Source organism: Streptomyces sp. NPDC027672 (assembly GCF_055566335.1).
In genome coordinates, this window is the sequence record NZ_JBVHSO010000004.1 from 1 (window position 1) to 57,233 (window position 57,233).

At 73.9% G+C, this 57,233-nt stretch carries 45 protein-coding genes; 22 read left to right on the top strand and 23 right to left on the bottom strand.

Annotated features, from left to right (window positions below; genetic code table 11):
• The first annotated feature begins 388 nt into the window (after positions 1 to 388).
• Complete coding sequence (locus ACZ4SV_RS11290; RefSeq protein ID WP_468003418.1) at positions 389 to 2,233, top strand: alpha/beta fold hydrolase; 1,845 nt, start codon at positions 389 to 391, stop codon at positions 2,231 to 2,233.
• Between the two features lie 34 nt (positions 2,234 to 2,267).
• Here ACZ4SV_RS11290 and ACZ4SV_RS11295 read toward each other — a convergent pair whose 3' ends face one another.
• Positions 2,268 to 3,779: an IucA/IucC family protein gene (locus ACZ4SV_RS11295; protein WP_468003420.1), complete on the bottom strand. Its 1,512-nt coding sequence runs from the start codon at positions 3,777 to 3,779 to the stop codon at positions 2,268 to 2,270.
• A 138-nt stretch (positions 3,780 to 3,917) separates the two neighbouring features.
• Between ACZ4SV_RS11295 and ACZ4SV_RS11300 the strand changes: the two genes are divergently transcribed.
• The 3 genes from ACZ4SV_RS11300 to ACZ4SV_RS11310 are packed head-to-tail and all read left to right on the top strand — an operon-like array spanning position 3,918 to position 7,525.
• Positions 3,918 to 5,453 carry an IucA/IucC family protein gene (locus ACZ4SV_RS11300; protein WP_468003422.1) on the top strand — a complete coding sequence of 512 codons (1,536 nt, stop codon included), beginning with the start codon at positions 3,918 to 3,920 and terminating at the stop codon, positions 5,451 to 5,453.
• Between the two features lie 9 nt (positions 5,454 to 5,462).
• Positions 5,463 to 6,725, top strand: coding sequence for a VWA domain-containing protein (locus tag ACZ4SV_RS11305; protein WP_398213313.1), 1,263 nt, complete (start codon positions 5,463 to 5,465; stop codon positions 6,723 to 6,725).
• Positions 6,725 to 7,525, top strand: coding sequence for a hypothetical protein (locus ACZ4SV_RS11310; RefSeq protein WP_468003425.1), 801 nt, complete (start codon positions 6,725 to 6,727; stop codon positions 7,523 to 7,525). The genes ACZ4SV_RS11305 and ACZ4SV_RS11310 overlap by 1 nt, the downstream gene beginning before the upstream one ends.
• A 183-nt stretch (positions 7,526 to 7,708) precedes the next feature.
• On the opposite strand, the gene ACZ4SV_RS11315 is transcribed toward ACZ4SV_RS11310, so the two are convergent.
• Positions 7,709 to 8,344: a winged helix-turn-helix transcriptional regulator gene (locus ACZ4SV_RS11315; protein ID WP_468003427.1), complete on the bottom strand. Its 636-nt coding sequence runs from the start codon at positions 8,342 to 8,344 to the stop codon at positions 7,709 to 7,711.
• 80 nt (positions 8,345 to 8,424) lie between these two features.
• Here ACZ4SV_RS11315 and ACZ4SV_RS11320 point away from each other — a divergent pair, with 80 nt between their 5' ends.
• The 6 genes from ACZ4SV_RS11320 to ACZ4SV_RS11345 all read left to right on the top strand — a co-directional run bounded on the left by ACZ4SV_RS11320 (position 8,425) and on the right by ACZ4SV_RS11345 (position 14,236).
• Positions 8,425 to 9,633: a pyridoxal phosphate-dependent aminotransferase gene (locus ACZ4SV_RS11320; RefSeq protein ID WP_365878814.1), complete on the top strand. Its 1,209-nt coding sequence runs from the start codon at positions 8,425 to 8,427 to the stop codon at positions 9,631 to 9,633.
• A gap of 82 nt (positions 9,634 to 9,715) precedes the next feature.
• A complete protein-coding gene (locus tag ACZ4SV_RS11325) occupies positions 9,716 to 11,560 on the top strand; it encodes a trypsin-like serine protease (protein ID WP_468003430.1) in 1,845 nt (614 codons plus the stop codon).
• Between the two features lie 30 nt (positions 11,561 to 11,590).
• Positions 11,591 to 12,223, top strand: a complete 633-nt coding sequence (locus ACZ4SV_RS11330) for a DUF4232 domain-containing protein (protein WP_468003432.1) — start codon at positions 11,591 to 11,593, stop codon at positions 12,221 to 12,223.
• 76 nt (positions 12,224 to 12,299) lie between these two features.
• The gene (locus ACZ4SV_RS11335) at positions 12,300 to 12,899 is read left to right on the top strand and encodes a histidine phosphatase family protein (protein WP_365878820.1); all 600 of its coding nucleotides are present in this window, start codon (positions 12,300 to 12,302) and stop codon (positions 12,897 to 12,899) included.
• Between the two features lie 238 nt (positions 12,900 to 13,137).
• Complete coding sequence (locus tag ACZ4SV_RS11340) at positions 13,138 to 13,761, top strand: hypothetical protein (RefSeq protein ID WP_397947957.1); 624 nt, start codon at positions 13,138 to 13,140, stop codon at positions 13,759 to 13,761.
• A 52-nt stretch (positions 13,762 to 13,813) separates the two neighbouring features.
• Positions 13,814 to 14,236, top strand: coding sequence for an acyl-CoA thioesterase (locus tag ACZ4SV_RS11345; RefSeq protein WP_365878824.1), 423 nt, complete (start codon positions 13,814 to 13,816; stop codon positions 14,234 to 14,236).
• Positions 14,237 to 14,313: 77 nt separating this feature from the next.
• Here ACZ4SV_RS11345 and ACZ4SV_RS11350 read toward each other — a convergent pair whose 3' ends face one another.
• From ACZ4SV_RS11350 to ACZ4SV_RS11385, 8 genes are all read right to left on the bottom strand, one after another.
• On the bottom strand, positions 14,314 to 15,681 hold the full coding sequence (locus tag ACZ4SV_RS11350) for a nucleobase:cation symporter-2 family protein (RefSeq protein ID WP_365878826.1): 1,368 nt from the start codon (positions 15,679 to 15,681) through the stop codon (positions 14,314 to 14,316).
• Positions 15,682 to 15,922: 241 nt separating this feature from the next.
• Positions 15,923 to 17,308: an 8-oxoguanine deaminase gene (locus tag ACZ4SV_RS11355; RefSeq protein WP_468003435.1), complete on the bottom strand. Its 1,386-nt coding sequence runs from the start codon at positions 17,306 to 17,308 to the stop codon at positions 15,923 to 15,925.
• A gap of 70 nt (positions 17,309 to 17,378) precedes the next feature.
• Positions 17,379 to 18,791, bottom strand: a complete 1,413-nt coding sequence (locus ACZ4SV_RS11360) for a nucleobase:cation symporter-2 family protein (RefSeq protein ID WP_468003437.1) — start codon at positions 18,789 to 18,791, stop codon at positions 17,379 to 17,381.
• Positions 18,792 to 18,855: 64 nt separating this feature from the next.
• Positions 18,856 to 19,779 carry a factor-independent urate hydroxylase gene (pucL, locus tag ACZ4SV_RS11365; protein WP_397938902.1) on the bottom strand — a complete coding sequence of 308 codons (924 nt, stop codon included), beginning with the start codon at positions 19,777 to 19,779 and terminating at the stop codon, positions 18,856 to 18,858.
• A gap of 4 nt (positions 19,780 to 19,783) precedes the next feature.
• A complete protein-coding gene (gene uraH / locus ACZ4SV_RS11370) occupies positions 19,784 to 20,179 on the bottom strand; it encodes a hydroxyisourate hydrolase (RefSeq protein ID WP_397938904.1) in 396 nt (131 codons plus the stop codon).
• A gap of 4 nt (positions 20,180 to 20,183) precedes the next feature.
• Positions 20,184 to 20,696 carry a 2-oxo-4-hydroxy-4-carboxy-5-ureidoimidazoline decarboxylase gene (gene uraD, locus ACZ4SV_RS11375; RefSeq protein WP_365883301.1) on the bottom strand — a complete coding sequence of 171 codons (513 nt, stop codon included), beginning with the start codon at positions 20,694 to 20,696 and terminating at the stop codon, positions 20,184 to 20,186.
• A gap of 150 nt (positions 20,697 to 20,846) precedes the next feature.
• Positions 20,847 to 21,209, bottom strand: coding sequence for a helix-turn-helix domain-containing protein (locus ACZ4SV_RS11380; RefSeq protein ID WP_397938906.1), 363 nt, complete (start codon positions 21,207 to 21,209; stop codon positions 20,847 to 20,849).
• Positions 21,206 to 21,517 carry a YkoF family thiamine-binding protein gene (locus tag ACZ4SV_RS11385; RefSeq protein ID WP_468003441.1) on the bottom strand — a complete coding sequence of 104 codons (312 nt, stop codon included), beginning with the start codon at positions 21,515 to 21,517 and terminating at the stop codon, positions 21,206 to 21,208. Before ACZ4SV_RS11385 ends, ACZ4SV_RS11380 begins: the two co-directional genes overlap by 4 nt.
• A 207-nt stretch (positions 21,518 to 21,724) precedes the next feature.
• Here ACZ4SV_RS11385 and ACZ4SV_RS11390 point away from each other — a divergent pair, with 207 nt between their 5' ends.
• The 5 genes from ACZ4SV_RS11390 (at position 21,725) to ACZ4SV_RS11410 (ending at position 27,195) form a co-directional block, all read left to right on the top strand.
• A complete protein-coding gene (locus tag ACZ4SV_RS11390) occupies positions 21,725 to 22,564 on the top strand; it encodes a TIM barrel protein (RefSeq protein WP_468003443.1) in 840 nt (279 codons plus the stop codon).
• Positions 22,565 to 22,600: 36 nt separating this feature from the next.
• On the top strand, positions 22,601 to 23,494 hold the full coding sequence (locus ACZ4SV_RS11395; RefSeq protein WP_365883297.1) for a 2-hydroxy-3-oxopropionate reductase: 894 nt from the start codon (positions 22,601 to 22,603) through the stop codon (positions 23,492 to 23,494).
• Positions 23,495 to 23,665: 171 nt separating this feature from the next.
• Positions 23,666 to 25,129 (top strand): catalase, encoded by a 1,464-nt coding sequence (locus ACZ4SV_RS11400; RefSeq protein ID WP_468003446.1) that lies wholly within the window; start codon positions 23,666 to 23,668, stop codon positions 25,127 to 25,129.
• Between the two features lie 934 nt (positions 25,130 to 26,063).
• Positions 26,064 to 26,297: a hypothetical protein gene (locus ACZ4SV_RS11405; protein ID WP_365884151.1), complete on the top strand. Its 234-nt coding sequence runs from the start codon at positions 26,064 to 26,066 to the stop codon at positions 26,295 to 26,297.
• 172 nt (positions 26,298 to 26,469) lie between these two features.
• On the top strand, positions 26,470 to 27,195 hold the full coding sequence (locus ACZ4SV_RS11410) for a DUF2207 domain-containing protein (RefSeq protein ID WP_468003448.1): 726 nt from the start codon (positions 26,470 to 26,472) through the stop codon (positions 27,193 to 27,195).
• 106 nt (positions 27,196 to 27,301) lie between these two features.
• Here the strand turns inward: ACZ4SV_RS11410 and gcl are convergent, their stop codons facing one another.
• From gcl to ACZ4SV_RS11425, 3 genes are all read right to left on the bottom strand, one after another.
• On the bottom strand, positions 27,302 to 29,089 hold the full coding sequence (gene gcl / locus ACZ4SV_RS11415) for a glyoxylate carboligase (RefSeq protein ID WP_468003450.1): 1,788 nt from the start codon (positions 29,087 to 29,089) through the stop codon (positions 27,302 to 27,304).
• Between the two features lie 224 nt (positions 29,090 to 29,313).
• Positions 29,314 to 30,906 carry an AMP-binding protein gene (locus ACZ4SV_RS11420; RefSeq protein ID WP_468003452.1) on the bottom strand — a complete coding sequence of 531 codons (1,593 nt, stop codon included), beginning with the start codon at positions 30,904 to 30,906 and terminating at the stop codon, positions 29,314 to 29,316.
• The gene (locus ACZ4SV_RS11425; protein WP_365883446.1) at positions 30,903 to 32,573 is read right to left on the bottom strand and encodes an AMP-binding protein; all 1,671 of its coding nucleotides are present in this window, start codon (positions 32,571 to 32,573) and stop codon (positions 30,903 to 30,905) included. Before ACZ4SV_RS11425 ends, ACZ4SV_RS11420 begins: the two co-directional genes overlap by 4 nt.
• Positions 32,574 to 32,757: 184 nt before the next feature.
• Between ACZ4SV_RS11425 and ACZ4SV_RS11430 the strand changes: the two genes are divergently transcribed.
• From ACZ4SV_RS11430 to ACZ4SV_RS11440, 3 genes are all read left to right on the top strand, one after another.
• Positions 32,758 to 33,588 carry a helix-turn-helix transcriptional regulator gene (locus ACZ4SV_RS11430; RefSeq protein WP_365941572.1) on the top strand — a complete coding sequence of 277 codons (831 nt, stop codon included), beginning with the start codon at positions 32,758 to 32,760 and terminating at the stop codon, positions 33,586 to 33,588.
• A gap of 153 nt (positions 33,589 to 33,741) precedes the next feature.
• Positions 33,742 to 36,561, top strand: coding sequence for an ATP-binding protein (locus tag ACZ4SV_RS11435; protein WP_468003455.1), 2,820 nt, complete (start codon positions 33,742 to 33,744; stop codon positions 36,559 to 36,561).
• Between the two features lie 233 nt (positions 36,562 to 36,794).
• A complete protein-coding gene (locus tag ACZ4SV_RS11440; protein WP_468003457.1) occupies positions 36,795 to 37,583 on the top strand; it encodes a S1 family peptidase in 789 nt (262 codons plus the stop codon).
• A 99-nt stretch (positions 37,584 to 37,682) separates the two neighbouring features.
• Here ACZ4SV_RS11440 and ACZ4SV_RS11445 read toward each other — a convergent pair whose 3' ends face one another.
• From ACZ4SV_RS11445 to ACZ4SV_RS11465, 5 genes are read right to left on the bottom strand one after another with little or no spacing between them, the layout of a single operon-like run.
• Positions 37,683 to 38,990: an extracellular solute-binding protein gene (locus ACZ4SV_RS11445; RefSeq protein WP_468003459.1), complete on the bottom strand. Its 1,308-nt coding sequence runs from the start codon at positions 38,988 to 38,990 to the stop codon at positions 37,683 to 37,685.
• The gene (locus ACZ4SV_RS11450) at positions 38,987 to 40,162 is read right to left on the bottom strand and encodes a hypothetical protein (protein ID WP_468003461.1); all 1,176 of its coding nucleotides are present in this window, start codon (positions 40,160 to 40,162) and stop codon (positions 38,987 to 38,989) included. Before ACZ4SV_RS11450 ends, ACZ4SV_RS11445 begins: the two co-directional genes overlap by 4 nt.
• The gene (locus ACZ4SV_RS11455; protein WP_468003463.1) at positions 40,159 to 41,778 is read right to left on the bottom strand and encodes a vWA domain-containing protein; all 1,620 of its coding nucleotides are present in this window, start codon (positions 41,776 to 41,778) and stop codon (positions 40,159 to 40,161) included. Before ACZ4SV_RS11455 ends, ACZ4SV_RS11450 begins: the two co-directional genes overlap by 4 nt.
• Before the next feature lie 31 nt (positions 41,779 to 41,809).
• Complete coding sequence (locus ACZ4SV_RS11460; protein WP_468003465.1) at positions 41,810 to 44,086, bottom strand: serine/threonine-protein kinase; 2,277 nt, start codon at positions 44,084 to 44,086, stop codon at positions 41,810 to 41,812.
• Entirely contained in the window at positions 44,083 to 45,771 is a 1,689-nt protein-coding gene (locus ACZ4SV_RS11465) for a trypsin-like serine peptidase (protein WP_468003467.1), read from the bottom strand. The genes ACZ4SV_RS11460 and ACZ4SV_RS11465 overlap by 4 nt, the downstream gene beginning before the upstream one ends.
• A gap of 176 nt (positions 45,772 to 45,947) precedes the next feature.
• Here ACZ4SV_RS11465 and ACZ4SV_RS11470 point away from each other — a divergent pair, with 176 nt between their 5' ends.
• Together ACZ4SV_RS11470 and ACZ4SV_RS11475 are read left to right on the top strand one after the other, a co-directional pair.
• Entirely contained in the window at positions 45,948 to 46,715 is a 768-nt protein-coding gene (locus ACZ4SV_RS11470; RefSeq protein WP_365883153.1) for a polysaccharide deacetylase family protein, read from the top strand.
• A gap of 88 nt (positions 46,716 to 46,803) precedes the next feature.
• Positions 46,804 to 47,244 (top strand): SRPBCC family protein, encoded by a 441-nt coding sequence (locus tag ACZ4SV_RS11475; protein ID WP_468003469.1) that lies wholly within the window; start codon positions 46,804 to 46,806, stop codon positions 47,242 to 47,244.
• A gap of 274 nt (positions 47,245 to 47,518) precedes the next feature.
• On the opposite strand, the gene ACZ4SV_RS11480 is transcribed toward ACZ4SV_RS11475, so the two are convergent.
• The 5 genes from ACZ4SV_RS11480 to ACZ4SV_RS11500 all read right to left on the bottom strand — a co-directional run bounded on the left by ACZ4SV_RS11480 (position 47,519) and on the right by ACZ4SV_RS11500 (position 54,192).
• Positions 47,519 to 48,670 carry an XdhC family protein gene (locus tag ACZ4SV_RS11480; RefSeq protein ID WP_468003471.1) on the bottom strand — a complete coding sequence of 384 codons (1,152 nt, stop codon included), beginning with the start codon at positions 48,668 to 48,670 and terminating at the stop codon, positions 47,519 to 47,521.
• A 47-nt stretch (positions 48,671 to 48,717) separates the two neighbouring features.
• Positions 48,718 to 50,175 (bottom strand): NCS2 family permease, encoded by a 1,458-nt coding sequence (locus ACZ4SV_RS11485; RefSeq protein ID WP_365883636.1) that lies wholly within the window; start codon positions 50,173 to 50,175, stop codon positions 48,718 to 48,720.
• A gap of 155 nt (positions 50,176 to 50,330) precedes the next feature.
• On the bottom strand, positions 50,331 to 52,715 hold the full coding sequence (locus ACZ4SV_RS11490; protein WP_468003473.1) for a xanthine dehydrogenase family protein molybdopterin-binding subunit: 2,385 nt from the start codon (positions 52,713 to 52,715) through the stop codon (positions 50,331 to 50,333).
• A 2-nt stretch (positions 52,716 to 52,717) separates the two neighbouring features.
• Positions 52,718 to 53,290, bottom strand: a complete 573-nt coding sequence (locus ACZ4SV_RS11495; RefSeq protein WP_468003475.1) for a (2Fe-2S)-binding protein — start codon at positions 53,288 to 53,290, stop codon at positions 52,718 to 52,720.
• Positions 53,290 to 54,192 (bottom strand): FAD binding domain-containing protein, encoded by a 903-nt coding sequence (locus ACZ4SV_RS11500; RefSeq protein ID WP_468003477.1) that lies wholly within the window; start codon positions 54,190 to 54,192, stop codon positions 53,290 to 53,292. Before ACZ4SV_RS11500 ends, ACZ4SV_RS11495 begins: the two co-directional genes overlap by 1 nt.
• A 354-nt stretch (positions 54,193 to 54,546) precedes the next feature.
• Here ACZ4SV_RS11500 and ACZ4SV_RS11505 point away from each other — a divergent pair, with 354 nt between their 5' ends.
• Complete coding sequence (locus tag ACZ4SV_RS11505) at positions 54,547 to 56,229, top strand: PucR family transcriptional regulator (protein ID WP_397943749.1); 1,683 nt, start codon at positions 54,547 to 54,549, stop codon at positions 56,227 to 56,229.
• Between the two features lie 152 nt (positions 56,230 to 56,381).
• Positions 56,382 to 57,161, top strand: a complete 780-nt coding sequence (locus tag ACZ4SV_RS11510) for a hypothetical protein (protein ID WP_365883521.1) — start codon at positions 56,382 to 56,384, stop codon at positions 57,159 to 57,161.
• Positions 57,162 to 57,233: the final 72 nt, after the last annotated feature.

Here is a 57,233-nt window from a genome sequence, read left to right on the forward strand (position 1 = left end):
ACGAACCGACAAGCTCGCCATCGCCTACCAGGCAGCACTCCACCTCGCCGGCATCCTCATCTGGACCCAACGCTGACCAAAGAGACAGAACCTAGCGGTCCGGCCAGGCGGTCCGCTCACCGGACCGCCCTCGGGCGGCCATGGGGCCAGGCCCTACCCGGTCCGTGGGTCCGCCCATGCCGGGCGCTGGCCGAGATGGGCCGGCGGGCGTGGTGTTCGGGGGGCGTGCGGGTTGTGTGGGCGCGGGGGTTGCGCTTCCGTACGCCCTGCGCCGTGCGCTCCGGCGCAGGAAAAGACCGAAAGGATCCAGGGGTGCCGGGGCCTCCGGCAGGCAGCAGACGCCGGCCGTGCCGCGAGCCCGGGCGGCGCTCGCGAGAGGACGGGTTTCATGAGTCACCCGCACGACGACGACGGCGTGGGCACCGCGGCGCAGGTGAGCCGGATCGCCAGGCAGGGCGTCTACACCTCGCCCACGTCGGTCGACCCGGCAGCGGCCCACCTCGCCGAGGCGCTGATCGCCACGCTGGACGGCACGGCCGAGCAGCCGGTGCTCCCCTCCGAGCTGCGGAGCCTGGCGGAGCAGGTGCGCCGGAGGGCGACCATCGGCTTTCCCCGCATCACCGCCGAGGACGGCGTACGGCTGTCGGCGCACACGATCAAGCTGAACACCGGCGAACCCGCTCCCCTGGTGATCGTGCCCGCCGGCTGGACGCCCTTCGGCTGGGGCCTGTTCGCGTACACGTACCTCCAGCTCGCGCTGCGCGGCTACCACGTGCTGGCCTACACCCCGCGCGGGATCGGCCTGACGATGGCGGTGCCCGGTCAGGGCTACGTCGACGGGCCCTTCACCTCCGGCGGCACGATCGACGTGGCCGGACCCGCGGACGTACAGGACGGCATCACGGTCCTCGCCTACGCGCAGCAGCACTTCAGCCCCAGCAAGATCGCCTTCCTGGGCGAGTCGTACGGTTCGGGCATCAGCCAGCTCGTCGCGGCGAACGACCCGGAGGAGCGGGTGGCCGCGGTCGTGGCCCTGAGCACCTGGGGCGATCTGACCGCGAGTCTCTACCAGCACGAGACCCGGCACCTGGCGGCGGTGGCCGCCCTGATCGGTTTCACCGGCGGCCCGCCCGAGCGGAAGTTCGACGAGGACACCCGCCAGTTGCTGGCCGACTTCCAGGCCGGCGAGAACATGAAGATCGTGGAGGAGTGGGGCAGGAGGCGGTCACCGGCCACGTACGCCGACAAGACCAACGCCCGCGGCATCCCCACCTTCTTCTCCAACACCTGGCACGAGACGCTGTTCGGGGCCAACCAGGTCATCGAGCACTTCGAGAGCCTCACCGTGCCCAAGCGGCTCAACCTGTGGATCGGCGACCACGCGGCACCCGAGGGCGTCGGCCTGACCCTCCCGTTCAGCGGCCCGAACCCGCCTGTCGAGGAGGCGTTCGCCTGGCTGGACCACCATGTGCGCGAGATCGACAACGAGGTCCCCGGCTGGTCCCCGGTCAGCAGCCAGATCATGTTCACCTACGAGACCCGGACCGACCCGCAGACCGGCAACCGCGACATCGTCACCCCGGCCGACCGTGAGTCCCGGGCGTCCTGGCAGGACGTCACGGTCTCCACCGAGCGGTGGTACCTGACGGGCACCGGTCCGGACGACCGTGACGGCGGACTGGGCACCCGCCCGGAGACGGGCTGGGAGCGCGCGTTCACCGTCGGCCAGGTGACCGAGCCCACCGCGGCGGACGCCGTCATCACCACCGGTCAGGCCGAGTGGAACGGCAACCCCAGGACGTACGCCCCGGACAAGTTCGACCGGCAGTACCTCGCCGTCTTCACCAGCGACCCGATCACGGCGGACAGCCGCGGCGGCGCGGCCCGCCGGATCCGCGGCGTCCCCGAACTCACGCTGACCGTGCGCGGCAGCGACGCCTCCGCGACCCTGGTGGCCTACCTGTTCGACGTCGGCCCCGACGGCACGGCCCGCATCATCACCCACGAGCCGCTCACCCTCACCGGCCTGACCCCGGGCCAGGAGCGCGCTGCCACCTGGAAACTCCAGGCCGCCGGGTACGACCTGGCCGACGGCCACCGGCTGACGCTGGCGGTGACCAGCGGCGACGCGCTCTACTCGGACGCGGCCACCGACGCCGGCACCGACGGCGGCACCACGACGCTCGGCTCCTCGGACGACGGCGCCGCCTGCCTGGTGCTGCCGCTGGGCTGACCGGACGCACCGCCGCCGGCCGGCGCCCGTCCGGTCACCGGCCGGCGGCGGTGTGCGCCAGCGGGTTCGGCAGCGGCAGATAGCGGGCGTCCGCGCCGTCCGCGCCCGTCCAGCGCAGCAGCAGGTTGGTCTTGCCGGGCAGGGTGGGCGCGGTGAGCAGGGCGGGGATCTCGGGCAGGTCGTGCCGGGCGAACTCGCGGCGCACGGCGGGCCACGGGTCGAGGCCGGGACGCCGCTCGGCGAGGGCGCCGGCGATCTCGGTGAGGTGGTTGACGACCAGGCAGTACACCAGCCGCTCCCAGCCGGCCGCCCGGCTCACGTCCGGCAGCAGTTTGGCGCCCTCGGCGTCCCGGAACAGGGCCTGCACGGGGGTGCCGGACCGGTCCACGGCGACCAGGGTGTTCTGCAGATGGGCCTCCAGGACGACGCCGTGGTCGTCGAAGGCGGTGAGCGCGGGCGGCACGACCTGCCGCAGGTACGCCTCCCACCAGCCGGCCGGGTCCCGGGTGGCCGCCAGCGGGTTGCCCTCGAAGCCCTCGGCGAGAGCGGCCGCGAGCAGCGGGGTGGCACCCGGCAGGAGGTGGCCGCGCAGCCCGTCGCGGACCAGCACGGCCAGCTCCTCGAAGGCGAAGGCGGCGGTGCGGTAGCCGCGGTCGCTCAGCCAGGCCGCGGGCGGGCCCATCGCCGCGAACGCGTGCCCGGCGGCGGTGTCGGTGCGGCGCAGCCGGTGCAGGTCGTGGCGCCACAGCCGGCGGATGTCGTTGGTGATGCGCACGTCCAGGCTGAACTTGAGGAACAGATCGCGCCGGGGCTCGTACACCGTGCGGACGGCGGCCGTGGGCCAGGTGTCGAACGCCGTGCCGCCGAGCCGCAGCAGCCGGCCGTCGGCGAAGGCGGGGGCCAGCTCGCGGCCGGCCAGGTCGAGCTGCCAGGGGTGGGCGGGCAGCAGCCGGTAGCCGGGCGGGGCGGTGCCGAGGGCGTCCAGGGCGCTGGTGTCGCCCTCCTCGGCCACCTGGTCCGCGCGGACGCCGAGCAGCGTCAGCGGGAAGCGGGCGTGCGCCTCGGGCGCGTACGGCAGCCAGGAGGCGACCGGGCCGCCGCCGCGCGCCTTGGGAGCCGGGTGGTACGGGTGGCCGGTCAGCAGGGACTGCTCGGAGCGCAGGTACGGGTCGTCGGGCGGGGTGGCCCGGGCGCGGGCGGTGAGCAGGGCGGCGACCGCGTCCCGGCTGTCGATCATCTCGGCGGGCAGGTCGCCGCCGGGCAGCCCGGTGTGCCGGCGCAGCTCCTCCGCGACCAGTTTGACCAGTTCCGTGTGGCCGATCGGGTGCCAGGTGCCGGCCGCGTACACCTCGGGGTCCGCGGGGCGCCGCCCGGCGCGCACCCGCAGCAGGCGGCCGTCCGGCAGCCGGTGCACCCGGCGGTCCCCGGCGGGCGGGAGCGGTTCGGCCACCTCCCGCAGCAGACAGTTGAGCAGGGGCGCTGCCGCGTAGGCGTCGGCGCGGCGGCCCGCCTCACCGGTGGAGGGTGTGTGGTCCACGCGTTCCATTCGTCCGTCGTCCAGGGGCGCCCGGTCGTTCCGGCGCGCGCCGGTCGCGCCCGCCGGGGCCGGAGACGATCAGTATGGCTGCCGTCCCCGGTGGTCCCCGACAATCGTGCCGTGCCCCGCCTACCCCAGGAGCCGACCGTGCACCGTCCCCCCACCGCCGAGGCCGGGATCGCCGAGGAGCTGGCCGCCGTCCGGCCCGGCCTGCTGCCCCGGTACACGGCGGAGCTGCCCGGCGCCCGGGCCGCCGTGCTGACCCGGCTGTGGCGGGCGCTGGCCCACGAGCCGCTGCCCTGGATCACCGGCCGGTCGCCCGGCCCGCGGGGCCTCGCCCTGCGCCTCGCCGACGGGCGGACCCTGCGCGGCCCGCACGCGGACCCGTACGCCACGAGCGCGTACGTCACCGCCGTACACCTGGACCGGCGGCCGTACGAGGACGCGGCGCGGCTGATGACCGCGCTGGCGGTGCCGCACGGCACCGCGTTCGCGGCGGAACTGGCGCACAGCGCGGCCTCGCTGGCGCTGTCCCGGGCCGGCGCAGAGCAGCCGCGGCAGTGGCCGGAGCGGGACCGGGAGTGGGAGTGGGAGCAGCGGGTGGTCGACGGGCATCCGTTCCACCCGAACTGCCGGTCCCGGCCCGGTTTCTCGGTGGCGGACCAGCTCGCGTACGGCCCGGAGCACGGGCCGGTGGTGGAGCTGGGCACGGTCCCGGTGCCGGTGGACGACTGCCTGGTGTCCGGCCGGTGGCCGGCGGAACTGCGCGACGGGGACCGGCTGTTGCTGCCGGTGCACCCGTGGCAGGCCACGCGGGTGCTGAAGCGGCCGTACGGCATCTGGTGCCCGGCCCGGCCGCTGATGTCCCTGCGCACCCTGGCGGTCCCCGGCGGCCCGCACGTGAAGACCGCGCTGAGCGCCCGGCTGACGTCGTCGGTGCGGGACATCTCCGTGTACTCGGTGCGGGCCGCGGCGACGCTGTCCGCGTTCGCCGAGGAGCTGGCGGCGCGCACGGACGGCCTGCTGCACATCACGCGCACGCTGGGCGCGGCCACGGCGCACTCGCCGGGTCTGGCGGCGCTGCTGCGGGAGTCGCCGCGGCAGTACGCGGCGCCGGGCGAGTGGGTGCTGCCGGTGGCCGCGCTCGCCACCACCTCCCTGCCCGGCTGCCCCTCCTGGCTGGCCGCGTTCACCCGGCTGGCGCTCACGGTGGGGCTGCGCCTGCTGGACCTGGGCGTGGCGCTGGAGGCCCACGGGCAGAACCTGCTGGTGGTCCTGGCCGCGGACGGCACTCCGCTGCGCCTGGCCTACCGCGATCTGGCCGACATCCGCCTCAGCCCCGCCCGCCTGGTCCGCCACGGCATCACCCCGCCCGGCCTCACGGGCCGCCTGCTCACCGACGACCCGGAAGCCCTGCGCCGCAAGCTGTTCGGCTCCCTGGTGACCGGCGCCCTGGCGGGCACGGCGGGCTCGGGCGGCACGCTGGCGGCGGCCCTGGAGACCGTGCTGCCGGACCTGCCCGCGACCGCGGACCTCGCCTTCCTGCGCGAACACCCGCTGCCCGCGAAGGCCCTGACGCTGATGCGCCTGTCCCCCGGCCGCTCCGGGGACATCTGGACGGCCCTGCCCCGGCCTGGCTCGGAAGCGGCCACCGTTTTGGAGTGCGGCCCGTCCGGTCAATAGGATCCGGCGATGATCAGAAGACAACGGCTGGTGGCGGGCGTCTGCGCTCTGCTCGCCGCCCTGACCGCCGGGATCGCGCTTCCCGGCCAAGCGGTCGCCGACGAGACGGAGCAGGCCGCTCCGAAGGTCGAACTCGTCCTGGACGTCAGCGGTTCCATGCGCACCCGGGACATCGACGGCGGCACCCGGATGGCCGCGGCGAAGCAGGCGTTCAACGAGGTGCTGGACGCGACGCCCGAGGAGGTGCGGCTCGGCATCCGCACACTCGGCGCCGACTACCGCGGCGACGACCGGAAGGAGGGCTGCAAGGACACCGCGCAGCTCTACCCGGTCGGTCCGCTGAACCGGACCGAGGCCAAGACGGCCGTGGCCACGCTGGCGCCCACCGGCTGGACGCCGATCGGACCCGCGCTGCTGAAGGCGGCGGGCGACCTGGACGGCGGCTCCGGCACCCGCCGTATCGTGCTGATCAGCGACGGCGAGGACACCTGCCAGCCGCTCGACCCGTGCGAGGTGGCCCGGGAGATAGCCGCCAAGGGCATCGGGCTGACCATCGACACCCTCGGCCTGGTGCCGGACGCCAAGACCCGCGACCAGCTCAGCTGCATCGCGGACGCCACCGGCGGCACCTACACCGACGTCCGGCACAAGGACGAACTGAGCGACCGCGTCGGCGACTTGGTGGACCGGGCGGCGGATCCCGTGGTGACGCCGGTGGCCACCGAGGGCGCCGACCGCTGCGAGAAGGCCCCGGCCCTGAAGTCCGGGCTGTACACCGACCGGGTGGGGTTCGGGCAGCAGCGCTGGTACAAGGTGGACGTGGCGCCCGGCCGGGAGCTGCGCGCCTCGGTGAGCGTGGCGGACGACCGGGCCGTCGGCCCGGACTACGGCGTCCTGCTGCGCGCGGTGACCACGCACGGGCGGGAGATCGTGCGCGGTGAGGCCGCGGGCACCGGCCGCACGGATGTGGTCTCCGCCGGTCTGCGCTATCCGAAGGCGGACGGCGACGACGAGTCGGCGCCCGCGGAGACGGTGTGCCTCCAGGTCACCCAGTCCTTCTCGGCGGCCTCGGGCGTGAAGACCACGCCGGGTCTGCCGCTGGAGCTGACCGTCGACGTGGTGGACGGTCCCTCGGGCCACCACGACGTGGCCGCGTTCGGTCTCGGCCGTGGCTGGTGGCTGCTGGGCGCGCTGGTGCTGGCCGGCTTCCTGGCGGGTCTGCTGTGGGGCTGGCTGTCACGCTGGCGGGTCGCGGTCTGGAGGACGAACTGATGCGGATCACACGCGTACTGGGCGCCGCGCTGCTGGCGCTGGGACTGGCCGCCGGACCGGCCGCCGCGGACTCCTCGCCCTCCCCGAGCGCCTCCGCCGACGGTGACGCGCCCACCCGGGCGGGCACCTCGTTCCGTACGGCGACCGAGATCGAGCAGGGGCAGCGGGCCACCGCCTCCGGCTCCACCGGCGACTACCTGTACTGGTCCTTCCCCGCGGACACCGGGCAGCGGCCCACCGTCGAGGCGACGGTGAAGCTGCCGGACACGCACGGCGCGCAGACCTGGCAGCTCGACGTGTACGACGGGCTCCGGCGCCGGCAGGCCTGCCAGTACGGCGCGCAGACCCGCACCGTCGCGCAGGGCACCGCCTCGGTGGACCTGGCGTGTGTGCTGCGCACGGTGCGCGGCTGGTCGGAGCCGTGGGCGAACGACCCGCTGCCGGGCACGTACTACGTCCGGCTGACGGTGGTGGACCTCGCCGCCGCCGACCTCGGCCAGCCGGTCGGCGCCGAGGTGCGCGTCGACTCGAAGCACATCGGCGGCGCGGCGGCCGTGGACGGCTCGCTGGGCAAGCCGCTCGTCCCGGGGATCGCCGTCACGTCCGAGGAGGACGGGGACGGTGCGAAGGGCGCCGTGCTGTCCAGCTTCGGCCGGGACGACGGCTGGTCGTCCGGCTGGTGGTCCGACCGCTGGGTGTGGACCGCGCTCGGCGGTGTGCTGGCCGCGCTCGCCGGTATCGGCGGCTACGCGCTGACGCGCGGATCGGGCCGGCCGTCGCGGGTGCCGCCCGGCGCCTGAGCGGCCGTATGGTTCCGGGAGCCGACTGCCCGGCTCCCAGGGTGAGTTGCACGGCTCCCGGGGCCGGTCGTACGACTCGTGGGGCTTGTACGGCTGTACGGCTCACCGGAGCGGGTTCCCGGCTTCCGGGGCCGGCCGCGCGTCGTCCCGCAGGTCCTGAAGGCCCGCCCGTCCGGCGGGCCTTCAGCCTTGCGCCGCCGCCCGCAGCGCCTTGGCCGGTGTGCCGTCGCCCGTCACCGTCACCCGGCCGTCCCGCACGGCGTCCGGCAGGGTCAGCTCGCCGCGGGCGATGGCCTCGCAGGCCGCCGCGTCCAGCACCAGCCGGGCGTCGGCCTCGCCCGGCGCGGGCCCGTCGCCGTACACCGGCCCCTCGGCGGCGCCGACGCGGAGGTGGAAGTCGCCTTCCTCCAGCCGCACTTCGACGACACCCTCGCCGTCCAGGGCGCGCAGCAGCGGCAGCGCGAACCAGTGCGCGCGCACGGCGTCGGTGGGCCGGCGCTCGCCCAGTTCGGGCCGCCCCCAGGTGCTCAGCGCCTGGAGGACGGGCAGCAGCTCCCGCCCGCGCGCGGTGAGTTCGTACACGTACGCGGCGCCCGGCGGGGGCAGCCGCCGCCGGGTGGCGAGGCCGTCTCGCTCCATCTCCTTCAGCCGGGAGGCGAGTACGTCCGTGCTCACGCCGGGCAGGTCCGCGTGCAGGTCCGTGTACCGGCGGGGCCCGGCGAGCAGCTCACGGACGATCAGCAGCGTCCAGCGGTCGCCGACGAGGTCGAGGGCGCGGGCTGCGGAGCAGTACTGGTCGTAGCTTCGGCGAGGTGACATGCGACGCAGTGTAGACGCGTTGTTGGACTTTCCAAGCTGTCACTTGGTAAAACCAAGCAACACGAGTTTCGGAGGGGCGCATGGAGTTCCGGCAGTCCAACAAGCTCAGCGAGGTGTGCTACGAGATCCGCGGCCCGGTGATCGAGCATGCCAACGCGCTGGAGGAGGCGGGGCACAGCGTGCTCCGCCTGAACACCGGCAATCCCGCGGCCTTCGGCTTCGAGGCGCCGGAGGAGATCCTCCAGGACATGATCCGGATGCTGCCGCGGGCGCACGGCTACACGGATTCCCGCGGTGTCCTCTCCGCCCGCCGGGCGGTCGCCCAGCGCTACCAGACGCTGGGCCTCGACGTGGACGTGGACGACGTCTACCTCGGCAACGGCGTCTCGGAGCTGGTCTCCATGGCCGTCCAGGCGCTGATCGAGGACGGTGACGAAATCCTCATCCCGGCCCCGGACTTCCCGCTGTGGACGGCCGTCACCACGCTGGCCGGCGGCAAGGCCGTGCACTACCTGTGCGACGAGCAGGCCGACTGGAACCCGGACCTGGCCGACATGGCGGCGAAGATCACCGACCGCACCAAGGCCGTGGTCATCATCAACCCGAACAACCCGACCGGCGCGGTCTATCCGAAGGAGGTCGTCGAGGGCATCCTCGACCTGGCCCGGCGGCACGGCCTGATGGTGTTCGCCGACGAGATCTACGACCAGATCCTGTACGACGACGCCGTCCACCACTCGGCCGCCGCGCTCGCGCCCGATCTGGTGGTCCTCACCTTCTGCGGGCTGTCCAAGACCTACCGGGTGGCGGGCTTCCGCTCCGGCTGGCTGGTGGTCACCGGCCCGAAGCAGCACGCCCGGAACTACCTGGAGGGCCTGACCATGCTGGCCTCCATGCGGCTGTGCGCCAACGCGCCCGCCCAGTACGCCATCCAGGCCGCGCTGGGCGGCCGCCAGTCCATCCGCGACCTCACCCGGCCCGGCGGCCGGCTGCACGACCAGCGGACGGTGGCCTGGGAGAAGCTCAACGAGATCCCGGGCGTCTCCTGCGTCAAGCCCAAGGGCGCGCTGTACGCGTTCCCGCGCATCGACCCCAAGGTGCACCCGATCCACGACGACGAGAAGTTCGTCCTGGACCTGCTGCTGCGCGAGAAGATCCAGGTCGTCCAGGGCACCGGCTTCAACTGGCCCGCCCCCGACCACTTCCGCATCCTCACCCTGCCGCACGCGGACGACCTGGAGGCGGCGATCGGCCGGATCGGCAGGTTCCTCGGCGGGTACCGGCAGTAGAGTTGGTCCGTTTCGCTCGTCCATGTGAAGATCATCCGGCGTGGCCAGGGGGACCGCGCCGTATGACGGGGGGCTTCCAGCAGTGTTCTCGCAGAGACAACCGTTCGCCCGCACCGGGCCGTTCGTCCGCGCACGGCGCCGGGCGGTCGTCGCCGTGCTGTGCGCGGCGCTGTCCGGGCTGACGGTGCCGGCCGCACACGCCGGGACGCCCGCGCCGGCCGCGCCGTCCGCCGGACGGGAGGCACGGCAGGCCGCGCGGTTCTGGACCGCGGAGCGCATGGCCGCGGCCCGGCCGCTCGACGCGCCCCGGCACACCCCGCCGGTGTCGTCGCCGGCAGCGTCCGCGGCGGCGACGGCCCGCCCGAAGGGCACCCTGTTCAAGGGCACCCAGCTGGTCGGGACGTTCTTCGGCGCCGACGGGCCGCGCGGCACCACCTGGCACTGCACCGGCAGCGTGCTCGACACCAAGGCCCGGAACATCGTGCTCACCGCGGCCCACTGCGCGCGGAACATGAAGAGCGCCTACCTCTTCGTCCCGAAGTTCGTGAAGGGCGCGGCCCCCGACCGGCAGCCGTACGGCATCTTCCCCATCCAGCGGATCTTCATCGATCCCCGGTACGTGCCCGACCGCGGCTCGGCCACCACCAAGAAGGCCGTGTCCGACCTGGACACCGCGTTCGCCCGGGTCTCGCCCAACCAGTGGGGCAAAAACCTCCAGGACGCGGTGGGCGGCGGACTCACCTTCACCCGGCCCGCCGGCTACACCCACCGGGGCGTCACCGTCGTCGGCTACCCCTCCTACTCGCACAACAGCGCCGGGCGTGCGGTCAAGTGCACCGTCCCGACGAAGCAGTTGCCCGGGTTCCGGCAGCTCTCGATGACCTGCGGCGGCTACTACGGCGGGGTGTCCGGCAGCCCGTGGATCACCGACTACAAGGACGACGCCCGCACCGGCCACGTCATCGGCAACCTCGGCGGCTACAACGGCGGCGGCAACGACGCCAACGTGGACTACATCAGCTACGCCCCCGCGTTCGGCACCGACGCCGCGAACCTGCTCGCCTACGCCGTCGCCGACCAGACCCCGCCCGCCGACCTGCCGCCGTACCGGGGGCTGGAGGGCGCGCTGCCGGGCGGAGCCGGGCGCTGGCGCAAGGCCGCGCTGATGGCCTCCGGCGACTACACCGGCGACCGGCACGGCGATCTGCTGGTGGTCTGGACCGACGGCGCGGTCACCCTGCACCCCGGCGACGGCAGGGGCGGCTTCCGCACCGAGACCCGGCTGCGCGCGGCCAACTCCACCTGGACCCACGCCCGGGCCGTCACCGGCGGCGCGTTCACCGGCGACCGGTCCGGACTGCTGGTGCGCTGGTCCGACGGCGAGGTCACGCTCTACCCGCAGCCCGGCCCCGCCGGCCTGGGCCGGGAGATCCGGATGGCCGCGCCGGGCTCCGCGTGGAAGAACGCCGCCCAGCTCGCCTCCGGAGCGTTCCGGGACGACGGGGGCACCGGCCTGCTGGTGCGCTGGGCGGACGGCGCGCTCACCCTCTACCCGGGCGTCGGGACCGGCGGCCTGGGCACCGGCACCCCGCTCCTCGCGGCCAACGGCACCTGGACCAAGGCCGCCCTGCTGACCGGCGGCGACTTCGGCGGCACGGCCGCCGGGGACCTGCTGGTGCGCTGGTCCGACGGCGCGGTGGACGGCTACGCCGGCACCTCGGCCGCGGGACCCGGCCGCAGGACGCGGATGCGCGGCCCGAACGGCCGGTGGCAGCAGGCGCGGGTGCTGACGGCCGGCGCCTTCCGCCACGACGGCCCCGCCAACGACCTCGTCGTGCGCTGGGCGGACGGGGAGACCACGCTGTACGCCGACACGGGTGGCACGTCCGTCGGCACCGAGCACACGCTGGTCCACCCCGGCACCTGACCGATCACCATCGCGCCTCCAGGGGGAACCATGACCGCGACGACCCGGCCGGCCGGCGCTCTCGCCGTACTCGCGGCCGGCCTGGCCCTGGCGGGCTGCGGCACCACCACGACGACGGCCGCCCCGGACGTCACCGCACCGCCGCCGCTGTGCCGGACCACCGCACTCACCTGGACACTGTCCCTGCTCGACGGCGACGGTGACGGCGACAGCGGCACCCACGGCACGCACGGCACCGGATCGAGCGCGCCCGAGGGCACGCGGAGCGGCACGGCGAAGGACCCCGGCGCGTCCCGGCCCAACGCGCGCCTCACCGCCGTCAACAAGCGTCCCGGCGCGTGCCTGTTCGCCGGCTATCCGGGCCTGGAACTGCACAACGGCAAGGCGGAGAGCATCGACGGCGCCGGCCCCGGGCACCCCGCGGCCCTCTCCCTGCCCGGCCACACGGCCGTCGCCGTGGACCTGCGCTACACGCCGCGCGACACCACGGGCGGTGCGGACGCCTGGTGCGTACGGCAGGGCGAGGCCGTGGTGCGCGCGCCGCGCGACAGCCACGGCACGGCCGTCCCGGTCACCGACGCGCACGGGCGCACGGCCGTCCTCGACGCGTGCGGGGAGACGATCGCCATGGCGCCGCCCCGGCGCACCCGGGCCGGGACCTGAGGGCGCGCGGCGCGGGCGACGCCGTCTGGCGCAGTCCGTCCTGCGGGCGGCGGGCGCCCTGTGACACCGTGCCGTCATGGGTGACCTCTTTCTCGTCCGGCACGGGGAGACCGCGTGGTCGCGGTCCGGACGGCACACCGGCCGGACCGACGTACCGCTCACCGAGCACGGGCGGGACGAGGCACGCCGGCTGGTCCCGCTGATCCGCCCGCACCGCATCGGCGCGGCCTTCGTCAGCCCGCTCCGGCGGGCCCGGGAGACCGCCCGGCTCATCGGGGTACCGGACGCGCGGGTCGACGCCGACCTGTGCGAGTGGGACTACGGCGGGTACGAGGGCGTCACCACACCGGAGATCCAGCGCGGCCGGCCCGGCTGGTTCCTGTTCACCGACGGTGTCCCGCCCGGCCCGCCGGACCATCCGGGCGAGAGCCCCGAGCAGGTCGGCGAGCGCGCCGACCGGGTGCTCGCCAAGGCCGACGCCGCCCTCGCCGACACCGACGGCATCGTCCTCCTGATCGCCCACGGGCACTTCCTGCGCGTCCTCACCGCCCGCCGCCTGGGCCTGCCGCCCCGGCACGGAGCCCTCTTCCAGTTGGCGACGGGCGCGCTGGGCCGGCTCGGCACCGAGCACGGGCGGCCGGTGGTGACGGGCTGGAACATCCGGCCCGGGGAGTGACGGCGGGCACCGGCCGGCACGCGGCTCCCGTACCGCGCGGACCGGTACGCGGCTCCTGTCCCGCGAGCCGGTACGCGGCCCCCGTCCCGCGCGAGCCGGTACGCGGCTCCCGTCCCGCGCGGGCCGGTACGTGGCCCCGTCCCGCGCGCGGGGCGTTGTCAGACCCGGGCCGTACGCTGCGAAGGAGCCGTCCGACCGACGGTGTCCGCCAAGTGCCCGGTGCCGGAAGGAGCGTCCCGTGACCCGACCGCCGACCGCCGCGCAGCGGCGCGTGCTCGAAGCCGCCGACCCGGTGACCGGGCGGCTGCGCGGTACGCCGGCCCAGCTCGCGTCGCTGGTGAGGCACGGCCTCGCCTTCCGGCACCCCCGGCCGCCGCACGACCACTTCCTCACCCCGGCGGGCCACCGGCTCCGGGAGGCGGCGCCCGAGCCGCCGCCGGTGCGGTCCGCCCCGGACACCGGGGTGTTCGCGGCCCGCGTCGGCGGCGAGGAGGAGCCGCCCGCCTCCGGTCCGGCCCGGCGGCGCGAGGTGCACAGCGCCTGGCAGGGACTGCTGGAGCTGCGCAGGATGACCAATCCCGACGGCGCCGCGGACCGGCCGTGCGGCTGGGAGCGGACCCATCTGGTGCGGGCCGCGGCGCTCGCGCTGGAGGCGGCCGGGCACCCTCCGGCGGGCGGGGACACGGACGGCTACCGGGTCCGTGCGACACCGCAGCCGGAGGCGGTCGCGGTGTACGCGCCGGACGCGCCGGCGCTGGCGGCGTGCGCGGCCACGCTGGAGGAGGCCGGCTGGCAGGCGGGCGAGTACACCGAGCCCCGGACGAGGGCCCGCTATCTGCTGGCCTCGCCGCGCCGGACCTGACCGGCGTGCCAGGATCGGGCGATCTCAGGAAGACACGCGAGAAGGGCAAGCAGTGGCCGAACCGTTTTCCGTCCGGGTGACCGTCCGCGGTTACGAGACCGACACCCAGGGACATCTCAACCAGTCGGTGTACCTCAACTACGCGGAGCACGCCCGCTGGTCGCTGCTCCAGGCGGCCGGGATCAGCCAGGCCCGGCTGGTCGGCGCGGGGGTGGGGCCGGTGGCGCTGGAGACGACCATCCGGTTCCGGCGCGAACTGCTCGCCGGTGACGAGACCGACGTGAGTTGCGTCTTCGAGTGGGGCGAGGGCAAGACGTTCTCCATCCGGCAGGAGATACGCAAGACCGACGGCACCCTGGCGGCCGAGGTCACCGCGGTGGGCGGCATCATGGACCTCGCCCGGCGCAGGCTGGTCGCCGACCCGCGGGCGGTGCTCAAGGAACTGGCCACGGACCCGGCCCTGTTCGGCCTGTAGGCCCGCGCGTCGAGCAGCGGGCCGGGGGTGACGGCGCGGTGCGTCTCCCCCGGCCGGCCACGTCCCGGCGAGCGGTGTCAGCGGACGGCGGCGATCTCCTCTCCCGCCTCCATGGGATGGGTGACGTCCTGGGCGTCCCGGCCCTTGCCGAGGTGGTTGAAGAGGAGGTTGAGCACCACGGCGGTGACGCAGCCCGTGGAGATGCCCGAGTCCAGGACGATCTTCGCGGTCTCCGGGAAGGAGTGGTAGAACTCCGGCGCGGTGATCGGGATGATGCCGACCGCGAGGGACACGGCCACGATCAGGACGTTGTTGTCCCGGTCCAGGCCGGCCCGGACCAGGGTCTGGATGCCGCTCGCGGCGACCGAGCCGAACAGCACGATGCCGGCGCCGCCGAGGACCGGGCGGGGCACGACCGCGATCAGCGAGGCGGCCATCGGACACAGGCCCATCAGGACCAGGAAGCCGCCGCCGGTCGCCACGACGTAGCGGCTGCGCACCCGCGTCATCGCGACCAGGCCGATGTTCTGGGCGAAGGCGCTGCACATGAAGCCGTTGAACAGCGGGCTGAGCGCGGAGCCGAGAGTGTCGGCGCGCAGGCCGGCCGCGATGGTCTTCTCGTCGGCGGGACGTTCGACGATCTCGCCGAGCGCCAGCATGTCGGCGGTCGACTCGGTCATCGAGACGACCATGACGACACAGAGGGACAGGATCGCGGCGAGCCGGAACTGCGGGGCGCCGAAGTGGAACGGCGTGGGGAAGCCGACCACGGCGGCGTCGGCGACCGGGCCGAAGTCCGTGACGCCGAACGGGATCGCGAGGAGGGTGCCCGCGACCAGGCCGATCAGGACGGCGATCTGCTTGACGAAACCGCGGGTGAAGCGGCGCAGCAGCAGGACGATCAGCAGGGTGGCGCCGGCGAGGGTGAGGTAGGTGGTCGAACCGTAGTCGCCGGCCCGCGGGTCGGGTCCCTGGGCCCAGCCGAACGCGACGGGCAGCAGGGAGACGCCGATCAGGGTGATGACGGAGCCGGTGACGACCGGCGGGAAGAAGCGGACCGCCTTGCAGAAGACCGGGGCGGCGAGGAAGCCGAGGAGTCCGGCGACGATGACCGCGCCGAAGATGACCGGCAGGGCGTCGGACTTGTCCTCGGTGGAGGCGACGATCGCGGTCATGGGGGCGACACCGGCGAAGGTGACGCCGTTGACGAAGGGCAGCCGGGCGCCGATCTTCCAGAAGCCGAGCGTCTGGAGGAAGGTGGCGAGGCCGGCCGTGAACAGGCAGGCGCCGGTGAGGAAGGTCAGTTCGGTGGCGGACAGGCCGATCGCCGCGCCGACGATGAGCGGCGGGGCGACGACACCGGCGTACATGGCGGCCACGTGCTGCAGACCGCTGGTCGCCATTTTGAGGGCGGGGAGTTTTTCGTCAACTGGATGGGCGGCCACGGCGGCTCCTCCGGGCGGGTGACACGTCGGACCTCGACGTGGGTTTCATGGAGGTGGTGCATGGTCGTGCGGGACCGTGACGGGGTGACGATCGAGCGGTGGGCGAGCGGTGTGGGGAGAACCGGCTCCGGGCGCGCGGGTGCGCGCCCGGAGACGGCGTGCCGTGGATCCCGCTCGGATCCACGGGTCCCGGCCGGGAGCCGTCCCTCCCGGCCGGAGTCTGTGGGCGGCCGGTGCCGGATCAGCCCCGGGCGGCGATCCCGGCCAGGCGCCGGGCTTCCTCGCGGGTGCTGACGGCGACGGCGTCCTCGTCGACGGTGAGCAGACGGCCGTTCTCGACGATCTGCCGGCCGTTCACGAAGGAGGCGGTGACCGGGGCCGCCGCGCCGAAGACCAGCGCGGTCACCGGGTCGGCGATGGAGGCGTGGGCGAGCGTGTCCATCTTCCAGAGCACCACGTCGGCCAGCTTGCCCGGCTCCAGCGAGCCGATCTGTTCGGCCCGGCCGAGGACCTGGGCACCGCCGTGGGTGCCGAGCCGCAGCGCCTGCCGGGCACCCAGCGCGGCTTCGCGGTGGGCGCCGAGCCGGTTGATCAGCAGGGCGTTGCGCAGTTCGGTGTGGAGTTCGCCGGACTCGTTGGAGGCGGTGCCGTCGACGCCGAGACCGACCGGGACGCCCGCCTGCAGCATGTCGGGGACGCGGGCGATGCCGGCGGCGAGACGGGCGTTGGACGAGGGGCAGTGGGCGACACCGGTCTTCGTGCGGGCGAAGGCCGCGATGTCGGAGTCGTTCATGTGGACGCAGTGCGCCATCCACACGTCCGCACCGAGCCAGCCCGTGGACTCGAAGTAGTCGGTGGGGCCCATGCCGAACAGCTCGTGGCAGAACTTCTCCTCCTGCACCGTCTCCGAGCCGTGGGTGTGCAGCCGTACGCCCAGCCGGCGGGCCAGCGCGGCGCCCTCGCGCATGAGTTCGGTGGAGACGGAGAACGGCGAGCAGGGCGCGACGGCGACCTGGGTCATGGCGTCGAAGGAGGCGTCGTGGTGTTTCCTGACGGTCTCCTCGGTCGCGGTGAGGGCGCCCTCCAGCGTCTCGACGGCGAAGTCCGGCGGCAGCCCGCCGTCCTTCTCGCCGCGGTCCATCGAGCCGCGGGCCAGCGTGAAGCGGACGCCCGTCTCGGCGGCGGCCCGGATGATCGAGCCGGACAGGTCGCCGCAGCCGCGCGGGTAGACGTAGTGGTGGTCCATGGCGGTGGTGACTCCGCCCCGGGCCATCATGGCCAGGGAGCCCTGCGCCGCCGCGTACGTCATCCGCTCGTCGATCCGCGCCCAGGTCGGGTACAGCGCGACCAGCCAGTCGAACAGGTTGTGGTCGGTGGCCAGGCCCCGGGTGATCCACTGGTAGAAGTGGTGGTGGGTGTTGACCAGTCCGGGTGTGGCCAGGTGCCCGCGTCCGTCGATCCGGCGCACCACGTTCTCCAGGCCCTCGGGGGCCTCGCCCGCGCCGACCGACTCGATGCGGTTGCCGGCGAGGACGAGGTGCCCGGAGGCGTACTCGGTGTCGCCCGCGTCCACGGTCGCGATGGCGCAGTTCTCGATGACGATGCGCTGGGCTGCCGATGGTGCCATCGTGCTTCCTTCTCTTCTGGTGGCGACCCGTGGACGGAAGGCGTGTCCACGGGGAGGGCACGGCAGGACCCTAGGAGGATTTGAGTGCCGGGGCGGGCTGGCCGCTCCGGGTGCCGAGATGGTGGAAGAACAGGTTCAGCAGGACCGCGACGAGCGCGCCCGCGCTGATGCCGGAGCCGAGGACGGTCTGCGCCCACGCCGGGAAGCCGGCGTAGAAGGTGGGCGCGGCCAGCGGGATGATGCCGGCGCCGAGCGCCACGGCCACCAGGATGATGTTGGAGCTGTCGTCCAGGCCCGCTTCGGCGAGCGTGCGGATGCCGCTGACGGCGATGGAGCCGAACAGGACGATGCCGGCGCCGCCGAGCACCGGCATGGGGACCAGGGAGACGACCGCGCCGAGGACCGGGAAGGCGCCGAGGACGAGCAGACTGGCGCCGGCGACGGCGACGACGTACCGGCTGCGCACCCGGGTGAGGGAGACGACGCCGACGTTCTGCGCGAAGGCGGAGGTGGGGAAGCCGCCGAAGACGGGTCCGAGGAGGGTGGCGATGCCGTCGGTGCGCAGACCGCGGGTGATGGTCCTGGCGTCGGCGCGGCGGTCGCAGATCTCGCCGAGGGCGAGCATGCCGGCGCTGGACTCGGTCATCAGCACCAGCATCACGATGCACAGCGAGAGGATGGCCGCGGGCTGGAACTCCGGGGCGCCGAAGGCGAACGGGGTGGGCAGCGCGGCGATCGGCGCGGACTCCAGGCCGCTGAAGTCGGCCATGCCGAAGGGCATCGCGGCGAGCGTGCCGACGAGCAGCCCGAAGAGCAGGGCGACTTGCCGGACGAAGCCCTTGCCGAAGCGCTGGATCAGCAGGATGACGGCGAGGGTGAACCCGGCGAGCGCGAGGTGCCGCATGGCGCCGAAGTCCGCGGCGGCCTTGTCGCCGCCCTGGGCCCAGCTCACCGGGACGGGCATCAGCGTGACGCCGATCAGGGTGATGACCACGCCGGTGACCAGGGGCGGGAAGAAGCGCAGCAGCCGGCCGAAGAACGGGCCGAGGGCCAGGCAGAAGGCGCCGGCGACCATCACCGCGCCGTAGATGGCGGGGAGTTGGTGGCCTTTGCCGTTGGTCTCGGCGATGGCGAGGATGGGGGCGATGCCGGCGGAGGAGGCGGCGTTGACGAAGGGCAGCCGGTTGCCGACGAGGCCCTTGACGCCGATGGTCTGCAGGATGGTCGCGATGCCGGCGATGAGCAGGCTCGCGGCGATCAGCCGGGTGCGGGCCGCGATGTCGAGGCCGCAGGCCTGCCCGATGATGAGCGGAGGAGTGACAACGCCCGCGTACATCGCGGCGATGTGCTGGAGCGCGGCGGGGACGAGCCGCGAGACGTGGAGCTTCTCGTCCACCGGGTGCACGGACGTGACGGCGTCCTCGGTGTGCACCGGCGGGGTGGAACAGGAGCCTTTCGCCGGCTCCATTGCAGGCTGTGCCATGGTGTTCCCTCCGGTGTGGCGGGCCCCCGGCCCGGACGGCCGGGCCGGGGGCGCGCGTCCCGCGTCAGAGGTTGGTCATGTCGACCGGGATAAGGGCCGCACAGCCGTCCCGCAGGATGGTGGCCTCGATGAGGCCGTAGGGGCGGTCGGCGGCGAAGTAGACCTCGTTGTCGTTCTTCAGTCCGAACGGTTCCAGGTCGACCAGGAAGTGGTGCTTGTTCGGCAGCGAGAAGCGGACCTCGTCGATCTCGCTGCGGTTGTTGATGATGCGCGAGCCCATCTGGTACAGCGTCTGCTGGAGCGAGAGGGAGTAGGTCTCGGCGAAGGCCTGGAGCATGTGCTTCTTCACCTGCTCGTAGGACTTCTCCCAGTGGGGCATCTTCTGCTCGTCGTCGGTCCAGTTGAACCGCCACCGGCTGGAGACCTGGGTGGCGAGGATCCGGTCGTACGCCTCCTGGAGGGTGGTGTACTTGTCCTTGACGTAGCCCCAGAACTCGGAGTTGGTCGAGTTCATCACGACCAGGTCCTTCAGGCCGGAGATCACCTCCCACTTCTCACCGTCGTAGGTGATCTGGGTGAGGCGGGTCTCCTGGCCCTTGCGGACGAAGGAGTGCTTGACGTCGTCGGCGCCGATGAACCTGCTGTTGGCGTCGGAGGTCTCGATCCGCTCCCAGGAGTACTCCTCGATGCGGATGCGCGCCTGGTGGATGGGTTCCTGGCTGGTGACGAAGTGCCGGGCGAGGTGGATGCCGAACTGCTCGGCGGACTCGATGCCGTATTCCTTGGCGAACGCGAACACCGTGTTCTTGGTGGTGTCGGTCGGCAGGACGTTGGCGTTGGAGCCCGAGTAGTGGACCTCCTCCATGTCGCCGCTCAGCGCCACGGACACGTTCAGGTCCTTGATGTGATGGGTGGCGCCGTCCCGCGTGATCTTGACGACTCGGTTCTCGGCCTTGCCGTACTGGTTCTGTCCCAGGATGGTCGGCATGTAGCTAGCTCCCTCGGTAAACGGAGTAGCCGAACGGGTTGAGCAGCAGCGGTACGTGGTAGTGCTCGCCCGGTACGACGGCGAACGTGATCGCCACCTCCGGGAAGAACACGCCGCGCCCGCTGTCCCGATTCGCGGGGGCGTCCTGCTGCGCATCGGCTTGCTTGTTCGCGAAGTACGGCTCGACGGCGAAGTCCAGCCGCACGTGTGTGGTCCCCTCCGGCAGCGCCGGCAGGTCCTTGCACCGGCCGTCGGCGTCGGTCGCGGAGCCGCCGAGCGCCTGCCAGTCCCCGCCCTGCCCGGACCGGGCGGAGAGGTGGACGGCGACGCCCTCGGCGGGGCGGCCGAGCGAGGTGTCCAGGATGTGCGTGGACACGGAGGCGGTGGTGCTGGTGCTCATGGTGTCAGGCGTCCTCTTCGACGAGTCGGGCCAGTCGGATGCGGTTGATCTTGCCCAGCTCGGTGCGGACGATCTCGCGCTCCCGTTCCGGCGTGTTCCCGATCCGCTCCCGGACCGCGTCGCGCATCTGCTCGCCGGTCCGGCCGGTGGCGCAGATGAGGAAGACATGGCCGAACCTCTCCTGGTAGGCCAGGTTGAGTTCGAGCATCTCGGCCTTGAGCCGGTCGGAGGCGCCGGCCATGCCGCGCTGTTCGCGGGCGGAGGTCGGGTCGCCGGGCCGGGGGCGCCCGATCGGCGGGTGGCCGGCCATCGCCTCCGCGAGGTCCGCGGCGGTCAGCTCGGCCATGGCCGCGTCACTGGCGGTGTAGAGGTCCTCCGGAGTGGCGTAGGGGCGGGCGGCGAGCAGTCGCCGGGCCCACTCGGTGGAGGCGCACGCCTCGTGGAGGGCGGCGAGGGCGGCGCGCTCCTCCAGATCGTTGAACCGGGCCAGGCCCGGGGGCGTGGAAGTCGAAGTCACGGGAGCCTCCGTGGCCGCGGTGGGCCATCGTGCTGAACGGGCTGCCGATAGCTAACGCCCTCGGAAACATCACGTCAACACTTTGTTGAAAATTCCGCGTAACAAGGGGGACGGGCTCCCGCGGCACGTCAACTCCCGTGTCAGGGCCGGTCAGGCGCCCTTCTCCCGGTTGAGGTAGTTGTAGACCGTGAAGCGGCTGACGCCGAGCGCGCCCGCCACCGTCTCCACGCCGTGCCGCACGGCGAACGCGCCGCGCGCCTCCAGGATCCGGACGACCTCCTGCTTGGCCTTGCGGTCCAGATCGGCCAGCGGCCGGCCCTCCTTGCGCTCCATGGCGGCCAGGATGTGATCGAGGGAGTCGGCGAGCTGGGGCAGGCGTACGGCGACGACGTCGGCGCCCTCCCAGGCGAGCACGACGTCCTCGGGTCCGGCCTCGTCGGGCGGGAGCATCGTCCCGCCCATGGCGTCGACCAGCGGCTTCACGGCCGCGATGAAGGGCCCGTCCCCGGTCATCTACCGCCCTCCCCGGCCTCGTCGCCGCGGTCCCCGGCATCCGGGCCGCCATGGTCGCCGGCACCCGGGCCGTCGAGGACGTTGACCTGGAGCGAGACCCGGGTGGCGCCGGCCCGCAGGGCCCTGCGCAGCAGCGCGTCCACCGCGGTGAGCACGCGGTCGGCGCCGCCCTCGGCCGTGTTGCCGAAGGGGCCGACGTCGACGGCGTCCAGCCCGGCGGTCTCGATGACCTCGCGCGCCACCAGGGCGTGCGCGGGCGCCTCGTCCAGGTCGAAGGGTTCGGTCGTGAACTCCACTCTCAATCGCACGGCCTCAACCTAACGCGCCCGGCGGCCGCCCGGGCAGCCCCGGACGGACCCCGGCCCACCTCCCCGGCCGGGGCTTGGACCGGGGCCCGGACCGACTGCCCGGCCGGCGCCTCTTGACAAGCGGCGACACACGACGGCAATCTTCCATTACGCAGAAACGAACTTCCGCATTACGGAATTACGACCACGGAAGGGAGCGCGGCCCGAATGGGATTCACAGACCAGCGCTTCAACGTCAACCTGTCGATCCTCTTCACGGAACTCCCGCTCCTGGAGCGTCCCGCGGCCGCCGCCGCGGCCGGCTTCTCCGCGGTCGAGCTGTGGTGGCCCTGGATCGACTCGCCCACCCCGCCCCGGTCCGAGCTGGACGCCCTGAAGACGGCGATCGAGGACGCGGGAGTCCGGCTCACCGGACTGAACTTCTACGCCGGACGGCTGCCGGGCCCGGACCGCGGCGCCCTGTCCGTCCCGGGCGAGGAGTCGGAGAGGTTCCGCGCCAACATCGACGTGGCCGCGGACTTCGCGGCCTCCCTCGGCTGCACGGCGCTCAACGCGCTGTACGGCAACCGCGTCGAGGGCGTGGACCCGGCCGAGCAGGACGCGCTCGCCCTGGAGAACCTGGTCCTCGCGGCCCGGGCGGCCGACCGGATCGGCGCGGTCCTGCTGATCGAGGCGCTGAACAAGCCCGAGTCACCGCTGTACCCGCTGGTGTCGGCGCCGGCCGCGGTGGAGGTCGTGGACAAGGTGAACGCGGCCACGGGACTCGGCAACGCCAGGTTCCTGCTGGACCTGTACCACCTGTCGATGAACGGCGAGGACCTGCCGGCGGTGATCGAGGCGTACGCGGCGAAGACCGGGCACGTGCAGATCGCCGACAACCCCGGCCGCGGCGCCCCGGGGACGGGGTCGCTCCCGCTGGAGGAGCTGCTCGGCCGGCTGCGGAAGGCCGGTTACGACGGCTGGGTCGGCCTGGAGTACAAGCCGGGCGACCGCCCGAGCACCGAGGCCTTCGGCTGGCTCCCGCGCGAAGCGCGCGCCGCTCGCTGAACCCCCCGACGTCACAGAGCAGTCAGAGAGGCACCGATGAGCAACACCCTTCCCAAGATCGCCTGGATCGGCCTCGGCATCATGGGCTCCCCCATGTCCGAGAACCTGGTCAAGGCCGGTTACCACGTCACCGGCTACACCCTGGAGCAGGAGAAGCTGGACCGGCTGGCCGCCGCCGGCGGCGCCGTCGCCGGCTCGATCGCCGAGGCCGTCCGGGACGCCGACGTGATCATCACGATGGTGCCCGCCTCCCCGCAGGTCGAGGCCATCGCCTACGGCCCCGAGGGCATCCTGGAGAACGCCCGGCGAGGCGCCCTGCTGATCGACATGTCCTCGATCACCCCGCAGACCTCCGTCGACCTGGCCGCCGCCGCCCAGGACAAGGGCATCCGGGTGCTGGACGCCCCGGTCTCCGGCGGTGAGGCGGGCGCCGTCGAGGCGGTCCTGTCCATCATGGTCGGCGGCGAGCAGGCCGACTTCGACGAGGCCAAGCCGGTCTTCGAGGCGCTCGGCAAGACCATCGTGCTGTGCGGTCCGCACGGCTCGGGGCAGACCGTGAAGGCCGCCAACCAGCTGATCGTCGCCGTGAACATCCAGGCGTGCGCCGAGGCCGTGGTCTTCCTGGAGAAGTCGGGCGTGGACCTGGCGGCCGCGCTGGACGTCCTCGGCGGCGGCCTGGCCGGCTCCACCGTGCTGGCGCGCAAGAAGGACAACTTCCTCCAGCGCGACTTCAAGCCGGGCTTCCGCATCGACCTGCACCACAAGGACATGGGCATCGTCACCGACGCCGCGCGCAACGTCGGCGCGGCCCTGCCGGTCGGCGCCGTGGTCGCCCAACTGGTCGCCAGCCTGCGCGCCCAGGGCGACGGCGGCCTGGACCACTCGGCCCTGCTGCGGGCCGTGGAGCGCCTGTCCGGCGCCCAGGTCTGACGACACCCCCGGCTTCCGGGACGCGGCGCCGCCGACACCTGTCCTGTCGCGCCCAGGCGGCGCCGCGTCCCGGAATCACCTTCAACAAACTGTTGACGCTCAGATCGCCCCACTTCTAGGCTCCACGAAGCGGAAACAGGTTTCCGCTGACACCCGCACGGAAGGTCCACGATGTCGAAGCGCGTGCTCACGACAGAGTCCGGCGCACCGGTCGCCGACAACCAGAACTCCGCCTCCGCCGGCGTCGGCGGCCCGCTCCTGATCCAGGACCAGCACCTCCTGGAAAAGCTCGCGCGCTTCAACCGCGAGCGGATCCCGGAGCGTGTCGTGCACGCCCGCGGCTCGGGGGCGTACGGCCACTTCGAGGTGACCGACGACGTCACCGGGTTCACCCACGCCGACTTCCTCGCCGCGGTCGGCAAGCGCACCGAGGTGTTCGTGCGCTTCTCCACGGTCGCCGACTCCCTCGGCGGTGCCGACGCGGTCCGTGACCCGCGCGGTTTCGCGGTGAAGTTCTACACCGAGGAGGGCAACTACGACCTCGTCGGCAACAACACCCCGGTGTTCTTCATCAAGGACCCGATCAAGTTCCCCGACTTCATCCACTCGCAGAAGCGGGACCCGTTCACCGGCCGGCAGGAGCCGGACAACGTCTGGGACTTCTGGGGCCACTCCCCCGAGGCCACGCACCAGGTGACCTGGCTCATGGGCGACCGCGGCATCCCGGCGTCGTACCGCCACATGGACGGCTTCGGCTCGCACACCTACCAGTGGACGAACGACCGGGGCGAGGCCTTCTACGTCAAGTACCACTTCAAGACCAACCAGGGCATCCGCTGCCTGTCCGCCGAGCAGGCGCAGGAGCTGGCGGGCAAGGACCCCAACTCGCACCAGACCGACCTGCTCCAGGCGATCGAGCGGGGCGTGCACCCGTCCTGGACGCTCTACGTGCAGATCATGCCGGCGGCCGAGGCGGCGGACTACCGCTTCAACCCGTTCGACCTGACCAAGGTCTGGCCGCACAAGGACTACCCGCTCCAGCGCGTGGGCCGCCTGGTCCTCGACCGCAACCCGGACAACGTGTTCGCCGAGGTCGAGCAGGCCGCGTTCTCCCCGAACAACTTCGTGCCCGGCATCGGCCCGTCCCCGGACAAGATGCTCCAGGGCCGGCTGTTCGCCTACGCGGACGCCCACCGCTACCGCCTCGGCGTCAACCACACCCTGCTCGCCGTGAACGCCCCGAAGGCGGTCCCGGGCGGCGCCCGGAACTACGGCCGGGACGGGCTCATGGCGGTCAACGGCCAGGGCCGCCACGCCAAGAACTACGAGCCGAACTCCTACGACGGCCCGGTGGAGACCGGCCGCCCGCTGTCGGCCCCGCTCCCGGTGGCCGGTCACACGGGCAGCCACGTGGCTCCGCTGCACACCAAGGACGACGACTTCTTCCAGGCCGGCGAGCTGTACCGGCTGATGACGAAGGAGGAGAAGTCCCGCCTGGTCGCGAACATCGCCGGCGGCCTGTCGCAGGTCTCCCGCGACGACGTGATCGAGCGGAATCTCGCCCACTTCCACGCCGCCGACCCCGAGTACGGCAAGCGTGTGGCGGAGGCGGTCCGCGCCCTGCGCGAGGAGTAGGCCCACAGACTGCGTCCGGGACGTGACGGGGAGGTCGTGCCCCGGACGCGAACGCCGCCGCCACCGGGTGATCCGGATGAGGGGTGATCACCTGGTACGGCGGGCAGGGCGAGGACCGCGGTGGCGTGCGAGCCAGTGCGGTGGTGAAGGAGACCCGGCCCGTCTTCTCGACCTGAGGGAAGGCAGCCGGCTCCATCGCACCCACCGCGGTCCCAGCCCCACCTCCGGGCACGTTCCCGGAGGCCACCCGCTCCGTCCGGCGGCGCGAACGACCTGTCGCGCCCGGCCTCGCGCCGCCGGACGGCCACCACCACAGAACGCTCCCTACGCCGCCTCGATATCCGCGGCGAGGGAGCGTTCGGCATTGTCCAGCAGTTTCGCGGTGCCGTTTGACCGACGGAGACGGAAGGCGCACGGCCGGCTCGAGTCCGACGAGAGGGGCCTCGCCGACGAACCGGCCGGCGAAGATCCAGTGACTGCCTTCCAGCGCCCGCTGGAGATCCCGCTCCGTCGCCGTGGGGTCCTCGGCCACGGCCCGCAGCGCCTTGAGGCTCTCGGTGCGGCGCCGCAGGTCGACCGCCCGGAGCAGCAGGCGGCCGTCGGTGTCCGCGGCGAGCAGGGCGAGCGCCTCGGGGGAAGCGGCGATCCGGCGGGCTTCCCGGGCCGGGTCCTCCACCTCGATACGGCCGCTGCGCAGCAGGCGCTCCAGCCACACCGAGATCTCGGCCGTACCGCGAGGTATCACATAGCGCCCCGGCCGGTCCTCCGGCACCCGCAGGAAGGCGGTGTCCTCCCGCCTGGCCCGGAAGTGCTCCAGCGCTTCCGCCGCGCTCGCCCCGGGGTGCTCCCGCAGGCAGGCGTCGCCAGTGTGCACGCCGGGTCCGGCAGTCGCCGTCGACGTGCGGGAGCACCTCGTTCGCAGCACGCTGAAGGCATGGGCAATCCGATTCGGCATCCGCACGTCGTCGTTCACTCCCCGGCCCTGGACGGTTCCCGGCGGGTGACCGAGGGGGACGTGACGCTGGGGGTCGCCTCGCACCTGGACGACGTGGTGGAGATCCTGCGGCTGGCCGACCTCGACCGGATCGAGGTGGAGGAGGACGACCTGATCGAATGGCAGGGCGGCGGCCCGGACGACTGGCCGGGGCTGTCCGAGCACGAGCTGTAGGGCGCACGGGCGGGCAGGCGCCGCGTACGGCAGGGGTCGTAGCCGGGCTACGCAATCCTCAAATCAAGCTCTGACAAGCGCCGCTGACGCTTCGGCGGCCTCGCGGGCGGGCAGATCACGGCAGACGGGGCCCGCCGGCACGGGGGTGGCGGGCCCCGCACGGGGGTGTCTCATGGGCCGTACGACGTCGTGTCCGCTGCCGCTGGACCCGTGTGCGGTCGCGCTGCTGCGGGGCGGTGACCGCGCCGCCGTGACCGTCGCCGTGCTCGCGCTGCACCTGCGCGGCGCGGTGGAGGCGGGCCGGCCGGGCACGCTGCGCAAGACCGCGACGGGCGGTGCCGCTCCGCTCGGGCATCCGCTGGAGAAGGCGGTCCGCACCGGCCTCTACCGGCCCGCCGGCCCGGGGGAGCTGCCCGGCCGGGCGGTGGTGCGGCGGGCCCTGACCCGGATGCGGGCCGAGCTGGCCGTGCGGGGTCTGCTGCGGACGCTGCCGCCCCGCCGCACCCGCGCGGCCCGCCGCGCACTGGCCGGGCTGCGCGCGTGCCGGCCGTTGCCCACGGGTCCCGGCGGTCTGTCGGAGGAGGAGACGCTGCTCGCGGTCGCGCTGTACGGCGAGCGGGCGCTGACCGTTCTCGTACCGTGCTTCGCCCGCCGGGCCGGGCTCACCGGCCGGGGCGGGCTCGCGGACGGGGACCGCTTCCCGTCCGCCCGCGGCGACGGCCACCGCCTGCTCTCGGGTTACGTGCACGACGAGGACGACGACGGCGCGGACTACCTGGCGGGCCCGGCCGGCTGGGACGCCGGCGACCGTGCGACCGGGAGCGGCGGATACGACCACGGCGGCGGGTACGGCGGTCACGACCACGGCGGCGGATACGGAGGCGGCGGGTTCGACTGAGGGGGCCGGTCCGCGCGGGTGTGGCGAAGGGGCGGCCCCTCCCCCCGGGCGGGCCGCCCCTGGCTGTGCCGGGTGGTCCGGAACCGTGCCGGACCACCCGGCCGGGTCAGACCTTCAGCGGCTTGATCGAGGTCGGCGCGTGGCCGGGCTCGGTGGCCAGGTCCTCGAACTCGGAGATGTCGCTGATGTCCATGGTGCGGCTCATGGAGATGTTGGTGATCCGCTCCAGGATCGCCTCGACGACGACCGGCACCCGGTACTCCGCGGCCAGCTTCTTCGCCTGCTCGAAGGCGGCGCCGAGCTGGTCCGGCTCGGTGACCCGGATCGCCTTGCAGCCCAGGCCCTCGGCGACCTTGACGTGGTCCACGCCGTAGACGCCGATCTCCGGAGTGTTGATGTTCTCGAACTCCAGGTTGACCTGGAAGTTGATGTCCAGGCCGATCTGCGCCTGGCGGATCAGGCCCAGGTAGGCGTTGTTCACCAGGACGTGGACGTAGGGGATGCGGTGCTGGGCGGCGACCGCGAGTTCCTCGATGAGGAACTGGAAGTCGTAGTCGCCGGAGAGCGCGACGACCGGGGAGTCCGGGTCGGCCTTGGCGACGCCGATCGCGGCCGGGATGGTCCAGCCGAGCGGGCCGGCCTGGCCGCAGTTGATCCAGTGGCGCGGCTTGTAGACGTGCAGCATCTGCGCGCCGGCGATCTGGGAGAGGCCGATCGTGGTGACGTAGCGCGTCTCGGGGCCGAAGGCCTTGTTCATCTCCTCGTACACGCGCTGCGGCTTCATCGGCACGTCGTCGAAGTGCGTACGGCGCAGCAGGGTGGCCTTGCGCTCCTGGGTGGCGGACACCCAGGCGCCGCGGTCGGGCAGCCGGCCCGCGGCCTTGAGTTCCCTGGCCACCTCGATGAACAGCTCCAGGGCGGCCTTCGCGTCGGAGACGACACCGTAGTCCGGCGGGAAGATCTTGCCGATCTGGGTGGGCTCGATGTCGACGTGGACGAAGGTGCGGCCCTCGCGGTAGACGTCCAGCTTGTAGCCGGTGTGGCGGTTGGCCCAGCGGTTGCCGATACCGAGGACGAAGTCGGACTCCAGGAAGTTGGCGTTGCCGTACCGGTGCGAGGTCTGCACGCCGACCATGCCGGCGTTCAGCTCGTGGTCGTCGGGCAGCGCGCCCCAGCCCATCAGCGTCGGGACGACCGGGGTCTGGGTCAGCTCGGCGAACTCCACCAGCAGGCCGGCCGCGTCGGCGCCGATGACGCCGCCGCCGGCGACGATGACCGGGCGCTCGGAGGCGAGCAGGAAGGTGAGGGCCTTCTCGATCTGGGCGCGGGTCGCGGTGGGCTTGTAGACCGGCAGCGGCTCGTACGTCTCCGGGTCGAACTCGATCTCGGTGAGCTGGACGTCGATCGGCAGGTCGATCAGGACCGGGCCGGGACGGCCGGAGCGCATCAGGTGGAAGGCCTGCTGGAAGACGCCGGGGACCTGGGCGGCCTCCAGCACGGTGACCGCCATCTTCGTGACCGGCTTGGCGATCGAGGCGATGTCGACGGCCTGGAAGTCCTCCTTGTGGATGACGTGCGTCGGCGCCTGGCCCGTGATGCACAGGATCGGGACCGAGTCGCCGATGGCGGAGTACAGGCCGGTGATCATGTCGGTGCCGGCCGGACCCGAGGTGCCGATGCAGACACCGATGTTGCCCGGCTTGGTACGGGTGTAGCCCTCGGCCATGTGGGAGGCGCCCTCGACATGGCGGGCCAGGGTGTGGTGGATGCCGCCGCCCTCCTGGAGGGCCTTGTAGAACGGGTTGATCGCCGCGCCCGGCACGCCGAAGGCGTCGGTGACGCCCTCGCGCTTGAGGATCTCAACTGCCGCACGGGCAGCGGTCATACGAGCCATCGAGTACTCCTGCTTCGGCCTCTCGGAGGGGGTACTCCCGTCGCGCCCCGCGGTGAGCACTTCTCCCGGATCACTCTCCGCGACTTTTTCCGTATCGCGGAACTTAACTTCTACTATCTGGAAGCAATGTAGGGGGGCGGGCGGAGACCGTCAAGAGCGGGCGGACGCGGACGGGCCCCGGGGAGCGCGTCGCTCGCCCGGGGCCCGTACGGGAGCAGGAGGTGTCAGCCGCCGTAGGTCTCCCGCAGTTCGACCTTGCGCACCTTCCCGGAGACCGTCATCGGGAAGGAGTCCAGCAGCCGGAGCCGGCTGGGGATCTTGTAGTGCGCGAGCCGGCCGGCACAGAAGGCCCGCAGCTCCTCCAGGGTGGGCGGCCGCGCGGGGTCGCTCGGGATGACGCAGGCGAGCACCTCCTCGCCGTACCGCTCGTGCGGCACCCCGACGACCTGGACGTCCCGGACCGCCGGGTGGGCGTGCAGGAACTCCTCGATCTCGCGCGGGTAGACGTTCTCACCGCCCCGGATGATCATGTCCTTGATCCGGCCGGCGATCTCGACGTACCCGTCCTCGCGCATCACCGCCAGGTCCCCGGTGTGCATCCAGCGGCCCGCGTCGACCGCCTCGGCGGTCTTGTCCGGCTCGTTCCAGTAGCCGAGCATCACGCTGTAGCCCCGCGTGCACAGTTCCCCCGCCGTGCCGCGCGGCACCGTGATCCCGGTGGCCGGATCGACGATCTTCACCTCCAGGTGGGGCAGGACCCGGCCGACGGTGGCGGTGCGGTGCTCCAGGTCGTCCTCGATCCGCGTCTGCAAGGACACCGGTGACGTCTCCGTCATGCCGTAGCAGATGGAGACCTGCTCCATGTGCATCTCGGCGACGACCCGCTTCATCACCTCCACCGGGCAGGGCGAGCCCGCCATGATGCCGGTGCGCAGGGAGGACAGGTCGTAGTCGGCGAAGTCCGGGAGGTTCAGCTCCGCGATGAACATGGTCGGCACGCCGTACAGGGACGTGCACCGCTCCCGCTGGACCGCCGCCAGGGTGGCCGCCGGGTCGAAGGAGGGCGCCGGGATGACGATGCAGGCGCCGTGGGAGGTGGCGGCCAGATTGCCCATGACCATGCCGAAGCAGTGGTAGAACGGGACGGGCAGACAGATCCTGTCCTGCTCGGTGTAGGCGATCGACTCCCCCACGAAGTAACCGTTGTTGAGGATGTTGTGGTGGGAGAGGGTGGCGCCCTTGGGGAAGCCCGTCGTGCCCGAGGTGTACTGGATGTTGATGGGGTCGTCGCAGGACAGCTCCGGGAACACGGCGTCGCCGGTCCCGCGCCCGAGCAGCGCCTCCCAGCCCGGGTCGCCGAAGTAGACGATCTCGTGCAACTCGGGGCACCCGCCCCGCACTTCCTCGGCCATCGCGCGGTAGTCGCTCGACTTGTGGCGCAGCGAGGCGAAGAGGAAGCGGACGCCGGCCTGCCGCAGGACGTAGCCGACCTCGTGGGTGCGGTACGCCGGGTTGATGTTCACCATGACGGCGCCGATGCGCGCGGTGGCGTACTGGACGAGCACCCACTCGGGGCAGTTGACCGCCCAGATGCCCACCCGGTCGCCCTTGGCGACACCGCTCGCCAGCAGGGCGCGCGCCAGCCGGTCGACGTCGGCGGCGAACGCGGCGTACGTCCAGCGCCGGCCCGAGTCCACGTCGACCAGCGCCTCGCGGTCCGGCCAGGCGGCGACGGCCCGGTCCAGGCTGGCGCCGATGGTGTCGCCGAGCAGCGCGGTGGTGCCCGTCCCGTGGGCGTACGAGGGCTGCGCGGTCACCGGAAGTCCTCCTCGCGGTACTCGTCCGGCGAGCCGGCGGCCGTGGCCTCGCGCAGCTCGATCCGGCGGATCTTGCCGGACACGGTCTTGGGCAGGGCCGCGAACTCCAGCCGGCGGATGCGCTTGTACGGGGCGAGCACCGCGCGGGAGTGCTCGAAGAGGGCCTTCGCGGTGCCGGGTCCGGGCTCCCAGCCCTCGGCGAGCACGACGTACGCCTTGGGCACGGCGAGCCGCAGCGGGTCCGGGGCGGGCACGACGGCCGCCTCGGCCACCGCCTCGTGCTCCAGCAGCGCGCTCTCCAGCTCGAACGGGCTCACCTTGTAGTCCGAGGCCTTGAACACGTCGTCGCTGCGCCCGATGTAGGTGAGGTAGCCGTCCTCGTCCCTGGTCGCGATGTCGCCCGTGCGGTAGTAACCGCCCGCCATGGCCTGTGCCGTGCGGTCCGGGTCGCCGTGGTAGCCGGTCATCAGGCCGACCGGGCGCTCGGCCAGGTCGAGGGCGATCTCCCCCTCGGTGACGCCCGGCGCGCCGGAGACCGGGTCGAGCAGTTCCACCCGGAAGCCGGGGCTGGGGCGGCCCATGGAGCCGGTCTTCAGCGGCTGGCCGGGGCTGTTGGAGACCTGCACGGCGGTCTCGGTCTGGCCGAAACCGTCCCGGACGGTGACGCCCCAGGCCTGCCGGACCCGTTCGATGACCTCGGGGTTGAGCGGTTCGCCGGCGGCCACGGCCTCGCGGGGCGGGTTCTGGAGCCGGCCGAGGTCGGCCTGGATGAGCATCCGCCACACCGTCGGCGGGGCGCAGAAGGTGGTGACGCCGGCGCGGTCCATCTCGGCCATCAGCCGGACGGCGTCGAAGCGGGTGTAGTTGAACAGGAAGACGGTCGCCTCGGCGTTCCACGGGGCGAACAGGTTGGACCAGGCGTGCTTGGCCCAGCCGGGCGAGGAGATGTTCAGGTGCACGTCGCCGGGGGTGAGACCGATCCAGTACATGGTGGCCAGATGGCCGATCGGGTACGAGGTGTGGGTGTGCTCCACCAGCTTGGGGCGGGCCGTCGTGCCGGAGGTGAAGTAGAGCAGCAGCGGGTCGTCGGCCAGGGTCGGTCCGTCCGGGACGAAGTCGGCGGGGGCCGCGTAGGCGTCCTCGTACGGCTCCCAGCCCTCCTCGGGCAGGCCGCCGACGCAGGTCCGGGTGTAGGTGCCGGGCACCTCGGCGAACTTGGCGGCGTCCTGGGCCCGGGCGACGACGTGCTTCACCCGGCCCCGCTCCACCCGGTCGGCGAGGTCGGCCGGGCCGAGCAGCGGGGTGGCCGGGATGACGACCGCGCGCAGCTTCATCGCGGCCAGCGCGGTCTCCCACAGCTCGGCCTGGTTGCCGAGCATGACCAGGATCCGGTCCTCGGGTCCGACGCCGCGTTCGCGCAGCCACCGCGCCACCCGGTTGGAGCGTTCGGACAGCTCCGCGAACGACAGCCGGGTCTCGGAACCGTCCTCCTCGACGATGTGCAGCGCGGTGCGGTCGTTGCCGGCGGCGATCACGTCGAACCAGTCCAGCGCCCAGTTGAAGTGCCCGGGCCGCGGCCAGCGGAAGCCCGCGCTGGCGGTGGCGTAGTCCTCGCGGTGGGCCAGCAGGAAGTCCCGGGCGGTGCGGAACGTCTCGGTCGCCGTCATCCATGTCCTCCACGCGTGTGTCTCTGGGCTCGTCCGGGCTTGCCGGGGACCGTGTGCTCGGTCCCGCCGGGCGCTCCGCGCCGGAACCGGACCATTGCCGGGCGGCTCTCTGGCATCGTCTAATCCGTGATGCAGGTCTCACTACCCCCGAACGGGGGTGTGGACGACCGGAGGGACGGACGAGGTGACGGCAGACGCGGCGGAGGCGGTGGAGATCGGCGGCGCACTGGCCCGGCTGCGGCGCGCGACAGGGCTGCCCGTCGCCTTCGGCGGCCTGGTGGAGCCCGGCCGGCCGCGGGTGCGCATCAGCGAGCTGAGCGGCACGACCACGGCCGCGCTGCGCTCGCTCGCGGTGACCGCCGGCAGCGGGCTGGGCGGCAAGGCGGTGGCGCTGGGCCGGCCGTGCGCGGTGACCGACTACTCCAGCTCCCGGCAGATCAGCCACGAGTACGACGTACCGGTGGCCGCCGAGGGCATCCGCGCGGTGCTCGCGGTGCCGGTGGTGGTGCGGCGGCGGGTGCGCGGAGTGCTGTACGGCGCGCTGCGCTCGGCCGAGCCGCTCGGCGACCGCGTGCTGGGCGCGGCGGTGGCGGCGGCGCGGGACGTGGAACAGGCGCTGGTGGTGCGGGACGAGGGGCGGCGGCTGCTGGCGGCGGCCGGTCCGCAGCCGCCGGACAGCGGCCGGGGTGCCGCGTGGGAGCAGGTGCGGGAGGCGCACGCGGCGCTGCGGGCGCTGGCGCCGCGGATCGCCGACCCGGCGCTGCGGGGCGAACTGCTGGCGGCGTGCGGGCTGCTGACCACGCCGCCACGAGCCGGGGGCGTGACCCTGGCGCCACGCGAGCTGGACGTGCTGTCCTGGGTGGCGGCCGGGGCCACCAACGCGGCGGTGGCCGAGCGGCTGGGCATCGGCCCGGAGACGGTCAAGGGCTATCTGCGTGCGGCGATGCGGAAGCTGGGCGCGCGCACCCGAGGGGAGGCGGTGACCGCGGCCCGCAGGGCGGGCCTGCTGCCGTGACGCGAAGGCGGCGGGAAACCTGTGCATTCCTCCGGTGTCGCTGTGCATTTCCCTCTGCTTTGACCGTTTGTTATTTCCCTCACCACGGCTTCCGTCCGAATTTCGAGGATCGTTGCCTAGAATTTGGCCCGGACACGACACAGGAGGGGAGCGGTGACCGTGCGACGGGACTTCCAGGAGCCTGCCAGTTGCCGCCCCGACCTGGTCATCGGCCGCGAGGAGTTGTTCGCCGGCGCCCGTGGGCAACTCGCCACCGGCGGCAGTGTGCTGCTCCACGGACCGGCCGGAATAGGGAAATCCACCGTCCTGCGGGCATTGGCCGAGGAATACGCCCCCACCGCGCGCACCGTCTTGCGCTGCTCGGCGACCGAGTCCGAATCCCACCTTCCGTTCCTCGCCCTCGCCGATCTCCTCGGCCTGGTCCTCGACGAGGTCGCGCCCCGGCTGCCCGCCGCCCAGCGCACCGCCCTGGAGTCGGCGCTCACCGGCCGCGGCGAGTCCAGCCTCCAGCGCGACGGCCTCGCGCTGCGCCTGGCGGTGCTCTCCGCGCTGCGCGCGCTCGCCGCGCACGGCCCGGTCCTGGTCGTCGCCGACGACCTCCAGTGGCTGGATCCGGCCAGCGCCGAACTCCTCGGCTTCGCCGCCCGGCGCCTGGAGGGCACCCCGGTGCAACTGCTGTGCGCGGTGCGCACGGAGGGCCCGCAAAGCCAGGAGTACGACCGTCAGCTCCGGGCCTGTCCGCCGGGCACCCGCGCGATCCGGCTCGGCCCGCTCTCCCGCGCCCAGGTCGCCCAGTTGCTCGGCCACCGCGGCCACGGCGGCCTGCCCCGCTCCACCGTCCGCGAGATCCACCGCACCAGCGGCGGCAACCCGCTGTTCGCGCTGGAGCTGGGCCGCGCCCTCGCCGACAGCCCCACCCCGCCCCGGCCCGGCGAGCCGCTGCCCGTGCCGACCTCGCTGCGCGCCCTGGTCCTCAGCCGGCTGGACATGCTCTCGGTGGAGGCCCGCCGCACCCTGCTGGTGGCCAGCGCCGGCGCCCGCCCCACCCCGGCGCTGCTGCACGCGGCCGGCCGGGAGAACGCCGAGGCCGAGTGCGCCCAGGCCGCCGAACTGGGGCTGCTGGCCACCGAGCCCGACGCCCCGGCCGTACGGTTCGCGCACCCGCTGATCTCGGCCGCGCTGTACGCGGAGGCGCCCGTGCACGAACGCCGGGCCGCGCACGCGGCGCTGTCCACCGCCGCCTCCGACCCGATAGAACGGGCCCGGCACCTGGCCCTCGCCACCACCGGCACCGACGCGGAGGTGGCCGCCCGGCTGGCCGAGGCCGCCACGCTCGCCCGGGACCGCGGAGCGCCCTCGGTCGCCGCCCAGCTCGGCCTGCTCGCCGCCCGGCGCACCCCGGCCGGCGGCGGTCCGAGCCCCCAGGAGCGCCGGCTCGCCGCCGCCGAGGACGCGATCACCGCGGGCGAGGTCGACCTCGCCCGGGACATCGCCCGGGAGGTGCTCAGCCGGGCCACCGTGCCCGCCGACCGGGTGCGGGCCTGGATCATCGTGATCGACACCGCCGGCCACACCATGGCCGAGGTCGACGCCGTCTTCCCGCAGGCCCTCGCCGACGCCGGCGACGACCCGCGGCTGCTCGCCCTGGTCCACTACCAGCTGGCCTGGCGGGCGCTGATCGTGGAGGGCGACTTCACCGAGGCCCGGCAGGCCGCCGCGCACGCCGCCGAGCTGGCCGCGTGCGGCAAGGACCGGCGCACCGAGCTGCTCGCCCTCGCCTTCCAGGCGCAGACCGAGACCCTGATGGGCCATCCGGAGGCACCCCGCACCATCAAGCGGGCCCTGCAAGAGCCCCAGGACCCCCGGGTGGCCTGGCACCACAACGGCGCGGGCAGCGCCCGGTTCCGCTGGCTGGTCATGGGCGACCAGCTCGCCGAGGCCCGGGCCACGGTCACCGCGCTGCTGCGCGAGGTCCGCCGGCGCGGCTCGGTGGAGAGCGAGGTGCACTTCCTGCGCGGGCTCGCCGAGACCGAGCTGCGCGCCGGACACTGCGGGCGCGCCCTGGACCTGGCCCGCGACAGCCTGCGGCTCGCCCGGGACTCGGGCATCGGCGAGACCGCCTCGGCGATGCTCACCTCGCTCGCGGAGGCCTCCGGCGGCGATGTCGAACGGGCGCTGGCGCTCGCCCGGGAGGCCGTGCAGCACGCCGAGGAGGACGGCGACCAGATGTACCTCTCCCGGGCCCTGGGCGCCCTCGGGTACGCCCAGCTGGTGGCCGGGGACCCGGCGGGCACGGTGCGCTCGCTGCGCCGGGTGCGCAGCCTGGAGCTGGGGCTCGGCATCACCGACCCGGCCCGCGGCCGCTGGCAGGGCGACCTCGCCGAGGCACTGGTCCGCACCGGTGAGACGGCCGAGGCGCAGGACGTCGTCGACGCCGGCCGGGAGCACGCGCTGCGGCTCGGCCGCGAGAGCGTCCTCGCCGTGCTGGACCGGTCCGAGGCGCTGGTGCGCGCCGCCCGGGGCGACCTGGAGGCCGCCGTCGCCCAGTTGACGTCCGCTCAGGACCGGCTCGGCAAGCTGGGCTACGGCCTGGAGGAGGCGCGGGCCGCGTTCGCGCTGGCCCGGCTGCCCGGCCCGCGCCCCGGTCCGGCGGCGTTCGACGAGGCCACCCGGATGTTCCGGCGCTGCCGGGCGCTGCCCTGGCTGCGCCAGGTGGACGAAGTCCTCACCGCGCCCGGACCGGAACCGGCACCGGCCGCGCCGCAGGCACCGGCCGGGCTGGACGCGCTGGCCGCGATGGAGCGTCAGGTCGCCGCGCTGGTCATGGAGGGCGCCACCAACCGGGAGATCGCGGGCCGGCTGTTCATCAGCGTGAAGACGGTGGAGGCGACCCTGACCCGGGTCTACCGCAAGCTGGGCATCCGCTCGCGCGTCGACATCGTCCGATTGGCGGCGGCTCGGCGGGCGCGCTGAGCGCCGCGCTAGTTAACTGAACCGGACCGAGGGTTTTCCCTCACCAGGCCCCCTAGGGGGTTCCCTCATTGGGAGCCGTGGGTTCCGGGTCCTAGCGTAAAGGGCGTGCCGCTCGCCCGGGCACACGGGGTCGGTCCCCTCCCCCACTCGACCGCCTCGACCAGGAGGAGCCCCCGACCCGACACCGACACCCGCGCGACCCCCCACCGGTGCAACCCCCACTGAGGAGACTCATGTCCGGGCCCAGACCTGCCAGAAAGACCGCCGCGACCCTGGTGGCCGCCGCCGCGGCGGCGACCGCGCTGCTCGCCTCCCCCACGGCGAGCGCCGCGCCCCAGCCCGTCGTCGGCGGTACGACCACCACGACGACCGCGTACCCGTTCATGATGCAGATCACGGACGCGTCCCAGAACCAGTTCTGCGGCGGCACCCTGGTGGCACCGAAAAAGGTCGTGACGGCCGCGCACTGTATGGTCGGCGAGACCACGGGCAGCGTCCGCGTGGTCGGCGGCCGGACCTACCTCAACGGCACCAACGGCACGGTGAGCCGGGTCGGCAGGATCTGGATCAACCCGGAGTACACGGACGCCACCAACGGCGACGACGTGGCCGTGCTGACCCTGTCGACGTCGATGCCGTACACCCCGGCGCCGTACGTCTCCTCCTCCCAGACGGGCGTGTACGCGGCCGGCACCACGGCCCGGATCCTCGGCTGGGGCACCACCTCGGAGAACGGCAGCTCCTCCAACCAGCTGCGGACCGCGACCGTCCCGGTCGTGTCCGACTCCGGCTGCCGTTCCTCCTACGGTTCGGACTTCGTCCAGTCCGACATGGTCTGCGCCGGATACACATCCGGCGGCGTGGACACCTGCCAGGGCGACAGCGGCGGTCCCCTGCTTGTCGGGGGCGTCCTGGCAGGGATCACTTCCTGGGGCGAGGGGTGCGCGGAGGCGGGCTACCCGGGTGTCTACACCCGGCTGGCCACCTTCTCGGACCTGGTGACCGCACAGGTCAACTCGTGATCCGGAAGACGTCCCGAGTATCCCTCGGGTGACTGCCGGGGGGCGTTGCGGGCCACCACGAGCGGCCCGCAACGCCCCCTCTCCAGCGTCCGGCCCCGGTCAGGCCGTGCGGTCGCACACGGACGGCAGCCAGGTCAGGACCCGGGTGGCGGCGAGGGTGTCGAGGGAGCGCAGCAGGCCCTCCAGGCGGTCCGGATCGGCGAGGAACTGGATGGCCGCCTCGGCGAACGCGTCGCGTACCGCCGGCGGCATGGCGTCGGAGGCGTCGAAGCAGTGCGCCGTGCCCTCGTCGCGCAGGGTGCGCGCGAGGGAGCGGTGCCAGGCGGAGTCGCCGGCGCCGGGCCGGACACCCGTGTGCACGGAGAAGCCGGACTCGCCGGCGGTCCAGGCCCGCTGGGTGTCGGCAGCGGCCAGGTAGCGGATCAGCTCGCGTGCCTGCGGGGTGTCGTGCAGCAGGGCGACGAGGTCTCCGGAGACCTCCCAGGCGCGGGGCGCGCTCGCCCCGAAGAGCAGGTGCGCTGAGGTCTCGTAGCGGCCGTCGGCGTGCTCCCAGGCGGGCCGGGTGCGGATGAAGGACGCCTGGTGTTCCAGTGTGCAGCGGTGCTTGGTCGCCCGGAGGCGTTCGGAGGCGGTGCCGTACGGGGTTTTCAGGGCCCGCCGGACGAGGTCCTGGTCGCTGCCCGCGCCGACCAGACCGCGCCAGGTCTCCCACGCCTGCCTGACCTGCCGGGACTGCCAGGGCAGTTCGCCGCGCGCCCACTTGTCGTACACGGCCGGGCCCTCGCGCTGGAGCAGGATGTCCTCGATCCAGTCGGTGCCGGGCCAGCCGCTGGTGGCGCCGGACCCCATGCCGACGCACCACTTGACGGGCTGGTGCACGGCCTCCCGGCGCTTCTGTGCGTCGACGCCGGCCGGGTACCAGACGATGCTCTTCACGTCGGCCTTGAGCGGGAACCAGTACACGTGCCCGTCGCTCAGCGGTGTCGTCCAGGACGGCGCGAAGTCCGCGCTCCGCACGAGTCCTTCGAGCGGGACGAGGTGCTTCTGCCCGGCGTACTCGGCGAGTTCGCCGGGGCCGGTGAGCACCACCACGTCCGGCGGGGTGCCCGCCTCGACGTCGGCACCGAGCACCTGGCTCTCGGCGTTGCTGCCCTGGTAGTCGACGTGGACGTGGTGCGCGCGCTCGAACGGCTCGATGACCGCCGCGCGAAAGCTGCGGGCGTCCGCGCCGGTCCAGTTGGCCAGCAGGGTGACGGTCGGCTCGTGCGCGAGGACGCGCGCGCCCACCACGACGGCCGCCGCCAGGACGGCCAGGCAGCACGCCACCACGGTGACGGTGCGGGCCAGCCGGCGGGCGGGACGGGTGCCGGGGGCGGCGGTCGCGGGGCCGCCGGGGCGCGCGCTCACCGGGGCGTGAACCGGTAGTCGTTGATGTGCCGTCGCAGGCCCGTGTCGGCCAGTGCCATGAGCAGGACGCCTCCTATCAGGATCCACCCCGCCGCCGCCGCGCGGAAGCCGGAGCCGGCCAGGTACGAGGCGGTGCGCCGCCCCGCCTCGGGAATGAGCGGCCCGGGCAGCGGCGCCGGGCGGGCGAGCAGGGTACGGGTGTCGGCCATGCCGCGCTGGGTCCACACGGTGAACAGCACGGCGGCGGCGACCCCGGCGAGCGCCAGCAGGGCGGCCGCGATGAGCCGGCGGTTGTAGCGGCGCCGGAAGCGGTGGCGCAGGAAGAGCTGGGTCTCGGTGAGCGCCGCGGTGAGGGCGAGGGCGAGCAGCACGGTCACGCTCCAGGCGAGCCACAGCAGCGGGCCGAAGGAGGTCTGCCGCCGCACGGTGTCCCGCTGCCGCCGCTGGAGGTCCGTGAGCCGGTCCCGTATGCCGGAGCCCTTCTCCGTCAGGATGCCGGTGGCGTAGCTGAGGTACGCCTCGCGCAGCACGCTGCCGTCCGGCTGGAGCTGGGACTGCTGGACCTTGACGGCGTAGACGGTGATCAGTCCGGTGACCGTCTGCAGGGCCTGCCGGCCCGCCGGCCCGCCGAGGTCGTCGTCGGCCGCCGCGGCCGCCAGGCTCTGCGCGGCGACCGAGATCTGCTTCTGGAAGTCGCTGGTCGGGACGGAAGCGGCGGCGTCCCGCTGGGCCTCGGCGAGCGCGTACAGCGCGGTGTCGAGCGACAGCAGGGCCGGGGCGCTGGAGGTGCGCAGCGGGTTGGCGTCGCCGTGCACGCCCTCGTACGACAGGAACAGCGACAGGGTGAGCAGGACGGACAGGGCGAGCAGCAGCCGGTGGCGGACGGCGAGGTCGCGGGCGGTGGTGCTGGCGCCCTCCGGCGGACGCGGACCGGCGCCGGGAAGCCGGTCGAGCAGCCGGGCGACGGCGCCGGCCCGTCGGCCGGGCGGGCGGCCGTCGGACGCCCGGCGGCGGGCGTGCCGGGCCTGGGCGTACGACGGGAAGGGGGCGGGCGGGGAGGCCGGTGACGGGGGTCCGGCGGGTAGGCCCGCGCCCGGAGTCGTGCCCGGGCCGCCGGTCCCCGGGCCGGAAGTCCTGCCCCGCCCCGCGTCCGGGCCGCCGCCGGTGCTCATGCCGGCGCTCCGTTCAGCGGGCGCCCGCAGTCGCCGCCGCAGTAGACGGAGTCGGCCGGGCCGAGCCAGGCGCAGTGCGGGCACTCGATCAGTCCGTCGGGGCGCACGGGCAGCGCGGGACCGGCGGCGTCCGGCGGACCGGCGGCGTCCGGCCCCGGCGGCCCGGCGGCGGGGGGCCCGGCCGGTGCCGCGTCGCCGTGGTCACCGCCCGCCGGGGCGTCCGGGCCCGCGGGCACGGACGCTCCCGCAGCCGCGGGGACCGCCGGGCCCTCCGGCGGGGTGGTCAGGGCGCTGGAGAGGATGAGGTGCTGCCAGTCGACGTCCTTGAGGCCGGAGCGGATCCGGCCGGTGCCCGGCGCGGCCTCGATCAGCCGCAGCGCGGCCAGCAGTGGGGCGTCGCCGAGCTCGCCGGCCAGCGCGAGGGCGCGGGCGAGGGCGTGGTCCGCCGTGTCCCGGCCGTCCGCGCCGCGCAGCCAGGCCCGGTACGCCGCGGCGACGGCCGCGCTCGCCTGCTGGTACAGCTCGTGCCGGCGGACCCCGGGATGCCGCCGGGAGGCGTCGAGCGGATGGTCGGTCCAGCGCACCACGACGGGCCGGGGCCGGGGCAGCCGCACCGGGCGCCGGACGTCCGGTACGACGATCTCGACGGCGGCGAGCTGGAGTTCCTCGCCGCGCTCGCGGCCGGTCGGGTCGGCGGTCAGGACCACCTGGAAGTGCCGTACCTCGTCGCCCCAGGCCCGGGTGACGTACTCGGCCGCGCGTCCGCCGGGACCGGCCGGGACGGGCTGGAGTTCCTGTTCGGTCGGCACCACCTGCTTGACCTGGCGGATCACCGTGCCGGGGGTGGTGGGGGTGAGCCGGATGCGCAGCTCGGGCACCGCCGTGCCGAGCAGGGTGGCGATCAGTTCCTCGTACGCTCCGGTCAGTTCGGACTCCACCCGGACGGCCCGGGCGCGGCCGTGCAGCCGCCGGGTGATGCCGAGCAGCAGCTCGGCGTCCCAGTCGTCGCCGATGCCCCAGGCGTCGCAGACGAACTGGCCCGCGCAGGCGTCGAGCACGGTGGCCAGCGGGCTGGAGGAGCGGTCGTCGTGCTCGTTGCGCCCGTCGGTGAGCAGCAGGACGTGCTTGACGGGGGCGGGCTGGTCCTTGAGCAGCCGCCGGGCGAGGTCGAGCCAGGCGCCGATGGCGGTGCCGCCGTCCGCGTCCAGGATGCGGACGGCGCGTTCGGCGGCCTCGCGTTCGCCGGGACCGGCGGTGGCGAGCACCTGCCGCCCGGGGCCGGGGTGGACCACGGTGGCGTCGAACTGCCCGGACAGGACGGCGAAGGCGGTGCCGTCGGGCAGTATCCGGACCGCGGCGACGGTGGCGTCCTTGGCCGCGTGCAGTTTCGCCGCCGGGTGGAGCATCGAGCGGGAGGTGTCGAGGACCAGCACCTCGGCGAGGGCGGGTCCGGTGCCGGGGGCGGGCGCCCCGGTGCGCTCCGGGCCGCGCACCCCGATCTCCAGGATGGCGTGCATCTCCCGTCCGGGATGCCGGCCGGTGCCGTCCGGCCCGACGGGCAGCTCCTTGTGCTGGCCGACCTCCAGGGTCACCTCGGTCTGCTCGGCCACGGTCATCGCTGCTTCTCCCCCGGAGCTGGTGGGTGGGTCAGAAGGTGGTCATCGGGCGGACGGCGTGGGCCAGGTCGAGCAGCCGGCCGTGTTCCCGGGCGGTGGTGGCCTGGGCGGCCAGTTGCCGGAAGGAGCGTTCCAGGCGGGTGCGCAGGCTCTCCTCGTCCCCGGTGCCCAGCAGGTCCCCGGCCGGGAAGTCCGGCCCCCAGCCCGCCGCCGGCCGGGTGTGCAGGGCGTTCTCGCGGACCTCGGCGACCAGCCGGGCCCGGGACTCGCCGTCCGCCGCGCCGCCGTCCAGGCGCAGTCCGGGCAGCCGCCGGGCGGCGTCCCGCAGGCCGGCCGGGGTGGGCGGGCCGCCGCGCAGGATGCCGGCCCGGACGCGGACGGCGGCGATGCGGGCGGCGTCGTGGTGCCGGGAGGTGGCGGGCACCTCGTCCAGCACGTGTACGGCGGCGTCCCGGTCGCCGCGGACCAGGTGGCCGCGGGCCAGGCCGAAGGCGGCGGCGGTGTGCGCGAAGTCCCTTTTCCAGACGGCCTCGTAGTACCGCATGGCCCGGTCCGGGCGGTCGGCGCCGGTGTGTTCGGCGCAGTAGCCGAGGGCCAGCTTGGGCACGTACTCGCCGGGCAGGGCCTGGTAGACGGCGTCGAAGCGGGCGCCGGCCGGCTCCACCTCGCCCTTGCTCAGATGCAGGACGCCGTGGTGCCAGGCGATGCGCCAGTCGTGGGCGGCGGCGCGTTCGCCGAGCTGGGTCTCGGCCTCGGCGAGCCAGCTCTCCGCCGCCCGCTGCTCGCCCTGGCGCAGATAGGCGCGGCACAGCCAGAGCGCGGTCTCGGGCGTGCCGAGGCGGGATTCGCGGGGCCACTGCCGGGCGACCCGGTCGGGGGCGTCGGGCGGGAAGGAGTCCAGCAGCAGGGCGGCGCCGTCCTCGGGGTCGGGGACCGGTTCGGGCAGGGCGCCGGCCACCTCGGCGGCGGCGGGCGGGGAGACGTCCAGGCCGGCCGGGCGGTCGCCGGGGCGGCCGGTCCAGTGGGCGAGGGCGGGGATCGCGCCGAGTCCGGCGTCGAGGCTGGCGCCGGACGCGCGGAACCGGGTGGAGCTCTGCGGCAGTTGCTCGCCGAACCGCAGCGCGCGGAACTCGCGCAGCACCTCCCAGAGCTGGCGGGACATCTCGGCGGCCGAGCGGAACCGGGCCCGGGGTTCGGTGTGGGTGGCACGGGCGACGAGCCGGCGGAAGGAGTCGGAGGCGAGGCCGCGGGCGCGTTCGGTCTCGCGGGCGAGGGCCTGGAGGGTCAGGCCGACGGTGTACAGATCGCTGTCGACGTGCCAGCCGCGCCGGTCGATCTCCTCCTTGGGCGGGGCGAAGCCGGGCGTGTAGACGTAGGCGGAGGAGCGGTCGCCGAAGGCGCGGACCGCGCCGAGGTCGACGATCTTGACGGTGCGGCCGAAATGGATGACGTTGGCGGGCTTCATGTCGCAGTAGAGCAGGCCGCGTTCGTGCATGTACTGGAGGGCGCCGAGGATCTTGCAGCCGTAGGTCAGGACGTGGTCGAGGCGGGGCCGGCCGTGGAAGACGCGGTCGGTGTCGTCGGCGTCCACGAGCTGTTGCAGGGAGCGTCCGCCGATGTAGTCCATGACCAGGTAGCCGGTGGGCGGACCGCCGGCGGCGCCGTGTTCGACGTAGGTGACGAGCCGGACGATGTCGGGGTGGTGCAGGTCGGTGAGGGAGCGGCGCTCCTCCACGGCGGTGTGGCGGGCGAGCGCGTCGTGGACGTCGATCAGGCCCTTGAGGACGACCCGGTGGCCGTCGGCGCGGGTGTCCTCGGCGAGGTAGATCCAGCCCTGTCCGCCGTGCGCGAGGCAGCCGAGCACCCGGTAGTGGCCGGCGACGACGTCGCCCGGGAAGAGCTGGGGCAGCAGCGAGTACGGCCGGCCGCAGCGCGGGCAGCGGCCGGTGGCGCGGGCGGGCTGGCCGCCGTAGCCGACGCCGATGGTCATGGTGCAGCCGGCGACGCCGCAGCGGCGGCCTCCGGTGGGCGGGCGCGGGTCCTCGACGAGGACGTCGTCGGGGACGGGGATGTCGGGCAGGACGACCAAACCGTGCTGGTCGAGTTCGCCGATCCCGGCGACGGCGTGCACGGCGGCCGGGGCGGGCGGCTCCTCGGGGGTGCCGGCCGCGGGCCGGCGCGGCGGTCCGGTGCGGGCCGTGGTGCGCGGTGTGCCGTTGCGCGGTGCGGCGTGCCGGTGGCCGCAGGTGTCGCAGTAGCCGGTGGCCATGATGCGGCCCGCGCAGCCGGGCCGGTCGCACGAGGTCATGACGCGCCCTCCTGTTCCGGTGCGGTGGCGGAGCAGAAGCCGACGAACCGTTCGACGGCGGCCTCGGCCCGCTCGATGTCGCACGGCGTCTGCCGCAGCAGCGACAGCGCCTCCTCGTACAGCCGGTAGGCCGTCATGACCCGGTCGCCCTGGGCGGTGGCCCGCTGCCGGCACAGCGGCCATTCGGCGCCGACGCGGCCGAGGAGTTCCTCGCGGCGGCGCAGCCGGGCGTCGAGCCGGCCGATGGCCCGCTCCAGCCGGTGCCGGCGCCGGGCGACGGCGTCCTCGAAGGTGAACAGCAGCCCGGCCCGGCCGGGTTCGTGCTCCTCGTCGGGGGTGTGGGCGACCCAGGCGCGCAGCATCCGGGTGCGGCGTACGGCGGCTTCGGCCTGGTCGGTCAGGAGCCGGTCGCCGGGGCCGGGCAGCACGCGGTCCCGCAGGGAGTCCAGCGCCGGCCCCAACTCGTCCACGAGCCGGTCGAGTTCGGCGTGCAGCCGGGTCCAGCGGTCGCGCAGCGGGCGGTGGACGAGGGCCTCGGCGGCCCGCTGCGCCGGCTCGCCGGGGTCGCGGAACGCCAGCAGCAGCCGGGCGTCCTTGCGGGCGAGCCGCTCCAGGACGCCGAGCAGGGCGTCGGGTTCGGCCGCCCGGTCGACGCCGACCAGTACGGCGGCGAGCGGCAGGCGCGGGGCGCCGAGCCGTTCGGGGCGGGGGTCGCCCTGGATGCCGAGGCGTTCGGCGATCCGGTCCATGACCTCGGCGGCGGTCAGCCCCTCGACGTCCAGGGCGACGTCGTGGGCGCCGGCGGGCGGCACGGTCTCGGGCGGGTCGTGGCTGACGGCGCTGGTGTTGCGGTGGGTGCGCAGTTCGCGGTCGGCGAGGGTGACGGCCCGGTGCAGGGTCCAGGCGCGGTCGCCGTGGCCGGGCACGACGGTGACCAGCACCGGCCAGCCCTCGCCGCGCAGCCAGCCGGCGAGTTCGGTGGCGAACGGCACGTCGAGCCGTCCGGCGGTGGCGCCGGTGCGGGTGCGCAGCCGCGGGTCGACGGCCTCGGCGCCGTCGGTCCAGGCGGCGACCTGCGGCAGATGGCTGAGGATGGTCTCGGTGGGGCTCATGTAGCTGAAGGCGGGGCCCCGGTCGTCGACGCTGAGGACGATGCCGATGACCTGGTCGGTGGCGTGGTCCACGACGCCGCCGCCGCTGAAGCCGGGGGCGGCCAGCTCGTCCGGGGTGAGCGGGCGCAACTGGACCTGGCTGTCCCGGCCGCGGGCGGCGACCAGGGTGGCGCCGTGCCAGCGTCCGGCGTCGTCGTCGTCCGGGAAGCCGTACATGCTGACGGGGCCGTGCGAGGCGGCGAGCCGGTAGAGCCGGGTGGTGTGCTCGGCGGGCAGGGGCTCGGCCAGGCGCAGCAGGGCGAGGTCGCCGCTGCGGTCGCCGAAGGTGTCCTCGCGCTGGGGCACGTGCTCGTCGGGGCGGACGGCGGCGGCCACGGGACGCAGGCCGGGGACGCCGACGAGGCGGACGGTGTAGGGGCGGCCGGGCCGCACGACATGGCCGGCGGTCAGCACCCGCTGCGGCGCGAGGAGCACGCCCGCGCCGAGCACCCGGCCGCCCGGCGCCTCGATGCGCGCGATCCAGGCCGGTGTCCGTAAGCGCGAAGTGCCGACTCGCTCCCCCGTGCGCGTCATGGTCCCGAGGTTACTCGCCGTACCCGTCCGGTACTACCGGTGTGCGCGGGAAGGTCGCGTAAGACCGGAACCGGGAGGCCCGGGGGTCGAACACGTGCACTATACACCCAGTGTATAGTCCCGGCATGGCTCAATTGACCGACACGATGCCGACGCCGCAGCGCGCGCCCAGGAAGATGCACGGAACGGGCGGGAGGTTGCGCCGCCGGGCCCTCGTCCTGGCCGCGGCGGGCCTGACGCTGGCGTTGTCCGGCTGCGCCCAGGTCGACACGACCGCCCCGAGCACCGCCCGCACCGAGGCGGCGCACGGCGCGCCCGCGAAGTTCGGGACCGCCGACTGCCGCAAGGCCAAGTGCATCGCGCTCACCTTCGACGCGGGGCCGAGCGAGAACTCGGCGCGGCTGCTCGACATCCTCAAGGAGAAGAAGGTCCCGGCCACCTTCTTCCTGCTCGGCAAGCGGCACATCGAGAAGTACCCGGAGCTGGTCAAGCGGATGGCGGCGGAGGGCCACGAGGTCGCGAGCCACACCTGGGACCACAAGATCCTCACCCGCATATCGGACCGGCAGATACGCGAGGAGCTGAACCGGCCCAACGAGGCGATCGAACGGCTCACCGGGCACAAGCCGACCCTGATGCGCCCGCCGCAGGGCCGTACCGACGCGAACGTGCACGAGATCTGCAAGGAGCTGGGCCTGGCGGAGGTGCTGTGGAGCGTGACCGCCAAGGACTACACGACCGACGACTCCGCGCTCATCACCCAGCGCGTCCTCGACCAGTCCTCCCGGGACGGGATCATCCTGCTGCACGACATCTACCCCGGCACCGTGCCGGCCGTGCCCGGCATCATCGACGCGCTGAAGGCCCGCGGCTACGTCTTCGTGACGGTCCCGCAGCTCCTGGCCCCCGGCAAGGCCGAGCCCGGCAAGGTGTACCGGCCGTAGGGCCTCCCGCCTGGATCATGCCGGGCTCGCGCGCGTCGCCGCCCGGCGTGCCACGCCCCGGCGGCCCGCCGTGCCTACGATCGGTTCCGTGCCCCTCTTCTCCCTCGCGCGCACGGCGCCCCTCCCGCCCGGCGAGGCCTGGCGCCGGCTCACCGAGTGGCCGCGCCACGCCGACGCCGTCCCGCTGACCCGGATCAGGGTGCTCACGCCCGCGCCGACCCGCGAGGGCACGCGTTTCGTGGCCCGGTCCCGGCTCGGCCCGGTCACCGTGGACGACGTCATGGAGGTGACCGTGTGGCGCCCGCCGGCCGGCGGCGAGGGCGGCCTGTGCCGGCTGGAGAAGCGGGGCCGGGTGGTCCTGGGCTGGGCGGAGATCGAGGTCGGCCCGGCGCCCGGGGACCACAGCCGGGTGGTGTGGCGGGAGGAGCTGCGCATCCGCTTCCTGCCGCGGTACTTCGACGGCGCGGTGCGGTGGACGGCCCGCCGCCTTTTCGCCCGTGCGGCAGACCGCCTGCTGGCCGGGGCGTGAGGAGGGCATGCGGTACGTGCGTGGTGCCCGCGGACGGCCGGCTCTCCCGGCGCCCGCTCAGGCCACGGACCCGATCCGGCCCATCGGCCGGCTGCCGGCCAGGGCGCGAAAGCCGCACGAGCCCACGCGGCGCGGGGCGGGGCCCGCAGACGCCCGGTTGCCCCGGCATCTGCTCAGGCCACGGAACCGATCCGGCCCGCCAACCGGCCGCCGGCCAGGACGTGACGGCCGCACCAGTCCACACGGCGCGGGCGCGGTGCCCGCGGGCGGCCGGTCAGGCTACCGAGCCGATTCGGCCCGTCGGGTGGGTGGTTGTGTCGTGGTGGATGGGGGTGTGGGCGCCGGTCAGGGAGACGCCGCTGCCGCCGCGCCGGGCGGCGACGATCTCCGCCGCGATGGACAGCGCCGTCTCCTCGGGCGTGCGGGCGCCGAGGTCCAGCCCGATCGGGGAGCGCAGCCGGGCCAGCTCCAGTTCGGTGACGCCGACGGCGCGCAGCCGCTCGTTGCGGTCCAGGTGGGTGCGGCGGGAGCCCATGGCGCCGACGTAGGCGACCGGCAGCCGCAGCGCCAGCTCCAGCAGCGGTACGTCGAACTTGGCGTCGTGGGTGAGGACGCACAGGACGGTACGGGCGTCGGTCCGGGTGCGCCCCAGGTACTCGTGCGGCCACTCCACGACGATCTCGTCGGCCTCCGGGAAGCGGGCGCGGGTGGCGAACACCGGGCGGGCGTCGCACACCGTGACGTGGTAGCCGAGGAACTTGCCGGCCCGCACCAGCGCCGACGCGAAGTCGATCGCGCCGAAGACGATCATCCGGGGCGGCGGGACGGAGGACTCGACCAGGACGGTGAGCGGGGCGCCGCAGCGCGAGCCCTGTTCGCCGATCTCCAGGGCGGCGGTGCGGCCCGCGTCCAGGAGGGCGCCGGCCTCGGCGGCGACCGTGCGGTCCAGCTCGGGGTGGCCGCCGAACCCGCCGTCGTACGACCCGTCGGGCCGGACGAGGAGGGCCCGGCCCCGAAGCTCCGCCGGGCCCTCGGCGATCCGCGCGACCGCCGCCGCCTCCCCCCGGGCGGCGGCGGCCAGCGCGGCCGCCAGCACCGGCCGGGCGGGACCGTCCGCCCGGACCGGCGTGACCAGGACGTCGATGACGCCGCCGCAGGTCAGGCCGACGGCGAAGGCGTCCTCGTCGCTGTAGCCGAAGCGTTCGAGGACGCTCTCGCCGTCCTCGAGCGCCTGCCGGCACAGCTCGTACACGGCGCCCTCCACGCAGCCGCCGGAGACCGAGCCGACGGCCGTGCCGTCGGCGTCCACCGCGAGCGCGGCGCCCGGCAGGCGCGGGGCGCTGCCCCCGACGGCCACCACGGTGGCGACGGCGAAGTCACGGCCCTGCCCGACCCACCGGTTCAGTTCCTCGGCGATGTCCAGCATCTGTCGGTCTCCTCACAAGAGTGCGGGGCGGGGTGCGTCCGGGCGGGCTAGCGGACGCCCAGCCAGCCCTCGATGGGGTGAAGGGCGAAGTACACGAGGAACACGATCGTCAAACCCCACATGAAGGCGCCGATCTCGCGGGCCCTGCCCTGGGCGGTCTTGATGGCGACGTAGGAGATGACGCCCGCGGCGACACCGGTGGTGATCGTGTACGTGAACGGCATCAGCACGACGGTCAGGAAGACCGGGACGGCGGTCGCGCGGTCGGCCCAGTCCACGTGCCGGGCGTTCATCAGCATCATGGCGCCGATGACGACCAGGGCGGCGGACGCGACCTCCTGCGGGACGATCGCGGTGACCGGCGTGAAGAACAGGCAGGCCGCGAAGAACAGGCCGGTGACGACCGAGGCGAGCCCGGTGCGGGCGCCCTCGCCGACACCGGTGGCCGACTCGATGAACACGGTCTGTCCGGAGCCGCCCGCCACTCCGCCGATCGCGCCGCCGGCGCCGTCGATGAACAGCGCCTTGGACAGGCCCGGCATGCGGCCCTTGTCATCGGCGAGGTCGGCCTCGGTGCCGACGCCGATGATGGTGGCCATCGCGTCGAAGAAGCCCGCCAGCACCAGCGTGAAGACGATCATGCCGACGGTCATCGCGCCGACCTCGCCCCAGCCGCCGAACTCGACGTCGCCGAAGAGCGAGAAGTCGGGCATGGACACCGCGCCGCCGTGCAGCTCGGGCGCGCCGGCGGCCCACTGCCGGGCGTCGACGACCCCGGCCGCGTTCAGCACCGCGGCGACCACCGTGCCGCTGACGATGCCGATGAGGATGGCGCCGGGGATGTTCCGGGCCTGGAGCATGAAGACGAGCAGCAGGGTGCCGGCGAAGAGCAGGACCGGCCAGCCGGTCAGCTCGCCGGCGGGGCCGAGGCTGACCGGGCCGCCCTTGCCCTGGTGGACGAAGCCGGACTTGTAGAAACCGATGAACGCGATGAACAGGCCGATGCCCATCGTGATGCCGTGCTTGAGCGCCAGCGGGATCGCGTTCATGATCATTTCACGCAGCCCGGTGACGACGAGCAGCATGATCACCACGCCGTACATCACGCACATGCCCATGGCCTGCGGCCAGGTCATCTCGGGGGCGACCTGGGTGGACAGGACACCGGAGACGGACAGGCCGGCGGCGAGGGCCAGCGGCACCTTGCCGACGAAGCCCATCAGCAGCGTGGTGAGGGCCGCCGCGAACGCCGTCGCGGTGATCAGCGCCTTCTGGCCGAGCGTGTCCCCCGCCGCGTCCTTGCCGGACAGGATCAGCGGGTTGAGCAGGAGGATGTAGGCCATCGCCATGAAGGTGGTGATGCCGCCGCGCACCTCACGCGCGACCGTGGATCCTCTTCTGGATATGTGGAAGTACCGGTCGAGCCAGGACCGCCCCGCGGGGACGCGGCTGCCTTCGCCTGCGTCCTCGGCCGCGGTCCTGGGCTCCACTGACTGCTGGGTCATGGGCCAACTCCCAAGGTTCATAGGGACACCCGTGCCACCGCCGGCGGCGGTGCGCGGGATTTGGGATGGACGGCCCGGGGGACGGCCCGAGACGAACAGTGGGGCCGGGAGGAGGGAAGTCCTCCCGGAAAAGCACCGGTTGGGTCTCCGGCGGGTTACGCGGTGCCCGTCAGGTGCTCGGGCCGCACCGGTGTGCGGTTCAGCTCCAGTCCGGTCGCGTTCCGGATCGCCGCGAGGACGGCCGGGGTGGACGACAGGGTCGGGGCCTCGCCGATGCCGCGCAGGCCGTACGGCGCGTGGTCGTCGGCGAGTTCGAGCACGTCGACCGGGATGGTCGGCGTGTCGAGGATGGTGGGGATCAGGTAGTCCGTGAAGGAGGGGTTCCTGACCTTCGCCGTCTTCGGGTCGACGACGATCTCCTCCATGACGGCCACGCCCAGGCCCTGGGTGGTGCCGCCCTGGATCTGGCCGACGACCGAGAGCGGGTTGAGCGCCTTGCCGACGTCCTGGGCGCAGGCCAGTTCGATCACCTTGACCAGGCCGAGTTCGGTGTCGACCTCGACCACGGCGCGGTGCGCGGCGAAGGAGTACTGGACGTGTCCGTTGCCCTGGCCGGTGCGCAGGTCGAAGGGCTCGGTCGGCCGGTGCCGCCACTCCGCCTCGACCTCCACGGCCTCGCCCTCCAGCACGTCGGCCAGGTCGCCGAGGACCTCGCCGCCGTCGGTGACGACCTTGCCGCCCTCCAGCAGGAGTTCGGCCGTGGCCCAGGCCGGGTGGTAGGAGCCGAACTTGCGCCGGCCGATCTCCAGCACCTTCTCGCGCACCAGCTCGCAGGCGTTCTTCACGGCGCCGCCGGTGACGTACGTCTGCCGGGAGGCCGAGGTCGAACCGGCGCTGCCTACCTGGGTGTCGGCCGGGTGGATGGTCACCTGGGTGACGCCGAGTTCGGTGCGGGCGATCTGCGCGTGGACCGTGACGCCGCCCTGGCCGACCTCCGCCATCGCGGTGTGCACGGTGGCGACGGGCTGGCCGCCCACCACCTCCATGCGGACCCTGGCGGTGGAGTAGTCGTCGAAGCCCTCGGAGAAGCCGACGTTCTTGATGCCGACCGCGTAGCCGATGCCGCGTACGACGCCCTCGCCGTGCGTGGTGTTGGACAGCCCGCCGGGCAACTGCCGTACGTCGGCGCCCTCGCTGGACTCCCACTGGCGCTCCGGCGGCAGCGGCATCGCCTTGACGCGGCGCAGCAGTTCGGCGACCGGCGCCGGGGAGTCGACCGGCTGCCCGGTCGGCATGAGGGTGCCCTGCTCCATCGCGTTGCGCTGCCGGAACTCCACCGGGTCAAGGCCCAGCCGCTTCGCCAGCTTGTCCATCTGCGCCTCGTAGGCGAAGCACGCCTGGACCGCGCCGAAGCCGCGCATGGCGCCGCAGGGCGGGTTGTTGGTGTAGAGGGCGACGGCCTCGATGTCCACGTCCTCCACGACGTACGGTCCGACGCTGAGCGAGGCGGCGTTGCCGACGACCGCCGGGGAGGCGGAGGCGTAGGCGCCGCCGTCCAGCACGATCCGGCACTTGACGTGGGTGAGCTTGCCGTCCTTGGTGGCGCCGTGCTCGTAGTACAGCTTGGCCGGGTGGCGGTGGACGTGTCCGAAGAAGGACTCGAACCGGTTGTAGACGATCTTCACCGGCTTGCCGGTGCGCAGCGCGAGCAGGCAGGCGTGGATCTGCATCGACAGGTCCTCGCGTCCGCCGAAGGCGCCGCCGACGCCGGCCAGCGTCATGCGCACCTTCTCCTCGGGCAGGCCGAGGACGGGCGCCATCTGGCGCAGGTCGGAGTGGAGCCACTGGGTGGCGATGTAGAGGTGGACGCCGCCGTCCTCCTCGGGCACGGCGAGGCCGGACTCGGGGCCGAGGAACGCCTGGTCCTGCATGCCGAAGGTGTACTCGCCGGTGACGACGACGTCGGCGCGCTCGCGGGCCTTCGCCGCGTCGCCGCGGACGATCGGCTGGCGGTGCACGATGTTCGGGTGCGGGACGTGCCCGCTGTGGTGGTCGTCGCGGTGGTCGTGGACGAGGAGGGCGTCCGGCGCGAGGGCCGACTTCTCGTCCGTGATCACCGGCAGTTCGCGGTACTCGACCTTGATCTTGGCGGCGGCGCGGCGGGCCGTCTCCGGGTGGTCGGCGGCGACCAGCGCGACCGGCTCGCCGTGGTGGCGCACCTTGCCGTGGGCGAGGACCGGGGTGTCCTGGATCTCCAGGCCGTAGTTGCGCACCTCGGTGGGCAGGTCGTCGTAGGTCAGGACGGCGTACACGCCCGGCGTGGCCAGGGCCTCGGAGGTGTCGATGGAGACGATCTCGGCGTGTGCGACGGTGGAGCGCAGGATCTGGCCCCACAGCATGTCCTCGTGCCACATGTCGGAGGAGTACGCGAACTCGCCGGTGACCTTCAGGGTGCCGTCCGGGCGGAGCGTGGACTCGCCGATGCCGCCCTTGGTCTTGGAGCCCTGGGTGATGGTGGTGGGTGCGCCGTTGGCCGGCATGCTCAGACCCCCTCGGACTGGCGGGCGGCCGCCAGACGGACCGCGTCCATGATCGTCTCGTAGCCGGTGCAGCGGCACAGGTTGCCCGACAGCGCCTCGCGGATGTCGGCGTCGGCCGGGTTCGGGTTGCGCTCCAGGAGTTCGTCGGAGGCGACGAGCAGGCCCGGGGTGCAGAAGCCGCACTGGACGGCGCCGGCGTCGATGAACGCCTGCTGCACGGGGCTGAGTCCGGCGCCCTCGCCGGTCTGCGAGCCGGCGCCCTTGGCCTGCCAGGACGCGGCCTCGTCGAGCGAGGTGCCGCGCGGGTCCGTGCCGCAGGCGCGCTGCCGGGCGAAGTCGGCGAGGCCCTCGACGGTCACCACCTCGCGGCCCTCGGCCTGGCCGGCCGCGACCAGACAGGAGCAGACCGGCACGCCGTCGAGCCGTACGGTGCAGGAGCCGCACTCGCCCTGCTCGCAGGCGTTCTTGGAGCCCGGCAGGCCGAGCCGCTCGCGCAGCACGTACAGCAGGGACTCGCCCTCCCAGACGTCGTCGGCCTCCTGCGGGCGCCCGTTGACGGTGAAGTTGACGCGCATTACGCGGCGCCTCCCTTGCGATAGGCGGTGCCCCGGGTGCCGCGGTACGACTCCCAGGTCCAGGTGAGCGTCCGGCGGGCCATCACGCCGACGGCGTGCCGGCGGTAGCTCGCGGTGCCCCGGACGTCGTCGATCGGGTTGCAGGCGGCCGCGCACAGGTCCGCGAACCGCTTGGCGACCGACGGGGTGATGATCTTGCCGTTGTCCCAGAAGCCGCCCTCCTCCAGGGCCGCGTTCAGGAACTCCTCGGCGGTCTTGGCCCGCACCGGGGTGGGGGCGGCCGAGCCGATGCCGGTGCGCACGGTCCGGGTGCCGGGGTGCAGGGCGAGGCCGAACGCGCACACGGCGATGACCATGGCGTTGCGGGTGCCGACCTTCGAGTACTGCTGCGGGCCGTCGGCCTTCGCGATGTGCACGGCGCGGATCAGCTCGTCGGGCTGGAGCGCGTTGCGCTTGACGCCGGTGTAGAACGCGTCGATCGGGATGCGGCGGGTGCCGCGGGCCGCGGACTCCACCTCGACCTCCGCGCCGGCGGCGAGGAGGGCGGGGTGGGCGTCGCCGGCGGGCGAGGCCGTGCCGAGGTTGCCGCCGACGCCGCCGCGGTTGCGGATCTGCGGGGAGGCGACCGTGTGCGAGGCGAGCGCGAGGCCCGGCAGCTCGGCCCGGAGATTCTCCATGATCGCGGTGTACGGGACGGAGGCGCCCAGCCGTACGCTCTCCTCGCCGGCCTCCCACTCGTAGAGATCGCCGACGCGGTTCAGGTCGAGCAGGTACTCGGGCCGGCGGTGGTCGAAGTTGATCTCGACCATCACATCGGTGCCGCCCGCAATCGGCACAGCGGTGGGGTGCTCGGCCTTCGCGGCGAGCGCCTCCTCCCAGCTGGCGGGGCGAAGGAAGTCCATGACCGGCTCTCTTCTTCGTCTCGTGAGTCGTACGGATTGAGCCAATCCGTGTGCGGCGGGCCCGGCTCGTTCCTGTGCTGTTAACGCGGAGTGGACTCAGTACACCGCCGTGTACTCCGGCGGGGTCAGTCACCGAAACCATGAAGGAGTTGGCTGGCCAACAGAGGCATCTTGTAGATTCGTATGAACGGAGGCCCTCGGCAACCTCTCCGATTTCCCGGGGAAACGCGGGAAACAGCGCGGAGACCCGTGGGACAGGTCCCCGGGCGTCCGGTTCGGACGGCCCGGCGCGGCCCCGGCCGGGGCCCCCGGGATTCATCGTAGGTTTCGAGACAAAGAACGGCGGCGGACGAGATGCGGCTGCGCGCACTGCTGGACACCGATGCGCTGGGGCTGCGGCTGCTCGGCGGCGAGGACGAGCTGGACCGCGCGGTACGCGGGGTCATGACCACCGACCTGCGCGACCCGAGCCGCTACCTCTCCGGTGGCGAGCTGGTGCTCACGGGTCTGGCCTGGCGCCGGGACGCCGCCGACTCCGAGCCCTTCGTACGGACCCTGGTGCAGGCCGGCGTGGCGGCCCTGGCGGCCGGCGAGGCGGAGCTGGGCGCCGTGCCCGACGACCTGGTGCTGGCCTGCGCCAGGCACCGGCTGCCGCTGTTCGCGGTGCACGAGTCGGTGGCGTTCGCGACGATCACCGAGCACGTGGTGCGGCAGGTCTCCGGGGAGCGCGCCGGGGACCTGGCCGCGGTGGTGGACCGGCACCGCCGGATGATGACCTCGGGCCCGGCGGGCGGCGGCCCGGACGTGGTCCTCGACCTGCTCGGCTCCGACCTGGACCTGCGCGCCTGGGTGCTCTCGCCCACCGGCCGGCTGATCGCCGGCTCCAAGGTGGCGGGCCCGGCGCTGCCCGCCGAGAGCTGCTCCCGGCTCGCCGCCGAGCACCTGGCGGCCACCCGCACCGGCCGCCGCGGCCCGCACCGGGTCCAGCTCGGCGCCGGCACCTACTCGCTGTTCCCGATCCGCTCCTCCGGCCGCTCCCCGCAGGCCGCCCGCCAGGTCCGCGACGTCCGCGAGACGGTGCTGTCGGACTGGCTGCTGGCCGTCGAGGCGGACGCCGGGGACTGGCCCGGCGAGCGCCTGGACCTGCTCCAGGGCGTCACCCAGCTCATCGCCGTCGAGCGGGACCGCCGGGACGCGGCCCGCACGGTCCGGCGCCGGCTGGCCCAGGAGGTGCTGGAGCTGGTGCAGACCGGCGCCGCGCCCGCCGAGATCGCCGCCCGGCTGCGGGTGGCGGCGCCGGTGCTGCTGCCCGGGCTCGGCGCGGCCCCGCACTGGCAGGTCGTGGTGGCCCGCGTGGAGTGGGAGGGCGGACAGGTCGAGGGCGGGCCGGTCGCCCAGTCCCTGCTGGAGGAGGTGCTGGTCGATCCGCTGGCGACCGGCCCGGAGCCCTCGGACCGCATCGCCGTGGCCCACACCGGCGACGAGGCGATCGCCCTGGTGCCCCTGCCCGCGGTCGCCGCCGAGCACGACGGCTCCGAGACCGGACTGCTCGCCGACGCGCTGCTGCGGTCGGTGCGCGAGCCGCTGACGGCGGGCCTGGACGACGACGGCCGGCTCACCCTCGGCGTCAGCGCGGCGGTGCACTCGGCGGAGGGCCTGCGCGGCGCCCTGGAGGAGGCCCGGCACGCCCGCCGGGTCGCCGCCGCCCGCACCGGCCGGGTCTGCGCGGCCGGCCACCAGGAGCTGGCCAGCCACGTCCTGCTGCTGCCCTTCGTCCCGGACGACGTGCGCCGCGCCTTCACCGCGCGGCTGCTGGACCCGCTGAAGGACTACGACCGCCGGCACCGGGCCGAGCTGATCCCGACCCTGGAGGCGTTCCTCGACTGCGACGGCTCCTGGACCCGCTGCGCCACCCGGCTCCACCTGCACGTCAACACGCTGCGCTACCGGGTGGGCCGGATCGAGCAGTTGACGGGACGGGACCTGTCCCGGCTGGAGGACAAGCTGGACTTCTTCCTGGCCCTGCGCATGAGCTGAGGTCAGCGGGGGCGCGCGCCGGCCAAACCCGGTCACGCCCGCGCCCCACGACTTTGTGAAATCTTTCACCCACCCTCTTGGCCGGGCCCGTGGATTGGTGCTGGAATGCCGCCACCACTCAACAGCTCGATGGCGCGCATGGGGAGGGCAACATGGCGCATACCGCCATGTCTGGTGCCGGAACGACCGATGACGATCCTGTCCAGACCGCGGTATGGCGGTTGCGCAGCCGGGCCTGCTGGGCCGACGCCGCGGCCCTGCTGCCGGCCGACCGCGCCGCCCCGGCGTTGCAGCGGGCCGCGCTGCTGGCCGAGCGGTGTCTGTACACCGAGCGGGGCTGGGAGGAGGCGGAGGACGCGCTGCGGACGGCGGAGGCGCTGGCGCACGGCGACGAGGAGCGGGGGGCCGCCGCCTGCGAGCGGGGCTACCTGGCGTACGCCGCCACGCTGCTCGGGGTGCGCGACCGGGCCGACGAGGCGCGGGCCGCGCTGGGCCGGGCGGCGGCGCTGGTGCCGCCGGGGGCCGCGGCGCGGGCGCTGCTGGACTTCCGGCGCGGGCTGGTGGCGCAGAACCTGGCGGGCGCCCCGCAGGCGGCCCGCGCCGCGTACCGCCGCGCGCACGCGGGCGCGACGGCGCACGGCGACCAGCTCCTGCTGTCCTTCACCTGGCGCCATCTGGCCGGGCTCGCCCTGCGGGAAGGGGAGGTGGCCGAGGCGCGGCGCGGCTTCGCCGAATCGCTGCGGATCCGGGAGGAGCTGGGCTATCTGGTGGGTACGGCGCCGGCGCTGGCGTCGCTGGCCGACACGGCGGAGGAGCCGGAGGCGTCCCGGCTGCGGGAGGAGGCCCGCCGGCTGTTCCGCCTCCTCGGCGGGGTCCCCACCTGGCTGACCCACCAGTTGGCTCCGCCGGCTCCGGGGGCGGCTACGGCGTAGGGGGCACCTCCCGTGCCGGGACGCGCCGCGGGGACGGGACAGGGGCGGGGTGCGTCGGGGGTGTTGCCGGGT

Coding starts and splice junctions, on each gene's coding strand:
- ACZ4SV_RS11290 (WP_468003418.1), top strand. CDS start 389: ATGAGTCACCCGCACGACGACGACGGCGTGGGCACCGCGGCGCAGGTG.
- ACZ4SV_RS11295 (WP_468003420.1), bottom strand. CDS start 3,779: ATGGAACGCGTGGACCACACACCCTCCACCGGTGAGGCGGGCCGCCGC.
- ACZ4SV_RS11305 (WP_398213313.1), top strand. CDS start 5,463: ATGATCAGAAGACAACGGCTGGTGGCGGGCGTCTGCGCTCTGCTCGCC.
- ACZ4SV_RS11310 (WP_468003425.1), top strand. CDS start 6,725: ATGCGGATCACACGCGTACTGGGCGCCGCGCTGCTGGCGCTGGGACTG.
- ACZ4SV_RS11315 (WP_468003427.1), bottom strand. CDS start 8,344: ATGTCACCTCGCCGAAGCTACGACCAGTACTGCTCCGCAGCCCGCGCC.
- ACZ4SV_RS11320 (WP_365878814.1), top strand. CDS start 8,425: ATGGAGTTCCGGCAGTCCAACAAGCTCAGCGAGGTGTGCTACGAGATC.
- ACZ4SV_RS11330 (WP_468003432.1), top strand. CDS start 11,591: ATGACCGCGACGACCCGGCCGGCCGGCGCTCTCGCCGTACTCGCGGCC.
- ACZ4SV_RS11335 (WP_365878820.1), top strand. CDS start 12,300: ATGGGTGACCTCTTTCTCGTCCGGCACGGGGAGACCGCGTGGTCGCGG.
- ACZ4SV_RS11355 (WP_468003435.1), bottom strand. CDS start 17,308: ATGGCACCATCGGCAGCCCAGCGCATCGTCATCGAGAACTGCGCCATC.
- ACZ4SV_RS11360 (WP_468003437.1), bottom strand. CDS start 18,791: ATGGCACAGCCTGCAATGGAGCCGGCGAAAGGCTCCTGTTCCACCCCG.
- pucL (WP_397938902.1), bottom strand. CDS start 19,779: ATGCCGACCATCCTGGGACAGAACCAGTACGGCAAGGCCGAGAACCGA.
- uraH (WP_397938904.1), bottom strand. CDS start 20,179: ATGAGCACCAGCACCACCGCCTCCGTGTCCACGCACATCCTGGACACC.
- ACZ4SV_RS11380 (WP_397938906.1), bottom strand. CDS start 21,209: ATGACCGGGGACGGGCCCTTCATCGCGGCCGTGAAGCCGCTGGTCGAC.
- ACZ4SV_RS11390 (WP_468003443.1), top strand. CDS start 21,725: ATGGGATTCACAGACCAGCGCTTCAACGTCAACCTGTCGATCCTCTTC.
- ACZ4SV_RS11395 (WP_365883297.1), top strand. CDS start 22,601: ATGAGCAACACCCTTCCCAAGATCGCCTGGATCGGCCTCGGCATCATG.
- ACZ4SV_RS11400 (WP_468003446.1), top strand. CDS start 23,666: ATGTCGAAGCGCGTGCTCACGACAGAGTCCGGCGCACCGGTCGCCGAC.
- ACZ4SV_RS11405 (WP_365884151.1), top strand. CDS start 26,064: ATGGGCAATCCGATTCGGCATCCGCACGTCGTCGTTCACTCCCCGGCC.
- ACZ4SV_RS11410 (WP_468003448.1), top strand. CDS start 26,470: ATGGGCCGTACGACGTCGTGTCCGCTGCCGCTGGACCCGTGTGCGGTC.
- gcl (WP_468003450.1), bottom strand. CDS start 29,089: ATGGCTCGTATGACCGCTGCCCGTGCGGCAGTTGAGATCCTCAAGCGC.
- ACZ4SV_RS11425 (WP_365883446.1), bottom strand. CDS start 32,573: ATGACGGCGACCGAGACGTTCCGCACCGCCCGGGACTTCCTGCTGGCC.
- ACZ4SV_RS11440 (WP_468003457.1), top strand. CDS start 36,795: ATGTCCGGGCCCAGACCTGCCAGAAAGACCGCCGCGACCCTGGTGGCC.
- ACZ4SV_RS11450 (WP_468003461.1), bottom strand. CDS start 40,162: ATGAGCACCGGCGGCGGCCCGGACGCGGGGCGGGGCAGGACTTCCGGC.
- ACZ4SV_RS11455 (WP_468003463.1), bottom strand. CDS start 41,778: ATGACCGTGGCCGAGCAGACCGAGGTGACCCTGGAGGTCGGCCAGCAC.
- ACZ4SV_RS11460 (WP_468003465.1), bottom strand. CDS start 44,086: ATGACCTCGTGCGACCGGCCCGGCTGCGCGGGCCGCATCATGGCCACC.
- ACZ4SV_RS11465 (WP_468003467.1), bottom strand. CDS start 45,771: ATGACGCGCACGGGGGAGCGAGTCGGCACTTCGCGCTTACGGACACCG.
- ACZ4SV_RS11470 (WP_365883153.1), top strand. CDS start 45,948: ATGCACGGAACGGGCGGGAGGTTGCGCCGCCGGGCCCTCGTCCTGGCC.
- ACZ4SV_RS11480 (WP_468003471.1), bottom strand. CDS start 48,670: ATGCTGGACATCGCCGAGGAACTGAACCGGTGGGTCGGGCAGGGCCGT.
- ACZ4SV_RS11485 (WP_365883636.1), bottom strand. CDS start 50,175: ATGACCCAGCAGTCAGTGGAGCCCAGGACCGCGGCCGAGGACGCAGGC.
- ACZ4SV_RS11490 (WP_468003473.1), bottom strand. CDS start 52,715: ATGCCGGCCAACGGCGCACCCACCACCATCACCCAGGGCTCCAAGACC.
- ACZ4SV_RS11495 (WP_468003475.1), bottom strand. CDS start 53,290: ATGCGCGTCAACTTCACCGTCAACGGGCGCCCGCAGGAGGCCGACGAC.
- ACZ4SV_RS11500 (WP_468003477.1), bottom strand. CDS start 54,192: ATGGACTTCCTTCGCCCCGCCAGCTGGGAGGAGGCGCTCGCCGCGAAG.
- ACZ4SV_RS11505 (WP_397943749.1), top strand. CDS start 54,547: ATGCGGCTGCGCGCACTGCTGGACACCGATGCGCTGGGGCTGCGGCTG.
- ACZ4SV_RS11510 (WP_365883521.1), top strand. CDS start 56,382: ATGGCGCATACCGCCATGTCTGGTGCCGGAACGACCGATGACGATCCT.